Here is a 53123-nt window from a genome sequence, read left to right as displayed (position 1 = left end):
ACCGATCCGTTCGGCACGATCGTGTCGCCCGGCAGCGGCGACAGCCTGATCGGCCGCCTCGGCATCTCGGCCGACTATGAGGACCAGTGGGCCGACAGCGCCGGCCAGGTGAGCCGGGCGCATGTCTACGGCATCGCCAACCTCTATTACGACTTCCTCGGCGGAACCGATGTCGATGTCTCGGGCGTCAAGCTTTCCAGCCAGAACCAGAAATTCTGGGGCGGCGTCGGTCTCGGCGGCTCGCTCGACTTCGGCGACGGCAAATACTCGGTCTATGGCGAGGCGCTGGCCAGGACCAGCCTGGCGAGCTTTGGCGAGAGCAATGTCATCAGCGGCAAGCTCGGCTTCAGCGTGCGCTGGTAGCGGCATCGACGAGGCACCGGCATAGCTTGGTTAAGCAATACAATGCGCGCTGTTGTGCGCATTCTCTGTAGTTCGCATTCCCGGCGGTCCGACTTTTTGAGAGATGGAAACGAGATGAAACGAAACAGACGAATTGGACGTGTCACTCTGGTAGCGGCAAGCCTGCTCTCAATGGCAGCCGCATTCGCGCAAGAAACCGCGGCTCTGCCCGGAGGGGCGACCTCACTCAGGGAAGGGCATGGCGACTGGGCCGTCTCTTGCAATCTTGCCGCCCAGAACGGCACCAACGTGAAAGTCTGCGCGCTGTCGCAGGAGCAGACCGACAGTCAGTCGCGTCAGCGCGTGGTGGCGATGGAGTTGCGCCCGGCCGCAGAGGCCGTCCAGGGAACGCTGGTGCTGCCGTTCGGCCTGGCGCTCGACCAGGGCGTGACGCTGCAGATCGATGACGGCCCGACCCTGCCGCCGCTGCGCTTCCGCACCTGCCTTCCCGGCGGCTGCCTGGTGGATCTGAATTTTGATACCGATACGTTGGCGACCCTTCGTGAAGGCAAAAGCCTCAAAGTCAAGGTGGTCGCCGACGGCGGCAAGGAGACCAATCTGGCGCTCTCGCTGAACGGCTTCCCCAGCGCGGTCGACAGGACGGTGGCACTGTTGAAGTAGACGTTTCTATTTCCCGTATCGCTGCTCCAGGGCTTCGGCAATGTGTTCGCAAAGCAGGTCTCCGGTGACGATGGTGACGTGGAGACGGATGCATGCACCCTGCGGATCAACCATCGTGACCACCGCGCCGCGGTCGGAGTATTCGAACGTGTCCAGAACCTTGTGAATGACGAACTCAGCTATATTGGGCGCAGAGCCTGCGGGATCTTCCACGGCCTTCCTCCATCCCGAAATCAGCGGGTCATGCCTTGGTCAACAATCGTGTATCGACGCGGTCTCCTCCGACAGCTGCCCGATCTTTAAATATGTAGCGGATTGCCCTAGCGTCCAGGAGAGTACGCGCCATCGCGCACACCTGTTGAGCGGGGAGTATCTCTTTGCTCACAAGGGCAAAGGGTAAGCGTTCCGCAAGAGCGGCGTGAAAATGCTCGCGGCGCGTTGAACCAAGGCGGCTCGGTGAACCGGAAGTGGCACCAGGGACAGGGTGCGCTCGGCCTCAAACCGGCGCTGGCAGGGCAGACGATCGTGTGGTGGAGCAGGACCTAGCCGCGACGCTCGCGCTCGCGAGCCGCGTCTATATTAAAAGCAGCGGCCATATCGCCCACGAAGTGCCGGCCGCCGAGCTCAGGAGTCAACTGGACCTGCTGCAGCGCTGTCTTGGCGTCTAGTCCAGGTCGAGGCGCGGTTGCCAGCAATGACGGACGCGCGTGCGATGCCGATCGGTCGCCGTTGTTGGTCACCTTACACTGCGCCAGCCCAACCGTGATTCGATGCGCGAGGCGCTAGCTTTGACCAGATGGATCAGATCCGGGTTCTTCTGTTTCAGCTTGATATCGGGAACCACGATAGAGATCGTCGCCCTGCAAGCCCCCTCGCCGTCGCATATGGGGGCGGCGATGCAGGCCACAGAGAAGTCGGATTCACCGGCCTGGATCGAGAGGCGTTGTTCGAGCGCCGCGGCGGCCGTGCTCGCCAGCACCTTCTCATCCGTTTCGGCTCGGCCGGTCGGGGAAGCCGTTGCGGAGCGCGCAAAAATGGCGCGGCGTTCCTCTTCCGGCAAGTGGCCGACCAGCATGCGGCCGGAGGCGGTCCAGTTGAGGGGGCTGCGAGTGCCTACGCGCGAGGTCACCTGGAAGTGGTCCTTGCCCTCCTTCATGGCGAGCACCACCATGTGATCGCCATCGCGCCCGCAAATCTGGATGGTCTCGCCCGAGTTCTGGGCGAGCTCGTGCATCTCCTGGATCGCGACGTTGAGAAGATCAAGGGTGCGGGCATAGGTCAAACCATAGTGGTAGAGGCGAGGCCCGAGCCACAGGAGCCCGTTGTCCTGCCGGTCAAGCAACTCCTTCTCCACCAGGTCGTCAACGATCACATAGATGGTCGACAGCGGCGCGCCTATGTCGCGGGCGATCTCGTAGGCGGTCGCCGGTCGCTCCACCTTCTGCAGATAATCGAGGATCTGCAGCGCCCGGTCGATGCCGCTGGTGCGCGAGCGGCGCGGCTCAGGCGCCGCAATTGGCGCCGCTTCGATTTGGGCCACTATCCTGGTCATTGGTTCGGACATCTTTCTCAAGGCGAGTGTAGAACGGGATGGCTGTTTGCGATACCTGATACATCAATCCGGCCATTTCAGGATCGCCGCTTCCCGTGCGCGCAGGCGCTCCTCAAAGGACATGGCGGCCATCACGTTCGACTTGCGCGCCTGATCCAGTTCCACGGCCAGCCGCTTTGCCACGACAAGCTCCTCACCCGGATGCAGATTGCAGGGGTCGAGGAAGAAATAGCCGTGCTCGACCTCATGGTCGCGCACGACGACCGGAGGGTCGCCGGCAGCCAGGCGGTCGGCCAGATCCCAGGCGGCAATGCGGGCTTCAGCAGGGTTGACGGAAACTTTCAGGCGATCGAGCGGATTTTTGGTCGGATCCGGGGCGATTTCGGCGATTATACCCGGTCGGCCATCGAGCGCCTCGACCCAGCAGTCGAGCGCCTTGCGTTCGCGGGCGCGGATGCCGTCATGGTCACGTGTTTTCCATGCCTGAAGTGCCGCCACAGCGCCGACGATGCCTTCCTTGCCCACCTTCATGCCGCGGCCAATGCCGCGATTTTGCAGATAGACGTCGCGCACCCTTGCCTTGGATCCGGCAACGATGCCCGAGGTTGGGCCGCCGAGAAACTTGTGACCGGAATAAAGAACCAGGTCGGCTCCATCGGCCAGGAAGCCCTTCAGGTCGTATTCCGACGCCGCATCGACGATCACCGGTACGTTGCGCGCGTGGGCCACTTCGGCGAAAATGTTCAAGGGGATTTGCGCGTAGCCCACCACGTGGTGTGACACGACGTAGACGGCGGCCGCGGTGTTTTCGGTAAGGGCGCCGGCGAGTTGATAGGCCGCGGCACTTGTCGCCTGGCCGACCGGCACGACCTTGGCTCCGGCAATGCGGATCGCCTGCTCGATAGGCGCGCCGTAGCTCACCATATGGCCGGACTGGATGACCACCTCGTCCTTCAGCCCGGCCGCGTCGGGCAGGCGTTCGATCGCGACCAGATCAGGTCCGGTCATGCAGGCTGCCACCGCCAGGCTGATCGCCGCCGAGCAGGACGCCGTGACAAAGCCGGCTTCGGCGCCGGTCAGGTCGGCGATCACGGCGCTGGCGCGACGTTGTAAGTCACTCATTTCGACGAATTCGCTCAGGATCGCCGCCACTGCTTCGACGGCATCCGGCACCACGATGGAGGCGCCGAGCCCAGTCATCGTGCCGGAAACATTGATGACCGGTCTCAAGCCAAGGCGGCGACGAATGTCCTCAATCGGCATGGCGGTGCTCTCCTTAGTGGGAATTCAATCGATGGCGATGATGGCTTCGATCTCGACGGTGATTTGGCCAGGCAGCGAACCGTGCCCGACGGCCGATCGCGCGTGAATTCCGGCCGGACCGAAGACGTCGATGAACAGATCCGAGCAGCCATTGATGACGGCAGGATGGTCGGCGAAATCGGGCACGGCATTGACCATGCCGAGCAGTTTCACCACACGCCGCACACGGCTCAAGTCGTGGAGCGCGGATCGTATCACGGCAAGCAGGTTGATACCGGTCAGCCGTGCATGTGCATAGGCCTGCTCCACCGTCACGTTGCCGCCGACCTTGCCGGTGTACTGCATGCCGTCAGCCTCGGTCGGCCCCTGACCGGACAGGAACAGAAGCTTGCCTTCCTGAACGTGGGTGACAAAATTGGCGATTGGAGGTGGTGCCTGGGGCAGGGTGATGCCCAGCGCCTTCAGGCGGTCATTGGGCGAGCTTTCCGATCGCTTCATCGGCTCGGAAAAAGTCATGTAAGCGAACTCCAGTCAGTCATTTCTTTGGTCGTGGCGAATGCAGGCCACATGATGTCCGCCGCCGATGGGCGAGACCGGCGGGATTGCCGCGGCGCAGGCTTCGATCGCTTCCGGACAGCGAGTGCGAAAGACACAGCCCGATGGCGGATCAATCGGGCTGGGAATATCGCCCAGGAGCGGGACCCGAACGCGCATGCGCGTTGGATCCGGCACCGGTGCGGTTGCCAGTAACGCCCTGGTGTAGGGATGCCGTGGCGCCGCATAGACCAGCCTGCTTGGACCACGCTCCATCACCCGGCCGAGATACATGACGACGACTTCGTCGCACAAATATTCAACCACCGACAGGTCATGCGCGATGAACAGCAGCGTCAGGCCAAGCTGCTTTTGCAGATCGCCAATCAGGTTGAGCACTTGGGCCTGCACCGAGACGTCGAGCGCCGAAACCGGCTCGTCGGCAACAATGAATTCTGGTTCCACCGCAAGTGCCCGGGCAATGCCGATCCGTTGGCGCTGGCCACCTGAAAATTCATGCGGGTAGCGAGAGGCATGATCGGGTGAGAGGCCGACAAGCGCAAGAAGCTCGGCAATGCGGTCCTGCCGCGCCTTGCCACGCAAATAGCCGCGCGCGTCGAGAGCTTCGCCGAGTATCGCGCTGACACGCAGGCGCGGATTGAGGCTGGAGAAAGGGTCCTGAAAGACGATCTGCAGCTTTTGCCGATAAGCGCGCATCTCGCGCGCCGACAGCGAGAAGAGATCGACGCCATTGAACAGGGCTTTGCCGCTGGTCGGCTCGATCAGACGCAAAATGGCGCGACCGGCGGTGGTCTTGCCGGATCCGGATTCACCGACCAGACCGACCGTCGAGCCGCGCTTGACCTCGAAACTGACGTCCTCCACGGCGTGCACGACACGGCCGTTGCGCGCGGGAAACCGCTTTGTCAGTGCCTGGACGCTGAGCAGGGGGGCTGCTTGTGTCGTGTCGTTGGTTTCAGCGTCGGCAATCATAGTTCGGCGCTCCGGATGCAGCGGGAGAACCCTGCCGAGCCCGCCGGCATCAACGGTGGCGGGGCGGCCCGGCACGGGGCGATTGCGTAATCGCAGCGCGGCTCGAAGGCGCAGCCGGGCGGCAGGGCGGTGATCGCCGGCACGCTGCCGGGAATGGAATAGAGTATTTTGCGCTCGCCGGCCGCATCGACGTCGCGCGCCGCATTGGGAGTGCAGGCGAGCAGGCCGCGCGTATAGGGATGGCGCTGATGCGCGAACAGATCGTTGACGGGCGCCTGCTCGACGACGCGGCCGGCATACATGACCACGACGTTGTGCGCGATCTCGGCGACGACACCGAGATTGTGAGTGATGAACAGGATCGACATGCCGAACTGCTGCTGCAGCCGTCGCAAGAGATCAAGAATTTGAGCCTGGATCGTCACGTCGAGCGCCGTCGTCGGCTCATCGGCAATCAGCAGCGAAGGATTGCAGGCAAGCGCCATCGCAATCATCACGCGCTGGCGCATGCCTCCTGACATCTGATGCGGATAATCATCGAGACGCGATGCGGCATCGGGAATTTCCACATGCCGCAGCATCTCCAGCGCCCGCTTGCGCGCTTCCTGCCGGCCGACCGGTTCATGCAGCGCGATCATCTCGCCGATCTGGTCGCCGACGCTATAGAGCGGGTTGAGGCTGGTCATCGGCTCCTGGAAGATCATCGCGACCTCCTTGCCGCGGATGCGGCGGAAATCCTTCGCCGTGAAGCCTGCGAGATCGTCGACTTTGCCGGCCCGGTTGCGAAACAGGATTTTGCCGCCGGCAATACGGCCCGGCTTCGACAGCAGCCCCATGATCGACAAGCTGGTGACCGATTTTCCCGAACCGGATTCGCCGACCACGGCCAGCGTCTCGCCTCGCTTTAGCTCGAAGGTGACGCCGTCGACCGCCTTGGCGGTGACGCGCCGGGTCACGAACCAGGCCTTGAGGTCCTGGACCGAAAGGATCGTGTTCTGGGCCAGCGCCTCGCTCAAGCTTTCCATCCGCAATGAGGACAAGCGCCGTCACCGGCATCCGTGGCGGGCACATGCCGGTGGGCAGGTATCGCGTTCGCGCCCAATATTGCGTAGCGCGGTTCGAACAGCTGGTGCAGCACGCTCGTCGCACCCTGGGAGTCTTTCACCGTCAGTTCGGCATCGGCCAGTTCGAACAATGTGAATTCCGCCGGCTTGCCCTTTTCCAGCAAGCTGTCGGCTGGCAGTCGGATGGCCCGGCGTGGTGCCACAGTCGACGCTGTCACTACGTCCTCGAACGCCATGCCCAGCGGCAGAAGCTTCGACATGGTCGTCGCCATGTCCCACACGGAACCGTCGAGCGAGCGGTTGTGCAGATCGGTCGAGATCGTCTTCGGCGGCAGGCCGCGTTCCAGAGCGGCCTTGGCGACATCAAACGAGAAGGATGCCCCGCCATGGCCGACATCAAGCACGATGCCGCGCGACGCCGCGTCCTCGGCCAGACGGTAGAGATCGTCATCCTCGAGGATCGAGCCGCCGGCCTTGCCATTGAAGCAATGGGTGACGATGTCGCCTTCGGTCAGCAGGCCGAGAATGTCGTCATAGAGCGGCGGCGGCTCGCCAACATGCACCATCACCGGCAGCTTGACGATGCGGCCGAGCTTCTTGGCCAGCCTGACCGGCGTCAGATCCCAGCCGCCGGTGATGACGTGGCTTGCCCGCACCTTCAACCCGACGATGACGTCGCGGTTGGCTTCGATGGTGGCGATGGTTCGGTCGATGTCGATCGAGCGCATGTCGATCAGTTCGCTCACCCGGTTGCAGGCGACAAGCCCGATCGAGCCGATGTTCAAGAATGCGTAGATGTTCTCCTGTGCCGGCTCGACGATGAATTCGCGAAAGCCGTGGAAATTCGCCTCGCCGGCAGAGCCTGCGTCAACCATGGTGGTGACGCCGCTCGCGGCACCACATTGCTGGGGCCGAATGGAGATATCAGTGCCGCCATACCAAACATGGACATGCAGATCGGTCCAGCCGGGCGACAGGAAGGCGCCGTTCGCCTCCACCACCTTGACGTCGTCGCCGGCGCCAATCATCGAGCCGATCTCCGCGATGCGCCCGTCCTTGTCGACGAGCACGTCGATGGCGGGACCGAAACGATCGCCGAACGCCACGGGCCTGGCGCCCCTAATCAGCAGCGGCTGCTTCATTTCGAGAAAACGATTGCCGAACATCAGATGTCCTTTGCCAGACGGGGATCGAGAAGGTCGCGCAGGCCGTCGCCAACCAGTTGCAGGGCCAGCACGGTGATGACGATGGCAGCGCCGGGGAACATCATGATCCAGCCGGCCTGGTCCATGTACTGACGGCCGACCGCAATCATCGTGCCCCAGGTCGGGATGTCGGGAGAGATGCCGACACCGAGAAACGATAGCCCGGCTTCGGCCAGGATGGCGTTGGCGAAGATGAAGGTTCCCTGCACCAGGATCGGCGAGGCGACGTTGCGCAGCACGTGACGCACCAGGATGACCGGCGTCGGCACGCCGAGCGCGCGCGCCGCTTCGACATAGGGCAATTCGCGGATCACCAGCGTTGAGGCGCGCACGACCCGCGCCAGCCTCGGCGCGTAGACGATGCCGAGCGCGACAACTACGTTGACTGCCGTGGCGCCGAGTGCCGCCACCAGGGCGATGGCAAGCAGAATATCGGGAAACGCCATCATGGCGTCGATCAGCCGCGAAAGCGGGGTGTCGAGCTTCCTGAAGAAGCCGGCCATCAGACCAAGGACGATGCCGATCGCCGATGAAAAGACGACGACTGAGAAGCCGACGGAGAGGGAGGTGCGCGCGGCATAGAGCATGCGCGTGAACACGTCGCGGCCGAGATCGTCGGTGCCGAACAGATGCTCGAGGCTTGGCGGATGCAGCCGGCTGGCGATCGAAAGCTTGGTCGGCGCATAGGGCGCGATGATCGGCGCCAGGATCGCCGCCAGTGCGATGACGACGAGCAGGGCCAGCCCCACCGCCGCCGTCGGGCGGCCGAGCAGCCGTGACAGAAGGTTGGGCTCCTGCTGCAGCGGGGTTGCGATCGCGGCCATCAGTAGCGCACCCGCGGATCGATGAGGATGTAGAGCATGTCGATGACGAAATTGACCAGCACGTAAAGGCCAGCGATGACCAGCAGCGCGCCCTGGATGACCGGATAGTCGCGCCGCAGCACCGCCGAGACGACGAGGCTGCCGACCCCCGGCAGGCCGAACACGGTCTCGGTGACGACGGCTCCCGAAATTAGCAGCGCCGCCGTCAGGCCGATCACGGTGAGGATAGGGATAAGCGCATTCTTCAGCGCGTGTTTGAGCACCACGCGCCACTCGCTCATGCCCTTGGAGCGCGCGGTGCGGACGTAATCGTCGTTGAGAACGTCCAGCATCGAGGCGCGCGTGAAGCGCGTGATCAGGGCCGAACTGACAAGGCCGAGCGCCAGCGCCGGCAGCATGAGATGAGCGATGCGATCGCCGAACGAGGCGCCGGGTCCGCCATATCCCGACGTGTCGAACCAGCCGAGCCTGACGGCAAAGACCTGGATGAACAGCAGGCCGAGCCAGAAGCTCGGCACGCTGGCCGCGAACATGGCGATCGTGGTGGCCGCCTGGTCGAAAAGCGAGCCGCGCCTGTAGGCGGATAGGATGCCGACGGGCAGGGCGATCACAGTCGCGATCATGAGCGAGAACACGGTCAGAAAGAAAGTTGGTTCGGCGCGCTGGAGGAGTGCCGTGGTGACCGGCTCTTTGAGGAAGATTGACTGGCCGAAATCTCCCTGCATAACCCCGGCGAGGTAGTGCAAGAACTGTTGCGGGATTGAACCATCAAGTCCCAGTTTGGTGCGAAGGGTAGCGATGTCGGCGGCCGTAGCGTCGGGACCGAGCATGACCGCGGCCGGGTCGCCCGGCGTCACCCGCACGATCACGAAGACGATGGTGGCAACCAGCGCCATCACCACGATCATGCCGAGGAGCCTGTTGAGAACCGAGCGCAGCATCCGCGTTGATATCTCCGGGGCCGGTTTTGCGGGAATGGCCGCCGGACCGCGGCGCCTCCCGGATCATGCCAGGCTGCCTTCCCGCGACGGAGCGGGAAGGCAGGGGATTGGCTATTTGCCTTCCAGGTAAGCGTTCCAGAAATAGGGCCAGGGCGCCGGCGTGACGCCCTTGAGGTTCGGCGCCTCGGCAGCGAGCGCGTTGAAATCGCCGACCTTGTAAACCGCCGCTTCGTCGTAGATCACCTTCTGCACGTCTTCGTAGAGCTTGGCGCGCTTGGCCGGGTCGGTCTCGGAGTTGAAGGCATCGAGCACCTTGTGCTTCGCATCGCTCGACCACCAGCCAGGCGTGTTGTCGGACATGAAGCCGTTGAGCGACGGTTCGGCGAGAAACGGACTGTGGGTGATGTAGATGTCCCACAGCGCCGGATCGGTGCGGTTCTTGGTCAGTGTCGCCCATTCGACGACATCGAGCTCGACCTTGAAGCCGGCCTGCTCCAGATAGGCCTGAGCCACTTGTGCCATCTTGTAGTGGAACTCGTACTGGCGGCTGGTCAGGATGCGCAGCGGCTTGCCGTCATAGCCGGCGTCCTTGAGCAGTGCGGCGGCTTTCTCGGTGTCGCCCTGGGGCTTGTAGGCCTCGGTACCTGTGTTCGAATGCCAGGCGAAGCCTTCCGGATACATGGCACCATCGACCGCATAGAAATCCTTGGACCCGAAGGCGGCGAGCAGCATATCCTCAGGCGCCAGCGCCGCCTGGATGGCCTTGCGGATACGGATGTCGGAATTCAGCCCCTGTTTGGTGTTCATCACGAACACGGGCCAGCCGAACGGCTTCAGGATAAGCGGCTTTGTCTTGCCGCCGGAAATCTTGTCGTAGGATTCGACAGGAAGAGAATCGGCATAGGCGAACTGGCCGGCGACGGCGCCCTCGACGCGCGTATTGGGATCCGGAACCGGCACGAAGCGAATTTCGTCCAGATATTGTTTCCTCGCCCCACCATAGCCATCCGGCTCTCCGTCGCGGGACCTGTAGCCATCGAAGCGGGCGAGTTGGATGAACTGATCCGGCTTACGGTCCTTGAGCATGTAAGGCCCGGTTCCGATGAACTTTGTCAGCGGATCTTCGTCGGCATTCTCAGAGGGGATGATGATGGCCGCCGCATTGTTCAACGACAGCAGCGACAGCAGCGGCGCGTAGGGTTTCTTCAGTGTAATCTTGACCGTCTTCTCGTCGAGGGCGTCGAGTGAGCTTATGACGTCCGCCGCCTGCTTGCCGCGCGTCGCCACCTTCATCCAGCGTTTCAGCGAGGCCATGACATCGGCCGATCTCATATCCGAACCGTCGTGGAACTTGACGCCCGTCCTTAGCGGGATCGTGTAAGTCAGGCCGTCCGGCGATATCGTGGGCATGTCGGCGGCCAGGAGCGGCGTGATGCCCCACTTGTTGTCGAACGTATAAAGCGTCTCGTAAATGTGCTGGGTGATGATGCCGACCAGATCGGCGGTCGATGCCATTGGATCCAATGTCGGAGGCTCGCCGACGGTGGCGACGTCGATCACTCCCCCCTTCTGCGGTTCAGCCCATGCCAGCGCCGGCAGCAATGCGGCGAACGACGCGACGACTTGCAGTACGCGCTTCATTCGTTCTCCTCCAGGTTCCATTTTTATGGAATATATAGTTTAGTTACGCACTAAGCTTACGCCGATGGCTCGTCGCGTCAAGCGGCGAAGCCATTGCTGGTCTCGGGGCAAACAGGCGAGTTTGCGCCAGAAGCTGTCCCTGCCGGGTCGATCGCACAAAGTCAGCCGCAAGCGGACGGGAGGTGGATGTGTCGATATAAAGCTGCTTCCGGTTTGAAGGCCGGTTCATTACGCACTACCCGGCAACTATTGCCGTCCGCTGCGACTGGCTATCCATTCGGCTCCGCGCCAGATTCTTAACGTCGCCGCGCCAGCCGAGCTCTCGTCCCGACCCACCATGGCCCAGCGAACGGCCGGGTGACCTCTGCTAAATGAATGTCGTTGGCGACTTTGCGTCGACGTTCTGGTATAAGGCTAGACAGCATAAAGGACTGCGGTTGGGGCCGGCAAAGAAATGGTATTGCCTGTTGGGTCGGACATCCGCAGCGACTGTTCGGCCGCCCAGTTCGTGGCATCTTTTCGGGAGTTGGTGGCCGATGATATCGGCATCGAGGGTGGTGATTTCAAACCAGCCGATCGGGACCTGCCGCTCAAAGAGGAAGCACATCTGGGCAATGTTGTACCGGCGCGACGGCGTGAGTTTCGGGCTGGACGCCTTTATGCAAGGAAGGCCCTCCGGGGCCTAGGCATTCCTGAAACCGTGATTCCGATAGGGCCCGATCGAGCGCCGATCTGGCCGACAGGTGCCGTCGGTTCAATCTCTCACACCAGAAGCCTGTGCGCTGTCGCAGTCGGATTGTCCGCCGATTATCTTGGCATCGGCATCGACATCGAAGAAAATTCTTCGCTTTCCGGCGAACTGGCGAAACTGGTGACGCACACTTCGGAACTGAACGAGCGGGACGTGATCGAAGCGCGGCTGGGCTACGATCTTCCAAAGCTTCTGTTCGTCATAAAGGAAGCTTTCTACAAAATGCATTTCCCGCTCAACCGGCGCTTTTTGGCGTTTCGGGATGTTCGCGTGGAACTTGACGTGGAGAGACACGCAGCGAAAGCCGTGATCGTTTCGTCAAGCCGCTTTGTAGCGGCCGATACTTTCGACGGCCGGTTCGGCAGCAGCCATGGCACGTTGTTCTCGTGTTTTGCTCTCTCCGCGCCTTGACAGCCACGCGGCCAGCAAGCACTCAGTGATCCGAGCCTGGTGCTCCATTGGATTGAACGGTGCTGTTGCTGAATAACGTCCGATCTTGGAGCATGATCTGATGGACACGATACGTGGCCATGTGGATCGGCATGCGGGACAGAATTCGCGAACGGTGGCCCTTCTGGCTGCGGGACGCGCGCCTCTTACCTATCAAGGGTTGGCGCTCAAGATTCGCCGCATCGGTGAATGGCTGGCGCTGGAAGGCATCGGACCAGCCGACCGCGTAGCGCTTCTTCTGCCCGAGTGCACGGAAGCTGCTGCTGTGATCGTGGCGGTCGCAGCCAACGCGGCTTGCGCTCCCCTAAATCCCGCATGGCCCGCCGACGAGCTTGAATCGCAACTAAGCGCGGTGCAGCCCAAGGCGCTGATCGTGTCGGATGGCTGGCAATCGCCAGTGCTCGCCGTGGCGATTTCGTTGAACATACGCATCCTGCGACTGCATGTGGCGCGCGACGCGGCTCTCGAGCAATTCTTGTTAGCCGGCGCCAGCGGGGCACGTCGCGATGACCAGCCCAGGGCCACGCCAGACGATGCCGCGCTGCTACTTTTCACGTCGGGCACGTCGGCGCGGCCGAAGCTAGTCTCGCTGACACATCGAAACCTTTGCGTTGCGGCGCACAACATCTGCTCGGCGCTGGATCTCCGGCATACCGACCGGTGTCTGGGCGTGATGCCACTGTTTCATATTCACGGCATAAGCAGCCTTCTATCGTCGGTGGTATCTGGGGGCTCCTACATCAGTATGGAGGGTTTTTCCGCCGACAGCTTCTTCAGCTGTCTCAGCGAGTTCAGGCCGACCTGGTTTTCGGCGTCGCCCGCCATACATCGCACCATTCTCGATCAGATCCGTCTCTGCCCGGATGACCCTCGCCAGAGTGGACTGCGCTTCATTCGCTCGGCTTCGGCACCAATGCCGCCTCAGCTGATCGCGGATACTGAAAGAATATTCGGCGTGCCGTTTGTCGAGGCCTACGGAATGACCGAGGCAGCGCCGCAGATTGCGAGCAACCGGCTTCCGCCGTTCGAACGCAAGCTAGGCTCCGTGGGCAAAGCCGCGGGGCCGGAAATCGCCATCATGGACGAAACCGGGCGTCTCCTGCCGCCCGGCGCAAATGGCGAGGTGGTCATTCGCGGCGCCAATGTCATGCAGGGCTACGACGGTGACCCCGCCGCCAACCAAGCCGCATTCATCGATGGCTGGCTGCGGACGGGTGACATGGGCCATATCGACGCCGACGGCTATCTGTTCGTCACCGGGCGCCTGAATGACATCATCAATCGCGGCGGCGAAAAGATATCGCCGCTGTTGGTCGAGCAGGTCCTGCTCCAACACCCCGCGATCGCGCAGGCGGCTGCCTTCGGCGTTCCACATCCGGTGCTCGGCGAGGCGGTCGCCGCATCGGTCGTGCTCAAGCCAGGGTACGAGCAATTGGTGTCGGATCAGCAGATACGCGGCTTCGTGGCCGAACGGCTGGCGCGCTCGAAGGTACCGCAGAAGATCATTGTGGTGGAGGCAATCCCTGTCGATTCCGGCGGAAAGGTCAATCGCAGACATCTGGCCCTGACGCTCGATCCGCAACGACAGCTCGCGCAAGTCGATGCGCCACGGACCGGCAAGGTGGTTGCCCGAACCGCCACCGAGCGCCGGGTGGCGGCGGTGTTTGCCGAAGTGCTGGGGACCGAACCGCCCGGCATTCATGACGACTTCTTCGATCTCGGCGGTCATTCGCTGATCGCCATGCAGCTTCTCGCCAGGCTGCAGGACATATTTCAGGTCGGATTGCCGATCGACAGCATGTTTGAACGCCCCACCGTTGCGCGACTTTCGGAACGCATCGGCGAGCATATGGCCAATCTCGTGGCCGAGGGCACGGTGCGGCTGGAGCATGGACCGGTATCTGAGCCCGGCACGACACGCATCCCGCGGCGGCAAGTGGCGACGCCCGCACCACTCTCGTCCGCCCAGCAGCGCGTCTATTTTCTCGACGGAATGGGCGCCGGCGGCGCTTACAACATGTCGGCCTCGCTGCGGTTGACAGGCTCGCTCGACGAGCGCGCACTGGCAGCGGCCCTCGATGAGATTCGTCGGCGTCACGACATCCTGCGCACGACCTTTCACATGCGCGACGGCGAACCGGTGCAGGTGGTTTCCGAATTTCAGGAAACCAGTCTGATGGTGATCGATCTGACCGGCCACAATGCGCAGGTGCGCGCCGCCGAGGCAATGCGCCTTGCCAGCCAGGATGTCGCGGAACCGTTCGATCTGGCACAGGGCCCGCTTTTTCGCGCCAGGCTGATCCGGCTGGCATTCGACGAGCACTTCCTGCTGCTGACGATGCACCATATCGTTTCCGACGGCTGGTCGGTCGCTGTCCTCCATGCCGAACTGAAGCAACTCTACGACGCCTTTCATCACGACACGACGTCGCCGCTCGAAGACTTGCCGCTCCAGTATGGCGATTTCGCGGACTGGCAGTGGCGCGGCGTCGAGGCCGGGGAACTCGAGCGCCAGACCGGTTACTGGGTCCGCCGGCTCGAAGGACTGTCGCAAGCCTTCACGCTTCCGACTGACCGCCCGCGCCCCGCCATTCAATCCTATCGCGGCGGAACTCTGCAGGCCGTGATCGACCGTCAAACCACGGATCGCTTGAAGGTCCTCGGCCGAAGCCAGGACGCGACCCTGTTCATGATCTTCCTGGCGGCCTTCAAGACGTTGCTCTTCCGCTACAACGGGCAGGACGATTGCGTCGTCGGCGTGCCGATCGCAAACCGCCCGAGGAAGGAGCTGGAGCCGCTGATCGGGTTTTTCGCCAACACGCTGGTCCTGCGGACATCGCTTGCCGGCGACCCGCCCTTGCTGGCGTTGCTCGGCCGCATCCGGTCGACGGCGCTCGATGCCTATGCACACCAGGATGTTGCGCTCGAACGCATCGTGGAACAGCTGAAGATTCGGCGCGATCCCGGCCACACGCCGTTGTTTCAGGTGATGTTCGCGTTTCAGAACGTCCCGGAATTGCCAGGCTTGCCTGCACGATCGGCGACCGGCCACGCGACAGGACCTTGCTTCAATCTCGCGCCGGGCCTCGCGGCACAGCCTTTGAGCATCGACAAGGCGACGGCGAAGTTCGACCTCGCTTTGTACCTGTCGGAAAGCCCGGAAGGGATGTCCGCAACCTGGCAATTTAACGCCGATCTGTACGAGCCGGCCACCATCGACCGGCTGGCCCGGCATTTCCAGACCTTGCTCGAAGGCATAGCAACCGATCCCGGGCAAAGACTGTCGGAATTGCCCCTGTTGCCCGACGCCGACCGCCGCCAGATCGAAGTCGACTGGAACCGCACCGAAGTCGGAGAATTGCTTGGTCAGGATTGTGTCCAGCTGTTCGAGGCGCAGGTGGAACGAACACCCGAGGCCGCCGCCGTGTTGGGCAAGGACCGGCAGTTCACCTACCGCGAGCTCAATGAATGGGCCAACCGGTTCGCGCGGTACTTTCGCAGCCGCGGGGTTGCCCGCGAGACATTGACCGCGATCTGCCTGCCAAGATCAGGCGAGATGCTGGCGGTGCTGCTGGGAGTGTGGAAGGCCGGCGGCGCATTCCTGCCGGTCGACTCCGATCATCCGTCCGAGCGCATCGCCCTCATGCTGCATGATGCCGGCGTGAGCCTGCTCGTCACAGAAACGTCGCTGCTGGCAAAGTTCCCGGCCGCGTTCCAGATTGCGGGCGATCTTGCGGAGTCCGGCCGGACGATCTGCCTGGACGCCTGCAGGGCTTCCGTGGCGCAAGAGGATCCGCGCAATCCCATAGGCCTCTGCGCACCCGATGCACTTGCCTATGTGATCTACACGTCGGGCTCCACCGGCAAACCCAAGGGCGCTATGATCACGCAGGCCAATGTCGGCCACTATGCGCAGGCGATGATCCGCGCACTCGCTATCCGTCCGGACGACATCTATCTGCACACCGCTTCATTCTCGTTCTCCTCCTCGATACGGCAGTTTGCCGTCCCGCTTTCCTGCGGCGCTGCCGTGGCAATAGCATCGGCCGAGGAGTTGCGCGATCCGTATCTGCTGTTCGAGACGGTGCGCCGTCAGCGCGTCTCGGTGCTGGACCTCGTTCCATCCTTCTCGGCCAGCTGCCTGCAGGTTCTGACGTCGCTCGACCAATCCGTGCGGATAAGCTTGCTCGACAGTCATGTGCGGCTCGTGCTTTCCGCCAGCGAGCCCTTGCCCAGCGCCTTGGTCGAAAAATGGCGGCGGCTCTGCAAACCCGCGACAGAATTCATCAACATGTTCGGCCTGACCGAAACGACGGGGATCGTGACGGTCTACCCCATTCCGGCGGAGGGCGGCGTGGCGGGGATCGTCCCAATCGGGCGGCCGATCGCCAACACGCAGGCGTACGTGCTGGACACGTCCGGCCATCCGGTTCCGATCGGCATCGGAGGCCACTTGTACATTGGCGGGGCAGGAATCGGACTCGGTTACCTCGATCGTTCGGAGCAGACCGTCTGCAACTTCGGGCCCAATCCGTTCAGCCCGCATAAGGGCGAGCTGCATCGAACCGGCGACCTCGCCCGCTACCGGCCCGACGGGACGCTCGAAATTCTCGGCCGCGCCGACGAACAGGTCAAAATTCGTGGCTTCCGCATCGAACCGGGCGAGATCGAGGCTGCGATCTTTGCTTACCCTGAAGTACGCGAATGTGTCGTCGGTGTTGTGGAGGATGCTGGCGAGGACGATGATCTCGGCGATCGAAAACGCCTGGTCGCCTTCGTTGCGGCCAACGAGCCGCGTGATGCGGATACGGTTGCCCTGTCGCTACGGTTGCGCGAGCTTCTGAAGCGGCAGCTTCCGGAATACATGCTGCCGCAACGCATCGTGATTCTGCAGCGCCTGCCCCGCACCCCGAACGGCAAGATCGACCGGGGGGCTCTGCTCACCAGGGAGCCGCAGCCGTCGGTTCGTTCCAATGCTGTCGCGCATCCCTCGATCCGGGTCGATCCGCACGGGGTCGCACCTACCGACGTCGAGACGATCTTGGTGGAGATCTGGAAAAGGGTGTTGCGGCTCGATGAGATCGGGCTCCACGACAACTTCTTCGACCTGGGTGGCAATTCCATCCTGAGCATCAATATCGTTGTCGAAGCCGGCAAGGCCGGCCTGATCCTCGATTTGCGTCAGCTTTACCGGCACCAGACGATCGCCGATCTGGCGCGCGCTGTTGCCGTGGCACGGCACGATATCGGGCCAATCGTGGCCGCCGCACCGGTATCGAGCGAAAATGGCACGAAAGTTTTGGTGACGATCGAGAGCCTTCGCGCCTATGGCCGCGATGCGCTGACACGGGCCGGACTGAGCTCCGAGGGTGCGGCGATTGTCACCGAAGTGCAGCTTGAGGCAAGCCTGCGCGGACAGCCGACACATGACATGGTCAGCATTCCGCGTTATGCCTCAAGGATTGCTTCGGGCAAGATCAAAGCTCGTCCGCAAATCCGGGTCGAACACGAGAGCGCCACCATCGCGCGGATTGACGGCGACAACGGACCGGGCCAGTGGGTGAGCATGGTGGCAATGGACCTTGCCATTGAAAAGGCGAGCAGGCACGGCGTCGGAATCGTCGGCGTCCGCCGCTCCAACCATTTCGGCGCCGCCGGCCATTATGCATGGCAAGCAACGAAGCACGGTTTCATCGGACTCTGCACAACCAACGGACCGCTGATCCTGGCGCCGACAGGCGGCGTCACGCCAACATTTGGCAACAATCCGCTTGGTGTAGGCATTCCGGCAGGACGGCATTTCCCCATCCTTCTCGACATCGCCATGAGCGTCGCCCCGCGCGGCAAGATCGGCTTGTCCGTGGCGGAAGGCAGTCCGTTGCCAGCTGGGTGGATTCTTGACCAGTCGGGGCGTCCTTCTACCGATCTGGGCGATCTCGCCGCAGGACTTGGCGTGCCGATCGGCGGATACAAGGGCTATGGGCTGGCACTGGTGATGGAAGTGCTTGCGGGCGTGCTCAGCGGCGCGGGTTTCGGCCGTGATCATCAGCGAGACACGCTGCACGACAGCCGCCACGCACCGGACTACGGCCACTTCTTCATGGCACTTGACCCCGAGCGGTTCATGCCGGTTGGGGACTTTATCGAGCGCGTCGATCGCCTGATCGAGCAGACCAGGAACGGGGAACGCGCCGAAGGCGCCAACGAAATCCTGATCCCCGGTGAAATGGAATTGCGCGCCCGCCGGCAGAGCCTGAAGGAAGGTGTGTGGTTGCGCTCATCCACCTATAGTGCGCTCATCGCCTATGGACGCAAGGCAAAGCTCGAAGCTGAACTGGATGTCGTGACCGAAATCCGGCTTGCAGAGGGTCATGGCTGATCAGTTGCACGATCTTGCGCCAAATCAGAACGATCACATGATGACGTTCGACCGGGCCGAGCTGGAGGAGACCATCCCGGCGCGTTTCGACAGAGTTGTCCGCAGTCATGCCTCACACGTGGCGATCGGCGGCGAGCGGCAACAATGGACTTACGGCGAGGTCGACCGGCGTTCCAATCAACTGGCTCGCGCAATCCTTGAGCGCACGCAGCCAGGGCAAGGATGCGTCGCCTATCTTGTCGACCATTCGCCGGACATGGTGATCTGTGCGCTGGCGACGCTCAAGGCGGCAAAGGCCTTCCTTTGCGTTCATCCTGGAATGCCGCTTGCAGCGCAGCGCGACATCATCAGCGATGCTGCGCCGGATCTGCTGCTCGCCGGCGCGTCTCACGCAATGACCGCGCTTAGCCTTGTCGATGACCATAGGCGGGTTCGCCTGATCGAGGACATCGACGCGCGATATTCCGCGGATGCGCTGCATGTCCCGGTCAACCCAGGCGACCCGGCCGCAATCTTCTATACCTCCGGGAGCACCGGGCGGCCGAAGGGCGTGGTGAAAAGCCATCGCACCGTACTGCATCGGGCCTGGCTTTGTGCCCGATATGACGGGGTAACCTTCTCGGACCGTCAGTCTCTTCTGACATATTGCAGTTTCGCCTCATCGGAAGCGGACGTCTTCGGCGCGCTTCTGAACGGCGCCACGCTGGAACTCTATGACGCGGCATCGCGTGGTCTCGCCGATCTGAAGGCGTGGATCGACGAGCGCCGCATCACCCTGCTGCATCCGCCCGTCATGCTGTTTCGCAAGTATCTGTCGATGCTCGAGGGCTCGGGCCTGCATCCGTCGGTACGCCTCGTGGCGCTTGCGGGCCAAACGGTCATTGCCTCGGACGTTGAGCAATGGCGCCTTCGCTTCACCACGTCCTGTGCCTTGCGCCACCGTTTCTCTTCCACCGAAGCTGGTCACATCGCGGTGGCATCGGTGGCCCCAGGCGAGACACCTGCGGCAGGTACGGTACCGGCGCCGCGCCCGGTCACCGACAAATCTCTTCTGGTCATCGATGAAGATGGCCAGCCAGTCGAACCGGGAGGTGTGGGCGAACTCGTCATCCGCAGCGCTTTCCTGGCAGATGGTTATTGGCGGCAGTCCTCCGAAACGGCAAGGCATTTCGGCACCGACTCCAATTTTCCCGGCCAGCTTCTGTTCCATACCGGCGACATCGGGCGGCTATCGAGCGACGACAGTCTTGAATTCCTCGGGCGGCGCGACGAACAGGTCAAGATTCGCGGGTATCGCGTCGAAACGCGGGAAATCGAGCAGGCTTTCATGCTGCTTCCAACCGTGAACGAAGCAGCGGTCGTCACCGAGCTTCGGCAGGATGCGCACTCCCTTGCTGCCTTCGTCGTGATGAGGCAGGGAGCGTTGTTTGAGACTGGCGCCTTAAGAGCCGGGTTGAGGTCGATCCTCCCTCAATGGAAAATTCCAGGCCGAATCCAAGCGGTCGAGTCATTGCCTTTGACGCCGACAGGCAAGATAGACAAGCCACTTCTCCAGCAGTTTCTTCAGGCACGTGGCGGCCCCGTTGGGGATGGCCAGACCGTGCAATCGTCCGACAAGAAAGAGAACGCGCCGTCTGCAAAACTGATCAAGATCTGGAAAGGGCTTTTTGCCAGGACTGTCATTCGCTGAATGCGAATGACAATTCAGACCGGCTCAGGGTGTTTGGTCTCCCTGGGTAAGAATCCCTGTTAGTCGCACAGGCTGTACGTTAAAAGCAAAGGCATTCGATGTACCGCCCTGCTTGCAATCGGCGGAAAATCAATCGGTTCAGGGGCTTGCCGATGAACGTGCAGAAAATTATCCGCGCTGCTCAGGCAGCGCCAAGCATTGGGCCGGCGCATCTGATCGCAGGCATCTTTGCTGCGGAACTGCAAATTCCGAGTGCAGACATCGACGATAATTTCTTCGATCTGGGTGGCGATTCACTGACCGCGGAAACTGTCGTTCTTGCCGTTCAGAGCCGCTTCGGCATCAAGCTCCAGACCTCGGTCTTGCTCGCGGCGCCGACGCCGCGCGAATTCGGTAGCCTGGTCGCGTCCTTGAATCAGGTTCATCCGGCCCTTCAGCTCATCGTGCGCGTGTCCGGCAGCGCCGGCCATGAGCCGATCGCCATGATACACGGCATTTCGGGATCCGCCCTGTTTGCCAACCGTTTTGGCAAGCGCCTCAAGGAAAAATACGCGGTGATGGCGGTGCGTGGCATGGGGCTCGAACCCGGAGAGACGCCATACTCTAGCGTCGCCGAGATAAGCGCCAATTATTTCGACGGTCTGACCTCGGCCACCGGCCGACATCCGCATGTGGTCGGCGGCATATGTTTTGGCGGTCTGCTGGCCATCGAGGTTGGACGCCTCACCTATGATGCAACCGGCGAGCGACCGGCGCTACTGCTCATAGATCCACCGCCGCTCGGTTCGGCTTGGCTGAAACCGATGGCCGACAATCGCATGACCGCTCAGAGGCGGCGTCAGATCACGCGCAAGGTCGTCTACTGGCGCACGCTTCGCGACGGTTTGAAGGCAGTCGGGATGGGGCAGACATGGATTGGGCGCCATACGCGCCAGAAGGCGTTCAAAAGTATGCTCATCCACGCCGCTGCCGGCTTCTCGCCCTCATCCTATCCTTGTGACATCCTGGTTCTTGCCAGTTCAGAATGGGGCGCCGCAACCGTCGAGCAATACAAGGGCTGGGCGTCTGAAGAAACCAGGATAAAAACCGTTGTCTTGCCAGGCGCGCACGAAAACTTTCGCGAAGCCAATATGGAAGCGATCGACCACGAGATCATTGTGTTCCTGGCCGACAGAGATGTTAGACATGAGCCGCTTCCCTCCGGTTTTTGAGAACGTCCCTAGATTGGTGTTGGCCTTTGGCGGCCTGCTTTTCCAATGAGTGGTGAAAGTGAAGGCTCCACGGTCGAGGAATAGGAGTTGCTTGGGGTCGAACGGGAGCCCGGAAAGCCGGCTTTCGCGCTGACGGCCGACCGGACGAGGGGGCAATATGTCGGCTCGGCCTTCATCAGTTCAAGCGGGCCATCCGGGAGCGCCTATGGAATCGTTTCAAGAGCATGCCGGCCCAGCGCCGAAGGGCGTGAGGTGGTCATCGCCGTGTGAAGCACTTGCGCGGCGAGGAGGATAGGCGACCCAGGTCCGTTGGCAGAAAGGTGCTCGGCGACAAGATCAGCACGGCGAAGTGGCGCTCAAGGCGAAACTGGTACGTCGTCGAGGCACAAGACGAAACCATCGCTCCCGCAATGCGGGTGATGGAGAAGCGGGAGGGGAGCGACACGAATCTCGCTGGTCGAGAACACCCACCACGTAGCGATGCATCCAATGGACGAGGTTATCGCATCGCCGACGTGCTCCGCGCGGCCGGTTGCAGTGAAGCCGTCGCCAAGGCGGTGGAACGCTCGCCCAAGGGCGAGGCGGTTGGCCGAGAGGAACTGGCAGGCAAGGGATGGTTGCCGGGTATTCTGCGTTCGGCAGTAACCGAAGCGCCAGATAGCTTGGCCATGGCCGCCGAATAACCTCGGCACATTCACGGCAAGCCCGGACCGAAATCGATCCGGGCTTGCTTTTTGGGCAGCGAGGGTGCCCCGAAGCCCCGCCCTCGCGCTCCTTCCCGCATCGAGCACTTATTCGGAAGGAAAGAGGTTAGCTCTTAATCCAGCGCCCATTCAGGATATGTGAGGGTTTGAAGTGGCAGCGGAGAGGGCTACCGCCTTTCCCCCCACTCGGAGAGCGTGCGATACTTCTTACAGTGTCGGGCGTGATGGGCCTGTCTCGGTGCCGCAAAGACCGGTAAGGAACGGGAGAGTCTGAGCCGAAAGCTATCGAGACGTGAACGGCAGCTTTGCGCCTGATTTCGGTCATTCTAGTAGTGCCGTTCGCCCGCCAAAAGCGGACATCGCTGGTGCTTTGGATTTGGGCGAGTTTGCGCCAACATTGCTCGTTCAAAGTGGCCGCTACAATGGCGGCTGCTTGGTGGCATTCTTGACATTCGCTCAAACGAGACGTGCGCCTCGCTTTGCATTAACTACTGACCAAACGGCACGTCATCTGTACGCAACTAGAGCAACTATCCAATGACGATTGCCACAACGCCTCATGTGCAATAGGCCTTTGCCGGAAAAAGCAGGGGAGGATTGCCGTGCCAGGAACAGCCCAGACATGGCGTGTCGGCATCCTTTTTTCGCGCAGCGGCATCACCTCGGTCACCGAAAGCGAGCATTTCTACGGCACAGCGCTTGCAATCGAAGAGATCAATGCCGGCGGTGGCGTACTGGGGCGGCAGATCGAGCCGATTGCCTACGACCCGGGCAGCGACCCCGAGAGGTTTCGGTCGCTCGCCCGCAAGCTTTTGACCGAGGACGATGTTAACGTCATCTTCGGCTGTTCGATGTCGGGCAGCCGCAAGGCCGTGCTGCCGATCGTCGAGCGCTACAATGGCCTGCTCTGGTACCCCTCGATCTACGAGGGTTTTGAATATTCCGAAAACGTCCTCTACACCGGCGCCACGCTCAACCAAAACACCTTCGCGCTTGCCGACTTCATCCTGCAACGCTACGGGCCGCGCGTGTTCATGGCCGGGTCCGACTACATCTACCCGCATGAATCCAACCGGGTGATGCGCGACCTGCTGGAATGCAGGGGCGGCACCATCGTCGAGGAACAATATGTGCCGCTCGATGCCGACGAACCCCGGATGCGACGGCTGATGGCCGACATCGAAAAGGCCGGGCCGGACGCCGTCTTCTCGACGGTGATCGGGCGTAGCGCGCAGATCCTTTACAGGCTCTATGCCGAAGCCGGCATCGACCGGACAAAGCGGCCGATCGCCAGCCTGACGCTCGCGGAAGGCGAGATCCGGGTGATCGGGGCCGAACATTGCACCGGCCATGTGCTGGCCGCGCCTTATCTGGCGAGTGTCGACAGCGACGAGAACCAGCGCTTTGTCGGTGACCTCGCCCGCCGCTTTGGCGACAGGACAACCGCGACCATGTGGTCGCAAACGGCCTACACGCAGGTGCATCTGTTCGCTCGCGCGCTGGAGAAGGCGGGAACCCTCGACACATTCCGCCTCAGCCAGGCGGCGCTCGAAATCGACTATGCGTCGCCTGAGGGAAGGATGATGTTCGACCAGGAAAACCGCCACGTCTGGTCGACACCGCGCATCGGCATCGCCAACGCTGCTGGCCAGTTCGACATCGCATGGCAGTCGCAGGCGCCGATCCGGCCAGACCCTTATCTCGCCGCCACCCATTTCGAGGAGCCGTGGCTGTAATGACGGCGACGCTCAAACGCATCCTCAACGATCTGCGGCAAGCGAAGATCTTGGTCATCCACCCCAAGGACGAGGATGGCGCTGCCCTGGTCGATCACCTCAGGCGGTTGGGTTGCGAGGTCCGGGCGGCGTGGCCGCCGCCGGCGTCGATCCCGGGCGATATCGACACGGTGTTCGTGCAGGTGGGCGAAGCGCCGACCGATGCGATGGTATCACTCATAGAAGGCGTGAATGCAGCAGTTGTCGCCATCGTCACCTACGAAAGCCCGACTTCGATCAAGGCGATCATTGACCTCAACGCCCATGGTGTCATCACCAAACCGCTGCGACAACTGGGCGTGCTAACGCAATTTGCGCTGGCCCGCTATCGCTACGGCTACGAGGGGCGGCTGGCCAACAAGGTGCGCAAACTGGAGGATACGCTGAAAGGTCGCCGCACGATCGAGAAGGCGGTCAGGGTGCTGGTCGAGATGAACGGCGTCGACGAGGAGACTGCCTACAAGCTCATCCGCGATCAGGCGACATCGAAGCGGGTGGCGCTGGTTTCTGTCGCCGACGGCATCCTCGCGGCCCAGGAAGCGATGCGGGCTTTCGGCTTCGGAATTGCCACGCAAGGCAATCAGAAACAGCCGAACGATCGATAGGCCGCTAGCGGTATGCTGCGGCAAAAAGCTGGTATAACCAGCTGATTTTGCTTCGACAAATCGAAGTTTACACCAGCGGTTTTGGCCAGAATCTTTGGCCCTTGACGCGATCTGCCGTCCGTGCAACTTCTTAAAGCACGAGCGGGTTTGCTCATCGGCAGGAATGCCGTTTCACATTGATGGCTATGTAGCCCTTGGCTCGCGGATGACTTCCGCGCCCAGGGGTTTTTTGCGTTTGGAGACAGGCCTTGACGACACATGCGAAAGCGACGGCGGACCTACGTCTGGCCTGCATCCAGTTCCAGCCGGCGATCGGCCGGCTGGACAAAAATCTCAAATCGATGGACCGATTGATCCGCCAGGCCGCCGGTCTCGGCGCATCTGTGGTGGTGCTGCCGGAGCTGGCCGACAGCGGCTATGTCTTCGACAGCCACGAAGAGCTTGCCGAGCTCGCAGCGCCCATTCCGGATGGGCGCAGCGCCACGCTGCTCTGTTCGCTGGCCAACGAGCTTGACCTCCATATCGTCAGCGGTCTTGCCGAGCGGGACGGCGACCGCTTCTTCAATGCAGCCATGCTGTGCGGGCCATCGGGTCCCATCGGCACCTACCGCAAGCTGCATTTGTGGAACCGCGAAAAACTCTACTTCCAGCCGGGCAATCTCGGCCTGCCGGTGTTCGACACCGCGATAGGCCGGATCGGCGTGGCGATCTGCTATGACGGCTGGTTCCCGGAGACCTATCGGCAGCTGGCGCTGAAGGGCGCCGAGCTGGTCTGCGTGCCGACCAACTGGGTGCCGATGCCGGCCCAGGGCAACCACCCGGAGCCGATGGCCAACATCCTGCACAAGGCCGCCGCCCACAGCAACGGCATCTACATCGCCTGCGCCGATCGTGTCGGCATCGAGCGCGGCCAGCCCTTTGTCGGCAGGAGCCTGATCGTCGGCCCGACCGGCTGGCCGATTGCTGGGCCGGCCAGCGAAGCCGACGAGGAAATCCTCATCGCCGCGATCAACCTCGGCGAGGTCGCCAAGGCGCGCGCGCTGAGTGAGCGCAACGACGCCATCGGCGACCGCCGCAGTGACGTCTACGGATAACCAAGAAGAAGCCGGCACCACCCGGTAAGATCAACCAGAGAAAGGGGAATACCATGAAGAACAGAGCAGTGATCCTTGCATTCGCCAGCGCCGCCCTGACCAGCGCCGCCTTCGCCGCGGACGGACCGATAAAGATCGGCATCCCGGTCGGTCTCTCTGGCGCCAACAGCGTCGTCGCGCCTTCGGTCGTCCAATCGGCGGAACTGGCCGTTGCCGAAATCAACGCTGCCGGCGGCGTGCTCGGGCGCCAGCTTGCGCTGGAGATCGCCGACGATGCCTCGGGTGCGGCGGGGGCGCAGAAGGCTTTCGATTCGCTGGTCTTCCAGAAGGAGGTCAACGCCGTCATCACCATGGAGACGAGTGCTGCCCGCAATGCCGGCCTGCCGATCATCTCGAAGGGCGACATACCCTACATCTACACCTCGTTCTACGAGGGCAAATCCTGCAAGGCCAACCTGTTCGTCAATGCCTGGGTGCCGGAGCAGCAGGTGCCGCCGATCGTCGACAATTTCATGAAGACGCAAGGCGCCAAAAAATTCTTCCTGATCGGCTCGGATTACGCGTTCGGCCGCGGCATGCTGGAATTCGCCAGGGCTTATATCGAGAAGTCAGGCGCCAGTGTGGTCGGCGAGGAGTATCTGCCGATGGAAGGCAGCGACTGGACGGCCATCATCTCCAACCTGAAGAGTTCCGGCGCCGACGCGGTGATCACCTCGACCGCCGGCGGCGCGCCGAACGTCACCTTGACCAAGCAGTTGCGCGGCGCTGGTGTTACCATCCCCTATGGCAACCTCGCCGTCGACGAAGGGACCGCCAGGAGCATGGGTGCGGATGCTGCCGGCATCTTCATTTCCGCTTCCTATGTGACCAGCATCGGCAGCGACGCCAACAAGGCCTTCCTTGCCGCCATCGAGAAGAAGTTCGGCGCCGACCTGCGCACCCCCAACGACCTCTCAGTGCCTGAATATGAAGGCATCTACCTCTACAAGGCCGCGGTCGAGAAAGCCGGGTCGACCGATACAGCCGCTGTGCTCGCAGCGCTTGCCGAGGTATCCTTCGTCGGCCCCCGCGGCACGGTGTCGATGAGCAAGCAGCACCACGCTCCGCTGACCATGTATCTCGGCCAGGTAAAGGCGGATGGCTCGGTGACCGTCGTCGACAAATTCGAAGGCGTCGACCCCGGGCAACAGTGCCCGAACCTGTAGTCGCGCCTCTGTTCGCAACGGGGCGGCCCTGAGCCGCCCCGTTCCACATCATCGAGGACCTGCCATGACGCTTCTCCTGGACATGGTGACGACGGCGGCGATCCTGTTCATCGTTGCCGCCGGCCTGCTTGCAATCTTCGGCGTGCTGAAGATCATCAATTTCGCCCACGGCGCCTGGCTGACGATCGGTGCCTATTGCGCGGTGGCGACGGCCGGCCTCGGGCTCAATCCCTGGGCAGCGCTGCCGATCGCCTTTGCCGTCGGCGCAATCTTTGGCGGCATCACGGAACTGGTGATCGTGCGGCCGCTCTATCGCCGGCCGCTAGACGCCATTCTGGCGACCTGGGGGCTGGGCATCGTCATCGGCCAGCTGATCACGCTGTGGTTCGGGCGCGACGTGCAATTCACCTCCAATCTCCTCTCGGGCACGGTCGATGTCTTCGGTGTCGGCTATTCGCTCTACCGGCTGTTCGCGGTGGCCGCCGCGCTGGTGATCGGGCTTGCCTTCACCCTTCTTCTCGAAGGCACGCGGCTCGGCCTGTCGGCGCAAGCGGTGATCATGAACGAGATGCTGGCCCGCGCGCTCGGCATCGACACCGCCCGCGTGCGGCTGGCCACCTTCATGGTCGGCACCGGACTGGCGGCACTTGCCGGCGTGCTGCTGACGCCGCTGACCAGCGTCGATCCGAATATGGGCGTCGCCTGGCTGATCGGCTCGTTCATGCTGGTCATGGTCGCCGGATCGTCCTTCTCGACGCTGGCCATCGCCTGCATTGTCTTCGGTGGCGCCCAGGTTCTGGTCAGCACCTTCGTCAGCCCCATTCTCGGCGGCATCACGGTGGCGGTCCTGTGCGCCCTGGTGTTGCGCATCAGCCCAAAGGGATTTGCCCGTGCCTGAAAACCGTTCCATCCCACCGAGGGTCTGGCTGTTTGCAGCCCTTGCGCTTGCGACCGCGGTCGTCGTCGTCATCGGACCTGCGCTGTTCGATCGCTTTACGCTCAACGTGCTGACCCGCTCGATGATCTACGCCATGCTGGCGGTGACCGTCGACATTCTGTGGGGCTACACCGGCATCCTGACCTTCGGCCAGGCGGCGTTCTTCGGCACCGGCGCCTATGCCAGTGCCATGGTGCTGAGCCATCTCGGCTCGACGCCCGCCCTTCTGGCGCTGGCGCTTGCCCTGGCAGTCATCGTCCCTGTGCTGCTCGGCGGTTTCGTCGGCTGGCTGTCGTTCGGCCATGGCTCGACACCGCTCTATGCCACGGTGATCTCGTTGGTGGTGCCGATCGTGGTGATGCAGCTGGTGTTTTCGGGCGGAGTGTGGACCGGATCGAGCAGCGGACTGGTCGGCTATTCCGGCCTGCCGCTCGGCCTGCCGGGTTATTTCCGGCTCACCGGCATCTGCCTGATCGTCACTACAGTCGTCGCCCAGGTCTTCACCCGCTCCGATGCGGGCAAGCTGCTTGTCGCCATTCGCGACAATGAAGCGCGCTGCGCCTATCTCGGCCTCGACCCGCAGCGCCTCAAGATCGTGCTGACGGCGCTGCTGGCCGGCGTCGCCGGCATTGCTGGCTTCCTCTATGCCAATGCCTCCGGCGTGGTGGCGCCGGAAAACACCGGCTTCGTCTTCGGCACCGAGATCGTCATCTGGACCGCCCTTGGCGGCCGCGGCACCATTATCGGGCCGGTCATGGGTGCGATCGGCATCGATTATCTCAGCGCCCAGCTGTCCGGCGATCTGCCCTTCCTGTGGAACCTGGTCGTCGGAACCCTGTTCGTGGTCATGATCATCCTGTTGCCGAACGGGTTGGCGCAACTGGCCAGAATGGCCCTGCCGCGCCGCAATCGGCAGCAGGCCAACGCCGCCGGCAGCCCGGCCATCACCGTCGCGCCGGCCGGGAACGGCAGCACCGGCGACAACCGCGTGCTCTCCGTCAGCGGCCTCGGCAAATCCTTCGGCAGCCTGCAGGTTCTGCAAGACATCGACCTCGACGTGAGCCCCGGCGAACTGGTCAGCCTCGTCGGCCCCAATGGCGCCGGCAAGACGACGCTGATGCGCTGCCTCAGCGACGGCACCGAGGCCACCACCGGAAGCGTCAGCATCGCCGGCCAGAACATCGATGGCATGACCCCGGACAAAATCGTGACGCTCGGCGTCGGCCGAAAATTCCAGGTGGCGAGCGTCTTCGACAGCCTGACCGTCGCCGACTGCCTGCGCACGGCACGCGCCTAGCGCCAGGCGCCGAGCCTGCTGCGCCGCTCCGCCACGCTTGGACTGCCGGCAGCCGCCGCCGATATTTTGCGCTCCACCGGGCTCGACCGTATGCTCGGCCAGCCGGTGTCGCTCTTGTCGCATGGGCAGAAACAGAGCCTTGAGCTCGCCATGGTGGTTGCGCTCGAGCCAAAACTCATCCTGCTCGATGAACCGACGGCCGGACTGACCAACGTCGAGCGTACCACCATTGGTGCCACGCTGCAGAAGCTGACGGGGGAGCTTGGCTTTGCCGCCATCCTGGTCGAGCACGATCTCGATTTCGTCCGCGACATCTCGACCAGGATCGTCGTTCTCCACCAGGGCAAGCTTGTCCTTGACGGCAGCGTCGCCGACGTCGTCAATTCCGAAACGGTCAGGACGATCTATTCGGGAGCCGCCCATGCTTGAGACCAGAGAGGCCAGAACCACCTTGCCGAAACTCTCGCTGTCGAACGTTTCGAGCGGCTATGGGCCGGTTGCCGTCATCGAGGCGCTGTCGCTTTCCATCGCGCCTGGGCAGATTTTTGCGCTGATGGGCAAGAACGGCATGGGCAAGACCACGGTGCTCAAAACCATTTTAGGCTTCGTGGCGCTGCGTTCGGGCGACATCAGCCTTGATGGGGCGTCGATTTCAGGCGTTTCCCAGGCCTCGCTGATCGCATCGGGCGTCGGCTATGCGCCACAGGAGCAGGCCCTGTTCCAGGATCTCAGCGTGCGCGACAATTTGCGGCTCGCCCTGCGTTCGGATCGCGGCTTTGCGCAAGCGGTAGAGCGGGTCTACGGGCATTTTCCGTTCCTGCGCGAGCGCCTGTCGCAACGCGCCGGAACGCTGTCCGGCGGCGAGCAGAAGATGCTCATCCTCGGCCGTGCGCTGATGCTGCAGCCGAAGCTGCTTTTGATCGACGAGATTTCCGAAGGCCTGCAGCCCTCCGTCGTCGAACGCATCGCCACAGCTCTCAAGGAAGAACGCCGGGCCAACGGCACGACGATCCTGATCGTCGAGCAGAACCTGCCCTTCGCGCTTGGCATCGCCGACAACTGGGCGGTGCTAAAACTTGGCCATATCGACGATGCTGGGGATGTAACCGAGGGAACGGCGAGCCGAGTTCTTCAGCATCTGAAGATCTAAGCCGTATCCGGCCCAGATACTCCAAACCCATTCGTTCCCCTGCACTGCGACGCTGTGGCCGGCGATTTGCAGAAGGAAGCTCGCGGCGACGGAATGTCCGAACCGGCAACCAAGACAATATCCGGGTCAGGGCGCATTCCGACTTTTCAGTCTGGAGATCCGAGTGTCGCCCAGGCCAGCTTCTCGACGAAGCAAGCGGAGTGCAGCAATGTCCGCTTCTAGCTATTTGTAACCTAAAGCTGCCGGCCCGCTGTCGGCCCCCACTGGCACAGCTATGAATACCTGATTTCGCCGCTTCAAGCACCGCGGGCGTATTGCGCTGGCGGCGCCCCCACGCACCGCGAGAAGGCTGAGCTGAAGGCACTCGTCGAGCCATATCCGGTCTTCGCCGCAATCTGCGCGATGCTGTGCTGCCGCGCTCTAAGCATGTGCTTGGCCAGCGTCATCCTCCAGCTTTGCAGGTATTCCATCGGCGCCATGCCCACCACTCGGTTGAATCGCGTGAAGAAGGCCGAGCGGGACAGCCCCGCCTCACGTGCCATCTCGGCGACGCTCCATGCGCGATCTGGCGCCGCGTGGATGGCGCGCAGCGGGCCGGTCAACCGGTCGTCCGCCAGCCCGCGCAGCAGGCCTGGCGTGGCACTCGTCTCGGTCGCAGAACGCAGAGCTTCGATCAGTAGCACCTGCAGCAGATGTTCCAGAACCACGTCGCGTGCCGGGCGATCCGCTCTCGCCTCGTCCCGCACCAGTCGCGCCAGGTCGCCAAGACGCTGCTCGCCCCGCACCATGGCCATATCGGGAAGCAGCGACACCAGCAGCTCCGCATCCGGGGCGCCGAAGCTGCAATACCCGATGAGCTGCTGCACCTCGACAGGGGCATCCTCTGGCCCGATCCGCACTGATCCGTCCGGACGGATCAAAGGGCGGCTTTCCAGCCCAGGCGGCGGTTCGGGATCGGCGCTCGACATGGAAAAGCTCTGCACCGCCGGCACCAGCACGAAATCGCCTTGGCAAAGGTTCATCGGCGGCTTGCCGTCCACCTCGAGACGCGCCTGACCGGCAAGGAGCAGACAATAGTAGACCTGTCCAACCTCGGTCCGCCGTACGCGCCAGGGGCCGGAAGCGTCCACCAGCTTCGAAAAGGGCGCGCGCGGACGCAAAAGGGCGATCACTTCTGAAAGCGGATCTGACATTTCGGACTTTCGATAAACAATCACGGACATGCGATTATAGAAAGTTCGCTCCGCAAGGTCGATATCCAAAGCATCCAACAACGGAGACACCCCATGAATACCGTGATGATCACCGGATGCTCCTCTGGCTTCGGGCTGGAGACCGCGCGCCACTTCATCGACAAGGGCTGGTCGGTCGTCGCCACGATGCGCAGCCCGCGCGAGGATGTCTTGCCCGCCTCCGATCGACTGCGCATCCTGCAACTCGACGTGACCGAGCGCGATGCGATCGGCCGCGCGGTCGAGGCAGCAGGTCCGATCGATGCGCTCGTAAACAATGCGGGCATCGGCTGGATGGGACCGCTGGAGGGCACGCCGGAAGAGATAATCCGCGAAATTTTTGAGACCAACACTTTCGGCACGATCGAGATGGTCCGCGCCGTGCTGCCGCAGTTCCGGCAACGCGGAGCGGGGACGATCGTCAATGTTTCCTCCAGTACAACGCTGAAGGCGCTGCCGCTGCTACCGATCTACACGGCCAGCAAGGCTGCGGTGAATGCCTTTACCGAATGTCTCGCGCTGGAGCTCGAGCCCTTCGGCATCCGCACGCGGCTGGTCCTGCCCGGCCAAGCTCCAGGGACCCGTTTCGGGGCAAACGCACGCGGCAAGATGGCAGAAGCGGGGGGCATTCCCGAAGCCTATGGCCCCATTGCCAAGCAGGTCTTTGCCGCTCACGCGGCGGCGGCGACCACGAAGACCACCGAGCCGGCGGACGTGATTGCGGCCATTTGGCGGGCAGTGACCAAGCCGGACTGTCCGTTGCGCCAGGCCGCAGGCGCTGATGCCATGGCTCTTGCCGCATGACGGCAGGAATGCTGGGGCTCCGGCACTTCGGGTCAGGCGGCGGAACACTTTGCCGGTGTCGCGAATCTTCCGCTTCGCCGGCAGAACCTGTCTGAATGGTGGGGTCTGCCCACATGCGGCAAAGGGCTGGATCGAGCCGTTTATCGTGTCCGATTCCAATGACAGCAAGGCGTCGTGAGCTGAATGGCTGATTTACCAATTGGTCGGTTGCGCGCGAACTGGCTGGAAAGAAGGTGCGCATCAACGCCCTCAATCCGGGGCCGACCGACTCACCGATGCACTCCCATATCGACCCGGCCCTCAAGGACCGCATCGCGGCCAACCTGCCGATACGCCGCATGGGCCGGCCCGAGGATATGGCTGCCGCGATCCTGTTCCTGTGCTCCGACGCCGCGAGGTTCGTCTACGGCGCGGCGCTCGACGTGGATGGCGGCTCGATGTTCCGCTGAGCGGCATGGCGTCAGTCATAGGAGAGTTTTACGCGGCTATATGGCGGTGGCGTATTTGGCTTTGGATGCCATCAGCATCCAGAAATTGCCTTGGCGACGCACGACTCCGCGGCATTTCTCACCCGATTTCATTTGGGTATCGGTGACATCGAAACCAGGATTGCTGGAACCGGGACTGGTCGTTTCATATGGTGCCCTTCGCCGGGGGCTGTCGGTCCCGCATCCCGCCTTGACGGCGGCGCTATGCTGATGCTCCTTCGGCCGCCCTGTTGAACCGGTCTCATGGCCACGAACCTGCTCCAGCACCGAACTGACTTGTTTGCGCTTACGGACATTTCGGTGCCTTCACCTTGTACGCCCTTTTCACATTGGTCAGGAGAGCAGTGGGCTCTCCCGACGGAGAGGCCTAGAAGGGCTGGATTTTTAGCGACGGGTTGATAACAGAAAGCGAGGAGCAAAGGCCTTGCTCTCCTGCCGAAGAATGCCAGTACGGATCGCACCTACAGCGAAACCAACGTGCTTATCGCGGGGTGCCGTCGCGGAAAGCGGATTTCCAACTCAAAGGGTGGTTAACCTATCGGGTCTCGCGCTCAGGAGGCGTATGGCGTGGCGATCTCTCGGCGCGAAAAATCATAGCTCTAAAGACATTACATCGCTTCGGCCCGGCAAGGCAGAACCTGCGCCGCCAGCCTGTCGAGCAAGGAGGCGATTGATTTGGCATCGGGGCCGCCGCATCTGGCTTCCGGCGTTCAGGGCTTTCTCGATTCTGCCGGGCCGAGGCCAGAACATCATCAAAGCTCGGTGCCGCGCCGAAAATCATGGCGGTCGTGTTTACATAGTCGCGGGCGAGCGTCAGCAAGGTTCGCAGTCCGTAGAATGCTACAAGTTTCAGACAAGACCGCGCGCAGCGCCAGGCTGCCCGTGCCGACTACCATTGGGTCAAGATGGGCTGCGAAGTCGCCCGAATCGCTCAGTTTGCGGAAATGGACATCGACGCGGTGCGTGCAGTGGTCGCGGAGGAAGAGCATCACCGAAACTGACGGCGGCGCACCGTGCCGCTTGCGCGCCAAGGCCGGCAAGGGAAGCTGCGCCGCGGCGCAACCCGTCACTATCATCGCGTTGCATGCCGCGCCCTTGCCCGCCTTGCGCTTCGCGGCCTCCTGTTCCTGCCTGATTGTTTGGGCGAGGACCGGATAGAAGGGAGGCGCTGCGAAGGTGCGCGGGCGGAAATGGAAAAAGCAGAAATTGAAGGGCTGAAGGACAAGGTACCCTGCGCTGCGGTGCTGGAGCGCGCGGGGTTCGCCCTCGACGTCAAGCAGAGCACGCGCAAGGCGATGAAGTATCGCCGTGAGGCGTCGATCATCATCGTCATCCATGACGGCAAGGGCTGGTTCGACCCGCTTGGCGACGACAAGGGCGATGTCTTTCGCCTGGTCGAACATCTTGAGAAGGTGCCGTTCGTCGAAGCCATGAACGACGTCGCCAACCTTGTCGGGTTCGTGCCGTCCGAGCCGGTCTGGCAGCGGGTGTCCCGCCAGCGGGAGCCTGACCTGTCGATACCGGAGCGCTGGCACGCACGGCGCAGGCCGTGGTGCGGATCGGCGACCTGGCGCTATCTCACCAAGGCCCGCCATCTTCCCGACCGCATCGTCCGCGCCGCAATCAGCGCCGGCGTCCTGCGCGAAGGCCCGCACGGCTCGATGTGGGCTGCCCATATTGACACCAACGGCACCGTTACGGGCTGGGAAGAACGCGGACCGGACTGGCGCGGCTTTGCCACGGGCGGCGCCAAGGTGCTGTTCCGCCTCGGCAGTCCCGATGCGTTGCGCCTTTGCGTGACCGAAGCCGCGATCGACGCTATGAGCCTTGCCGCGCTTGAGGGCTTCCGCGCCGACACGCTCTATCTCAGCACCGGTGGCGGCTGGTCGCCGGCAACCGATGCGGCGCTCCGCGCGCTTGCCGCCAAGCCGGGTATTGAGCTCGTCGCGGCTACCGACAACAACAAGCAGGGCGACATCTATGCCGACCGCCTGCTCGGACTGGGGGAGGAAGCTCAGTGCGGCGGTGATCGCCTTCGACCTATAGCGGATGATTGGAACGCCGATCTGAGAATGAAAGCGGAAGCAGGAGCGGAGGAAGGAGGAAGCTGCCGCATGCCCGCCGGTCGCGTCAAGGGTGAAGCTTCGCCCGGCTCGCGCCGGCCCTTGACCCGCCCGGGCGGAGAGGCGGCCGCGGGGGGAGGGTCCGGAAGAGCCGAAGGGGATGGTGATCCATAGGGGATGAACCGCGCTCCGGCTCCGCACAAGGCCAGGAGCCTCCCATGACCCAATCCTTCATCCGCAAGGTCTACTTCGGCGTCGCCGATCGCCGGCAGATGTTCCGCCTCTTCGACCGCCACGCCCAGCGGCCCGATCGCTGGGAGAATGACGACAGCGGCCTGTTCGCCGGCGAGTGGTTCGAGATCGCGCGAGCCGAGCACGATTACATGCTCGACCTGCTGCCGCCGCTCTGGATGCGCGGCGAGATGTTCGCCCTTCGCGAGTCCCTCACCGAGAGCCTGACCAGCGTCTTCTACACACTGCGCATCAACGGCAGGACGCGCTACTTCCATGCCTATTGCGACCTCGCGCGGCTCCGCTCGCCGGTCGAGATGCGCGACGCCATCGTCGAACGCGAATCCTGGCCAGTGAAGGCGATGACGCGTGCGGAGCGCCTCGAGCATGTCTGGAGCGCAACCCATGACGAGTACCGCGGCTACGCCGGGGAGCGCTTCGGAGCCGAGCATCGCGGCAAACGCACCATCCTCGTCTATGGCCTGGGGACGCCCGAGCAGAAGTTGCTCGACGACCTGACCGACGACGAGATCGCGGCCAAGCTGCCGGTGCATCTCAGGAACCTTCCCGTCCGCGCAGCGGCGTGAGGGAGGCGGCGATGTTTACCTTTCCGATCGTAGCGGTCCGCAAGGTCATAGAGCGCGGCATCGAGGATGCCGCGGCCAATGACGGTTTCCGCAATCCCTACTACGGCACCCGCCCCGGCGAAGGCGAGAGTCCGGGTCTGTGGCTGGTCGGCGACGAGGGCGTCTACATCATGTCCAACGGCAGGCTCGTCGAAGGGACACGCGCGCTCGTCGTCTATTCCGAGCAATGCCACCCCAGGGGCGACGTTGACTGGTGGGACTACAAGCGCCGCCACTTCGGCGCCGATGACGGCCTCGAGTTCATCGAGGCCGAGCGTCTGCTTCCGCTGTTCGACCGCAACCTGCGGGCTACTCACCTCAATGTCGAACTCACCGAGACCGAAATCGCGCTCTCGCTGATCACCCGCTGACTTCCCAAGCCGCGACATCGATCGCCTGGCCGACCCGCTCGGCCGGGGGCTCGCGCGCGCCTTCAAGACGAGGATTCTCCAGATGTCCAACGACGATCCATTCACGCTCGATCTGTTCAACACCACCACGCTCTCGTCGGGCCTCGGTCTCGGCGTCACCGCCTTCGGCAACGACTTCGGCGCTGGCGAGCCCAAACCTAAAGAGATTACGACGCCCGCCGTGCCGGAGTCGCAGCCGGCCTTCCAAACCGTCCACTCGCTGTGCCGCGCGGCCGAGGCCGGCCTGGATGGCAACAACTTCTTCCTCGAGACCGATCGCGGTCTTGCCCGGAGCTGGAAGCAGCGAGCCCGCGATAATCTCGATGCAATCCGACTCGCCGCCGAAATCGAGCGCGCCGATCGGCCGGCGACGCGCGAAGAACAGGCGCGGCTGATCCGCTTCACCGGTTTCGGTGCGTCCGAGCTCGCCAATGCGGTGTTTCGCCGTCCCGGCGACCGTGCTTTCCGCGCCGGCTGGGCCGCGATGGGCGCCGAGCTCGAGGAGATGGTGTCGAGCACCGACTACGCCTCGCTCGCGCGCTGCACGCAATATGCGCACTTCACGCCAGAGTTCATCGGTCGCGCGATGTGGGCAGGCCTCGTGCGTCTCGGCTGGCGTGGGGGCAGGGTGCTCGAGCCCGGTATCGGCACGGGATTGTTTGTGGCACTGATGCCGGCAAAACTGCGCGACGAGGTGCACGTCACCGGCGTCGAGCTCGATCCGGTGACCGCGCGGATTGCCAGGCTACTCCAGCCTCGGGCACGCATTGTAAACGCCGACTTAGCCCGCACCGACTTGCCGGCTGACTTCGATCTCGCCATCGGCAACCCACCCTTCTCGGACCGTATCGTCCGCTCGGATCGCTTCTATCGGTCGATGGGGCTGCGCCTGCATGATTACTTCATCGCCCGCTCGATCGACCTTTTGAAGCCCGGCGGTCTCGCCGCGTTCGTCACCAGCTCGGGCACCATGGACAAGACGGATTGTTCGGTGCGCAAGCACATCGGCAAGACCGCCGATCTCGTCGCCGCCATCCGCCTTCCGGAGGGCAGCTTCCGGGCCGACGCCGGCACCGATGTGGTGGTGGACGTCCTCTTCTTCCGCAAGCGAGGGCACGGCGAGGTCGAAGGCGATCTGTCGTGGCTCGATACCGACGAGGTCCGTCCTGCCGATGGCGGCGATGGCGCGATCCGCATCAACCGCTGGCTTGCCCGGCAGCCGGATTTCGTGCTCGGCACGCACGCGACCACGTCGGGACGGTTCGGCGAGACGTATACCTGCCTCCCGTGTCCCGGCATCGATCTTGAACCGGCCCTGTCGGATGCGATCACCCTTCTTCCGCAAGCCACCTATGACGGCGAGCCCGAGAGGATCGATGTCAAAGGCGGGCACACCGAGCACCTCGGTGAAGACCGCCCCGTAGGCCCCTCGATCCGCGAGGGCAGCTTCTTCGTCGCCTCGAACACCGCGCTGATGCAGATGGTCGACGGCGCGCCAGTGACCCTCACCGTTCGCAAGGGCCGGTCGAGCGATGGGATGCCTGACAAGAACGCCCGCATTATCCGCAAGCTGATCCCGATCCGCGACGCGGTGCGCGAGGTCCTCAAGGCGCAGGAGCTGGATCGGCCGTGGAAGGCGGCGCAGGTCAAGCTGCGCATCGCCTGGTCAAACTTCGTCCGTGCCTTCGGTCCGATCAACACCACCGTCGTGTCGACCAGCGAGGACCCGGAGACCGGCGAGGTGCGCGAGACGCATCGCCGCCCGAACCTCGCCCCGTTCCTCGATGATCCTGATTGCTGGCTCGTGGCTTCGATCGAGGACTACGACCTCGAGACGGACACCGCCCGGCCTGGTCCGATCTTCACCGAGCGGGTGATCGCACCGCCCGCGGCCCCGATCATCAATTCGCCAGCAGACGCCCTCGCGGTCGTGCTGAACGAGCGCGGCCTAGTCGATATCGATCAGATCGCCGAGCTGTCGCATGTCGATCCCGACCTGGTCATCGCCGATCTGGGCGACGCCATCTACCGCGATCCGGAGAGCGGCGCCTGGCGGACCGCCGACGACTATCTCTCCGGCCAGGTCCGCGGCAAGCTCAAGGCCGCTGAAGCCGCCGCGGCTCTCGATCCCGCCTTCGAGCGCAACGTCCGCGCCCTCGTAGCTGTCCAGCCCGCCGATCTCGGCCCATCCGACATCACCGCGCGTCTCGGCGCACCCTGGATTCCGGCCGCCGATGTGGTCGCCTTCGTCAAGGAGACGATGGGCGCCGAGATCCGCATTCACCACATGCCCGAGCTCGGTTCTTGGACGGTTGATGCCCGCCAGCTCGGTTACATGGCGTCCGGCACGTCCGAATGGGGCACCGAGCGCCGGCATGCCGGCGAGCTCGTCACCGACGCGCTCAACAGCCGCATGCCGCAGATCTTTGACACCATCAAGGATGGCGACAGCGAGCGGCGCGTGCTCAATGTCGTCGACACCGAGGCGGCCAAGGAGAAACTCACCAAGATCAAAACGGCCTTCCAAAACTGGATCTGGTCCGATCCCGACCGCACCGACCGGCTGGCGCGGGTCTATAATGACCGGTTCAACAACATCGCCCCGCGAAGGTTCAACGGGGACCATCTGCAACTTGCGGGCGCCTCAGGCGCGGTTTCTCTTTATGGACACCAGAAGCGCGGCATTTGGCGCATCATCTCGGCCGGTTCGACATATCTCGCGCACGCCGTAGGCGCCGGCAAGACCATGACCATGGCGGCCGCCGTCATGGAGCAGAAACGGCTCGGTCTCATCGCCAAGGCCATGGTGATCGTCCCAGGACATTGCTTGGCGCAGGCCGCGCGCGAGTTCCTGGCGCTCTATCCGATGGCCCGCATCCTCGTCGCCGACGAGACCAATTTCAGCAAGGACAAGCGGCGCCGCTTCCTCAGCCGCGCGGCCATGGCGAATTGGGACGCCATCATCATCACTCATTCGGCCTTCCGCTTCATCGGCGTTGCGTCCTCGTTCGAACAGCAGATGATTCAGGACGAGCTCGCGCTCTATGAGTTCCTGCTCACCAAGGTCGAAAGCGGCGATCGCGTGTCGCGCAAGCGCCTCGAGCGGCTGAAGGAAGGCCTCAAGGAACGTCTGGAGGCCCTCGCAACCCGCAAGGACGACCTGCTCACCATCTCCGAGATCGGCGTCGACCAGATCATCGTGGACGAGGCGCAGGAGTTCAGGAAGCTCAGCTTCGCGACCAACATGTCGAGCTTGAAGGGGATCGATCCGAACGGCTCGCAGCGCGCCTGGGACCTCTATGTAAAATCCCGCTTCGTCGAGACCAGGAACCCGGGCAGGGCGCTCGTCCTCGCCTCCGGTACACCGATCACCAATACGTTGGGCGAGATGTTCTCGGTGCAGCGCTACCTCGGCTACGCGGCTTTGTCCGAGCGTGGCCTCCACGAGTTCGATGCCTGGGCTTCGACCTTTGGCGACGTCACTACCGAACTCGAGCTGCAGCCCAACGGCAAATACAAACCGGTCACCCGCTTCGCCACCTTCGTCAATGTCCCTGAGCTGATCGCCATGTTCCGCACCTTTGCGGATGTGATCACGCCCGAGGATCTGCGCGACTACGTCAAGGTGCCGGCGCTCTCGACCGGCACGCGGCAGATCAGGACCTGCAAACCATCTGTCGCGTTCAAGCGCTACCAGGCTCTCCTCGACGCCCGGATCAAGGCGATCGAAGGGCGCGAAGCGCCACCCGAGCCCGGCGACGATATCCTGCTCTCGGTCATCACCGATGGCCGCCATGCCGCGATCGACCTCCGCCTCGTCGATCCGGACAATGACAATGAGCCGGGCAATAAGCTCAACGACCTGATCGCCAATGCTTACCGCATCTGGCGCGACACCGCAGACGCAGCCTACGTCCGGCCGGACGGCACGCCTTTCGAACTGACTGGCGCCGCGCAGATGATCTTTTCCGATCTCGGCACGCTCAATGTTGAGCGGACGCGGGGCTTCTCGGCCTATCGTTGGATCCGCGACGAGCTGGTGCGCATGGGCGTGCCGGCGGCCGAAATCGCCTTCATGCAGGACTTCAAGAAGTCGGAGGCCAAGCAGCGGCTGTTCGGCGACGTCCGCGCGGGCAAAGTCCGGTTTCTCATCGGCTCGTCCGACACCATGGGCACCGGCGTCAATGCCCAGCTCCGGCTCAAGGCGCTGCATCATCTCGACGTGCCATGGCTCCCCTCGCAAATCGAGCAGCGCGAGGGACGCATCTTGCGGCAGGGCAACCAGCACCACATCGTCGACATCTTCGCCTATGCCACCGAAGGCTCGATGGACGCCCAGATGTGGCAGAACAACGAGCGCAAGGCTCGCTTCATCGCCGCTGCACTCTCGGGCGACACCTCGGTGCGCCGCCTCGACGACCTCGGCGAAGGGCAGGCCAACCAGTTCGCCATGGCCAAGGCGATTGCCTCGGGCGACCCGCGCCTGATGCAGAAGGCCGGGCTCGAGGCCGACATCGCCCGGCTCGAACGCCTGAGAGCGGCGCATCAGGACGATCAGTTCGCCATCCGCCGACAGATCCGCGATGCCGAGCGCGACATCGAACACTCGACACGTCGCATTGGCGAAATCGGCCAGGACCTCGCGCGGCTGGTCCCGACGACGGGCGAGGCATTCCGCATGAGCGTGGGCAACAGGACATATGTGGAGCGCAAGCTCGCCGGCCGCGCCCTGATGACCGAGATCCTGACTTTGATCCAGCTCCAGCATGCCGGTACCCGCACCATCGCCGCGATCGGGGGGTTCGAACTCCAATATTGCGGCGAGCGCTTTGGCCAGGACAGCTATGGCTACATCACCACGTTGCTGCGCGCCGGCGCGGCGACGGAAGTCGAGTTACCTGTGACCACCACGCCGCTTCGCGCGATTGCAAAGCTCGAACATATGCTTGGCAATCTTGAGGAGGAGCAGGAGCGCGCACGCCACAGGCTCGCGGAGGCCGAGCGGCGGCTCGCGTCCTATCGCTCACGCGCGGGCAGTACCTTCGCCTTCTCGGACGAACTGGCCGACAAGCGCCGCCAGCTCTCCGAAATCGAAAGATCGCTGTCGCAGGAGATCGATGGTGTACGCCCCGCTGAGGTGCAGGCGGCGTAACCCGCCCCCACGTTCTGAGCAGCCGTCGCCGGCCCGGTGGAGGGGCCTTCCCGAACGAAGTAGGGAAGCGAAAAGGCAAGGAGGACTGCTCGCAGATCGGGCGGCCCGCCGACGCTGACGCTCAATCGCGCCGTCGCCATCCCGGCCCGTCATCCTGCGCAGGGCTGAAGAAGCCCCGCTTGGCCAGCCGGGCAGGGATGCTCCAACGCAATTGCCCCGTCCCGCCCGCTCCGCGGGCCGGGGGATGTCTTCGGAAAGAAGACGAAAAAAGGCCCGGCGACGGGGCCTGGCCATAACCCACCAAGGAGCATTCCAATGGAACTGAAATTTGTCGATCCGCGCTCGCTCAAGGACAATCCCGACAAGGCGCGGCGCTCCAAGTCCAGCCCTCAGGCCGACGCCTTGCTGCTGGCAACGATCAAGGCCATCGGCGTTGTCGAGCCGCTGATCGTCTTCGCTGAGGCCGATGGCGGAAATGGCTTCGTCATCGATCAGGGTCATCGCCGGGCGAAGCAGGCGATCGCTGCAGGTCTCGAAGAGATCGCCGTTCTGGTCGTGCCTCGAGCCGAGGACGGCGGCGCGATGCGCTCGCTGGCCACCTCGATCACGCACGAGCAGCTTAACCCGGTCGATCTGTGGCGTGCGATCGAGCGTCTCGTTGCGCTGAACTGGACCGAAGAGGCCATTGCGATCGCCCTCGCGCAGTCGGTGCGCCAGGTCAAGAAGCTGCGCCTGCTCGCCAATGTACTGCCGGCGATGCTCGACGCCATGGCCAAGGGCGATATGCCGAACGAGCAGCAGCTCCGCACTATCGCGGCCGCTTCGCTTGAGGAGCAGAAGGAGGTCTGGAAGGCCAAAAAGCCGAATAAGGGCGATCCGCAGGTGCCGTGGTGGAGCATCGCCAACGGTCTCACCAAGCGCCGGATGTACGCGCGCGACGCAAGCTTTGGCGACGAGCTGCGCGAGGCCTATGGCATCGCCTGGGTGGAGGATCTGTTCGCACCGGCCGACCAGGACAGCCGGTACACCACCGACATCGACGCCTTCCTCGGCGCCCAGCAGGAATGGATGACTCAGAACCTGCCCAAGAAAGGCATCATCACCGAACCGAACACGTATGGAGAGGTGAAGCTGCCGCCAAAGGCGGAACGCGTTTATGGCACGCCGAAGAAGTCGGATCACGCCGCGATGTATCTCGACCGCGAGGGAAAGGTGAAGACCGTTCACTTCCGTCTGCCCGAGGCCAAGAAGAAGGCCAACGCGACGGAAGCCGCCGAGGCGGTCGTCATGCCGAAATCGCGTCCCGATGTGACCCGTAAGGGCATCGAGATGATCGGCGACCTGCGCACCGATGCTCTCCATGAGGCGCTGTCACGGGCGCCGATCGAGGACGACACGTTGTTGGCGTTGCTCGTTCTCGCCTTCGCTGGCCAGAACGTGCGCGTTGATTCCGGTGCCGGCGGCGACCATGGGTTCGGTCGCCGCATGCCTCGGCACGCCGCCACCCTCTTCGATGCCGAGGGCAAGTTCGCTTTCGACGCCGAGACTTTGCGTATCGCGGCCCGGGGCGTCCTCATCGATGCGCTCTCCTGCCGCGAGGGCATGAGCAAGTCGGGCGTGGTGGCGCTCGTCGCAGCGGGCGCGATCGGGGCAGACAGCTTCCTCGCCAATATGGGCACCGAGGACTTCCTGTCCTGTCTGTCGCGTCCAGCGCTCGAGGGCTCCTGCGTCGGTACGCCGGTTCTGCCGCGGGCGCGCGTAAAGGACACGCGGGCCGCGCTCGTCGAGCACTTCAAGGAGGGGCACTTCGTACACCCGGCTGCGCTGTTCGCTGCCGATGCGGCAAGCCTGACCGAGTGGCTGTCCAAGAGCACCGTCCCCGAGGCCGAGGACGACGTTGGGCCTGAGGTCGACGGTCTGAGTGGAGAGGACCAACATTCCGAGAAAGGCGAGCTCGGGGAAGGCTATCGCGAGGCCGCCGAATAGACCTCGCGTCCTTTTGATCGCTCTGCCGCCGCCAGGTTCGCTTGGCGGCTGCAGGTGCACGGCCGCGGCAGGGAGCGCTGGCGATACAATGGAACTCCGGCGTAGGCCCACGGCCATGATGGTGTGACCCTGTTGTGCGTGCCGAGACACCTTCGGTCGATGAATAGGCAGGTGGCCATGATCACCCGTCCTTCGGTTCCAATGTCGAAGTCGAGGCCCGTGCCGGTCCTCACTCGGGCTTCATGCGGTCCTGAACCTGCGGCCGTCCGCTTCAAGGCCGCGTTCCGCGCCGCGAGGCGGCCGGATCGGTCCGGTCTCGGCATGGCAGGCCCGCGCCCCGCGCGAGGGCTGAAGAAAGCCCTGCTTGGCCGCAAACCTTCCATGCTCGTCTCGGTCCGCCCGGGCCCTGAAGCGCCCGTCATTCCGCCGGTTCTTTTTGGTCCGCGCCCGAGGGAGGGCCGGCACGGAGCCGGTCCTGGCCTCGAGAACCAGAAGAAAGGATATGCCAATGACCAGGAAAGCCGCCAATCCCCGCGCAACCGCCCGCGTCGCTCCGCTGCGCAAGGGCACTACCTTCCAAATGGTCCGTCTCGTGTGTCCCGACGCCGCACAGTGCGCGCTCGTCTCGGAGAGCTTTGGCCTCCCGGTGCTCGACAGCGACGGCATTCGCGACTTGCACGAAAAGCTCGTCGTGGACACGGCCGCAGCGCTCGACGAGGGGCTTGGGGAACGCGCCATGCAGATACACCTGCAACGCGTCGCCGGTGCCTTTGTCGGGTCCGCCTACGGGGCCGGCCAGTTCTACAGCCGGTCGGTATCCGAAGCTCGGGACGCGACGGCCAAGTCGGCCTGCGACGATCGGAACGAAGACGTCGCAGGTCCGGTCGGCTTCGACAGCGCTGCCCAGCGCAAGCGTGAGTTCGCCGCCGATATGGCACTACAGGCCCATGCGCTGCGCATGGCCGCCGAGGGGGCTATCGCGGCCTACGAGCAGGTCGTAGGCGAGGTCTGGAAGCCCTTCGAGCGTCCAGTCGAAAACCCCGGCCAATCCGTCGACCGCAAGGCGGCCGAATTGCAGATGGCGGCCCTCGGATGAACGTCGAGGGCGGGGCTCCGGTCCCGCCCTCCTTCCATGTTGAGCACGTCCGGCTCATCCGTCCGTCGCATCGACTGCACGGGGCCCAGCCGATTTTCATATGCCGAACATGCCGCTTTCGATCGTGGCTAAGTGAACCTTTCGTTGCGAGCGCCGTCTCCTGGCGGACGAAGAGAGACAACCTGCTGCCATGCAGTGCGCCGGAGCAAATAGGGCCGCATCGTCTCCCAATTTCCCGCCCGTGGCGACCACGTCGACGGCAAGTTCTTGTTCCAGCGATTTCATGTGTGCGACTTTGCACCCAGGTTCGGATGTCGCTTCCGGTGCACGACGTTCCGGGGACGGCCGCCGACGCCAGCTCGTTCGCCAGCCTCGGCCCGATCGGCATTGCTGGGCTCCTTCACGGCCCAACTCCGGCTCTCTGGTGATGGCTTTCCTGGTGCGGCTGCGGATCTTCCCCGATCAACCCGCAAGGGGTCCGCTAGCATGCTGCGGCCGCTCGGCTGGCGCCTTCGGGTGATCGCGCCCGCCTCCGCACACTGACGGAGCCATCGAGCGGGAATTGGCCCGCTCCAAGATGGAGCCCTCAGATGTCCCACGATCTCATACTCGCCCAAAAGGCCGCATGGTCTCTCGCCCGCACTCTCATGGTCCCGGTTATCCTCTTCCAGGTCGACAACAAATTTGGTGTCATGCCCGCCGATGAACTCGACGACGCCGATGTCGAAATCCTCTTCGAATACGATCCATATGGCGGTGGCCGGTCGGTTCATTGAACCGACATTCTCTCGACGGCATTCAGGCGGCGCCCAGCGCCGCTTTCCTATTTTCTGACGGCCGCTCGCGCCCCCGTCCTTCCCGAGGTCCTGGCGGAGCCAGGCAGTCAGCGCAACGGCTTCGCCGTCCTCCGCTGTCGCTGCGGCCCACCCCATCGTGCAAGCACGATGGGACCCGGTAGGGTGCGCGGCCCGCCTTCCTGCTCCGCCCAAGCGGACCCCCGTGACGGGGCCGCGATCGGCGCGGCCTACAACCGGAGTTCATGAAAATGACCAGGAAAGAAAATGCAGAGCGCATGGACGTCTATGCGCAGATCACGGACCGCATCGTAGCCGAGCTGGAGAAGGGTATCCGTCCTTGGATGCAGCCGTGGCAACCGAGCAATGCCTCCGGCCGCGTCACCCGGCCGCTCAGACACAATGGTCTGCCCTATAACGGCATTAATGTGCTGCTGCTTTGGTCGGAGGCTGTCGCACGCGGCTTTTCCAGCCCGATGTGGATGACATTCAAGCAGGCGCTCGACCTTGGCGGCGGGGTTCGCAAGGGCGAGACCGGCTCTACAGTGGTCTTCGCCAGCCGCTTCACCAGGACGGAGACGAACACCAGGGGCGAGGAAATCGACCGCGAGATCCCGTTCCTCAAGGCGTATTCTGTTTTCAACATTGCGCAAATCGATGGCCTGCCGGACCAGTTTTATCGACGGCAGGCGGAGCCGGTGCGCAATCCGATCGCCCGGATCGGGCATGCCGACCAGTTCTTCGCCAATACTGGGGCGCTAATCCAGCACGGCGGGGATCGCGCCTACTTCGCCCCGGTGACGGACCACATCCAGATGCCGCCTTTCCAGACGTTCCGGGACGCCGCGTCATACGTTGCCACACTCAGTCACGAGGTCATCCATTGGACTTCGGCGCCGCATCGCGTGAACCGCGACCTTAGCCGCTATGCCAAGGATCGCAGCGAGCGAGCGCGCGAGGAACTGATTGCCGAGCTCGGAAGCTGCTTCCTCTGCGCCGATCTTGGTATCGCGCCCGAACTCGAGCCCCGGCCGGACCATGCGAGCTACCTCGGCTCGTGGTTGAAAATCCTCGCCGACGACAAGCGCGCGATCTTCTCGGCCACAGCCCATGCGCAGCGCGCCGTCGGTTTCCTGCATGGACTTCAGCTGGAGACCGCAGAAGAACGCAATGCTGCCTAATGTTTCACGCATCAACTTTGGAAGGGGAGGTCATGTGCCTCCCCTCTGTTTCGCTCGGCCGTGCCGGCCGATGGCTAAGCCGGAGATGCTTCCCAGACAATCGCGAAACCGATTCCCGCTCTGGCTGATCGACAGATCCGGGCGGCCGATTTCCTTCTCGCGGCCATCCTAAAGTTCGAACCGAAGTTGCCGTTGTTCCGGCGGCAACACATCGACTAGCGACGAAAGCCTGACACCCAAGAGCCGGATTGCCTTCTGTACCGGAAAACACCGACCCCAGGAGATCGGCTGCGAAACATTTGAATCAGAGAACTCGATTGGCACCGAAACGGTGCGACTGCGCGTGGTCTGGTGGCAATCGGCAAATTTGACCCAAAGCGCGATCGTCCGGCCCCGGCCATTGCCGTGATGAAAGGCATCGCGGAGCGACCGCCGAAGGCGCGAGCCTCGTAGCTTGCGGCAGCCATCACGCCTGCCGCGTCAGCACCACAAGGCCGCATGGTGCGGGCTCGGAAACGAGAACGGAGACTGAAAATGGCTACCATCGGCAGCTTCAAGAAGACCAATGCGAACGAGTTCACCGGCGAGATCGTCACCCTCAGCGTCCAGGCCAAGGGCGTGCGCATCGTCCCCGACACCCGGGCCAGCGGCGAGAACGCTCCAAGCCACCGTGTCGTGGTCGGCAAGGCCGAGATCGGCGCCGCCTGGTCCAAGCGCTCCAACGAGGGCCGCGATTATCTCGGGCTCAAGCTCGACGACCCGAGCTTCACCGCTCCCATCTACGCCAACCTCTTCGCCGACGAGGAAGGCGAGGGCCACAGCCTCATCTGGTCCCGCCCCAACCGCCGCAACGGCGAGTAACAGGTAGCCAGCCCGTTCGGCTTCGGCCGGACGGCTTCGGCGCCTGATACCGGGTTTCAGCGGTGAAGCCGCGATCAACTGCTCTTTCGCAACAGAATTCCATTGTCGGGCAGTACTTCAATTCCAGCCTTCTCGAGCGCATTCACAATCGCTAATATATTGTTTGCGATCGGAATCCGCGCCCGGCGTTCGAAATCAGCGATTGTCTGCCGTGCGACGTTTGCCGCACGGGCCAAATCATCTTGGCTCCATCCCAACATTGCACGCGCGCCGCGACACTGTTCGGGGCTGAAATTCGCAGCCCTGTTGCCAACATTATGATTGACGTCAATCAATTTGTATATTATCCCTGACCGAACTAGCGGTCGAAGAGGGTGCGCGAACACCCTTTTCGACCTGACCAAAGCCAAGCTGTGTGGGAGCTCGGATCATGGCTGATTCCGACAATACCACGACTTTGCCTTCCGTCACGCTTGGACGGGAGACGCGGTCTCCGTTGACCAACGACCGTACCGTCCCTTCAGCCGAAGCCCCGTTGTCACCCGATCCCGCACTTCTCCTGTCCCTTGCCTGGATCGACGCCCATGTTGCGATGCTGGCTTCCTGCGTCCGGCAGCAGCAGGAGGAGGAGAGAGTCCTGGAGCGCGGCGCGCTCTTGCCCACCGGCGCAGTTATTGGGCGCGGGGATGGGGCTAGCGGCGACTGCGACGGTCTCGATCCCCGGGAACAGCATGATGCCGAGAAGGGCCGACGCCTTGCTGGCTGAGCTTGCTTCGACGCCTGCTCAATCGTTGACAGGCGTGATCGCCAAGCTCGCGGTCATCCTTCGAGAGGCGACTGACAACACCGACATCTTCGAATTTCCGCTGCCGCAGATCCGCTCGGCCTTGGCCGATTTGCGGCGGCTCACGCATGAAGCGACAAGCGACCAGCCGGCCGGCTGGCCCGCCGGCGACCAATCGATCGGCTCGCTGTTCGAGCTGTCCGCATCATCCTTCGCGGCCTGGCGCGCATTCGGTGCGTGGAGCCAAGGCGATGACGAGGCCTATCGCAGCTGGACGAACACATTCAAAATACTGCAGGGCGGCGCAAGCCAATAGGCCTCGCTAGGCCCCCGGGCCTGATCGCTCGTCGCCGGGTTCCCTCCTCGTCCATTCGTCAATGACGGAATCCAAGGATTTCGCTTAACGCCGCGTCCCCCTATCAAATTCTCGAGAAGGGAAGGATGCGGATGAAGCCGGATACATCGCAGTGGCGTGACCCACAGGCATATGCATTCGTCAAAGGCGCAACCGCCGATGAGATTGCCTGGGAATTCCTGCGACGCAATCCGCAATATCAGCAGGACTTCGCGACCTCACGCTCGGCTCAGGCGATGCGCGCATTACGCAAACGCTGGGGTTTGCAGTTTCGCCGCCCGGCCTGACCAGTCCGCGGTGGAGCAACCCGTCTATTGGGCGCCTCAGATCAACCCTGGGGTCGTCAACCTTGTCGCGCTTCCGCGGGGCCTGCGCACGGGTCAAGGCAGCGCCTCCGACGTCCAGCTGGCCGCGGCGGGCCGGCATGACGAGGTCGGCCTTCACGTGCGTTCGTCGCCGGGGGGTATGCAACTGGCACTTCTTGGCGACACGAAGCCAGACGAACCGCTCGCCGCCATCATACCGCTGGACGAAATGGCGCACGACCGGCTGCAAGCCATCGAGCGGTTCATCCGCTCGATCCACAGGCAGCACCTTCCCGACGCCCGCTTGACCGCGGGCCGGCGCCGGCGCCTTGTCCACATGCTGCGATGCCTCGATGGGCGGGAAGAGCAGGCATCCCATTTTGAAGTTGCGACCGCTTTGTTCGGCCGACGGCTGGTCAGCGCCGCCGACTGGCACGACTCGGCTTTTCGGTACCAGACGTATCGCTTAGTTCGCGACGGCCTGAAGATGGTCGAGCGCGGCTATCGCCAACTGCTACGTGCGCGACGGCGTCATTCCTGAAGGGGGCCTGACGCCAGGTTCACTTAATGCGGTGTGTGCAAGTCCAGGGTTACCATCCTGAACTGAATAGCGTTTTTGCGCTGCCTTGCGGCCGTTGAGGTCAGCTCTGCTGCTCAGCTAAGCGGAGAGCGCCAGGGCAGGGCTCGTTCGTTGCAAGTCTGACCCGAAGCAGCGTGAGCCAACGATCGAACTCAGGCATCACCGTCTTCGGGCAATAATCTCGACCGGTGCTGCCTCGCGATCCGATGAAGCCAAATGCGGTGACACGCCCAGTGCGGTTATGGCCCAGCGATCGTGAGGGGTGGCCCGGTAATCTCCATATCGAACTGGGCCGCGACGGCCTTGATTGCCACAAGGTCGCGCGGAATTTCCAGTCCCTGCGCGGCAACCGCCGGGAAAAAGCTCTCGAGACCACCCGGGGACAGGATGGCGATCCATCGCGCACGCTCAACGACGACGAATGTGTGCTCGACGCCAGCGGGAATGTAGAACACTGCCCCGGTGGTACGCTCGGAAATTTCCCCGGCGCGCCAGAAGCGCAGCCGCCCTTGGAGAATGACGAATATTTCGTCGGCCTCGAGATGGCGATGGCGTGGCGGTCCGTCGCCCGGACCAGCATCGGATGCAAATGCCCCGAGCTTGCCGCCGGTCTCGCGCGCCGTCAGAAGCGTTTCGTAGTGCGTACCGTTCCAATCGGTCTGAGTGCCAGGTGCTGCCCGCATTTGCATCTTCGCCACATGGGGTTGGAGTGAAGCTTGATGGCGTCACGATAGCTACACGCTGGCCTCAGGCGGTCGCCTCGTATGAACATACGAGATGCGCCGGGGAATGGTTGTCAGTGAAGCCGGCTTCCGGCAAACTGCAGATCCCTTCAGGTGAGGGAGCGGTGAATCCGGCACGCATGCACGACTTCGACGGCATGGTCGGGCAGATCTACGATGCGGCGGTCGAACCCGGCCGCTGGCCGCAGGTTCTCGAGACGCTGTCGGATTTCCTCGAAGGCGCTGCCACCAAGCTGACGTTCCAGAACGCAAGGACGTTGCGCAGCGAAGCGAGTTCGGTGCGCATGCCGCCCGAGGCGGACCTCACCTACGCACAGTATTACCACAAGACCAATGTGTTCCTGCCGCGTATCGCCAAGCTGCGCGCCGGCGCGTTGATTCCGGTGTGGGACCTCGTGCCGCGCGAAGTCTACCAGCGCTCCGAGTTCTATAACGACTTCTGCCGACCCGGCGACATGTGCCACCCGATCGGGGTCGTGCTGGCCAACGAACCGGACATGCGCGTCGTGTTCACCTGCGGACGCGCCAGGACAGCCGGCGAGTTCGAGCCCGAGCATCTCGAGCGGCTGCGCCGCGTCGGGCCGCATCTGGTTCGCGCGGCGAGCGTGGGATTGCGCCTCTCGCGTTCGGAGATCGCCAGGAGTGCCAATGTCGAGGCGCTCGACCGCATCGCCCAAGGCGTGCTGATCGTGGCGGCAAGCGGCGAGATCCTGTTCGCCAACCGAACGGCCGAAGCGCTGCTCAGTGAAGCCGATGGAATCAAGACAGAGAAATCGGCGCTGCGCGCAACCAGGCGCTCGGATGCCGCGCAATTTCAACGGTTGATCGTCGCGGCTGCGGAGCGGTCGGACACCGCGGGCGGCGTGATGGCGCTGGCGCGGCCGGCGCCGCGGCGACCGCTGAGCGTGTTGGTGGCGCCGCTGAAGATCGAGTCGACTTGGTTCGTGACCGGCCGCCCCGCCGCAATCGTGTTCGTGGCCGATCCGGACAGCGCGCCGCGGACCATGCAGGCCCAGGTGCGCAATCTCTATCGGCTGACCCCGGCCGAGGCCGCCGTGGCCATTGCAGTCGCCCGCGGCGAAGGACTTCAGGCGGCCGCAGACGAGCTCGGCATCAGCCTGACCACGGTGCGCACCCACCTGCAGCACGTGTTCGAAAAGACGGAGACGCGGCGGCAGGCGGAGCTGGTGCGCCTCATTGCGGCGAGTGGCGTTTACGAGTGACAATCTGGAGCGCAGCAAGGCTCGCCCAAGCTGGTTGTAAGTGCTTTCGAGATAGCAAGCCCGCTCATCCATGACTGATCCTCACTGTCCCTCTGCAGACTGCCGGTCCGCTGTCGGCCCAAGTGAGACGTCCGCAGCATACGGCCGCTCCAGCGCAAAGGCCGCCATTGGAGCGCGTGTCTGGACCAGCTTCGAGAGCAGTCAGCATTATCCGGTCGTGCACGCGAAGGCGAATCCCGATCCCGTCCGCGATCGCCAGATGGATCCAGGCTCTGATGCAGCACATGTCAGGCCGCGGCAACATCAGCACCGGCGAGACGGTCCACATCATCTCTTTTCGTCGCAGATGACGCTATCGTCTCCGTGATGCATTTTTCAGTGCGCACCGACGACCTCTCGAACGGGCTGATCTGGCCGAAGGACGGCTGAAGCCTCGACCGCCTATGCCGCAATGGCGCGACGCGGGTTTCTTCCCCTGGGCGAAGCCCATTCCTCGCGAAACCAAGAAACGCGCGCCTGCGCCGTCCTGCGCTGTGCTGCGGTCGCAAGCGATGCGGCAGCGGTCGCCTCCGGGCTCACGATCGCCATCGAGGCCGCATGGTGCGGGCTCGGAAACGAGAACGGAGACTGAAAATGGCTACCATCGGCAGCTTCAAGAAGACCAATGCGAACGAGTTCACCGGCGAGATCGTCACCCTCAGCGTCCAGGCCAAGGGCGTGCGCATCGTCCCCGACACCCGGGCCAGCGGCGAGAACGCTCCAAGCCACCGTGTCGTGGTCGGCAAGGCCGAGATCGGCGCCGCCTGGTCCAAGCGCTCCAACGAGGGCCGCGATTATCTCGGGCTCAAGCTCGACGACCCGAGCTTCACCGCTCCCATCTACGCCAACCTCTTCGCCGACGAGGAAGGCGAGGGCCATAGCCTCATCTGGTCCCGCCCCAACCGCCGCAACGGCGAGTGAATCGGTAGACGCCTCGCCCGGTACCGGGTGAGGCGTCTCCTGCCGGTGATTGCGCAAGCTCGCCTAGGATCGCTTGATTGTAGCGAGAGAACGCGGGAGGACAGCGCCTTCGACATACCGCTGGACCTAAGCCGGCGTCACTAGGTCGGCCTTCATATGCGGTCGGGCGGCATGCAACTGGCGCTTTTTGGCGAAGCCAAGCCAAGCGAACCGCTTACCGCCATCATTCCGTTCGACGGTGGCACACGACCGGCTGCAGGTCATCGAGCGGTTCATCGGCTCGATCCACAGGCAACACGTTCCCGACGCGCGGTTGACTGCGGCGCACCGCCGACTGGCACGACTCGGCTTTTCGATATCAGACGCATCGTCTCGTGCGCGACGGCCTGAAGATGGTCGAGCGCGGCCATCGCCAATTGCTTCGCGCGCGACGGCGCCGCTCCTGAGGCTTCCCCCCGCCGCCTTGTCCACTTATTGCCAGGAGTTTGGCCAGGCCGCCCGCGGGGCGACTGTTTCCCGGTCCGGGAGACAGCCTTCGCCGCGGAAACCCCGTCCGTGCACGAGGTGCTGGCCGACAGCCGCTGTCGGGCCGGGGGGTCGCAGCCGAAGGGAAACATCTATAGGCTAGAAACGACGCCAACAAGGACGGCAAGAACATGGCAGGGGCACTCCTCAAGGACGGCGACAGGCCTGCCGACGATAACGCTGAAGGGAAAGCGACGAACAACACGCCCCCCATCGTGGGGATCGGATCATCGGCCGGAGGCGTGGCCGCTCTGCAGAACCTTGTCAGCAACATACCGGCGGACAGCGGCATCGCCTGGGTGCTTATCCAGCACATGGCGCCGGATCGGCCGAGCGAACTCGCGAGCATTCTTGCGCGCAAGGCAGACTTACCAGTGGAGGAGGTTACGCACGACACGCGCATCGAAGCTGACAGGATCTATCTGATCGCGCCGGG

At 63.3% G+C, this 53123-nt stretch carries 45 protein-coding genes and 2 pseudogenes (1 of these 47 only partly in view); 33 read left to right on the top strand and 14 right to left on the bottom strand.

Features of this window, described 5'->3' with window-relative positions:
* Together LB552_RS16195 and LB552_RS16190 are read left to right on the top strand one after the other, a co-directional pair.
* The coding region (locus LB552_RS16195; RefSeq protein WP_224608168.1) for an autotransporter outer membrane beta-barrel domain-containing protein at window positions 1-363 on the top strand (363 nt) is incomplete at its 5' end.
* 171 nt (window positions 364-534) lie between these two features.
* Window positions 535-1023, top strand: coding sequence for an invasion associated locus B family protein (locus tag LB552_RS16190; RefSeq protein ID WP_224608165.1), 489 nt, complete (start codon window positions 535-537; stop codon window positions 1021-1023).
* Window positions 1024-1029: 6 nt separating this feature from the next.
* On the opposite strand, the gene LB552_RS16185 is transcribed toward LB552_RS16190, so the two are convergent.
* From LB552_RS16185 to LB552_RS16140, 10 genes are all read right to left on the bottom strand, one after another.
* The gene (locus LB552_RS16185) at window positions 1030-1236 is read right to left on the bottom strand and encodes a hypothetical protein (protein WP_224608162.1); all 207 of its coding nucleotides are present in this window, start codon (window positions 1234-1236) and stop codon (window positions 1030-1032) included.
* A 523-nt stretch (window positions 1237-1759) separates the two neighbouring features.
* Entirely contained in the window at window positions 1760-2575 is an 816-nt protein-coding gene (locus tag LB552_RS16180) for an IclR family transcriptional regulator (protein WP_224608208.1), read from the bottom strand.
* A gap of 63 nt (window positions 2576-2638) precedes the next feature.
* Window positions 2639-3838 carry an aminotransferase class V-fold PLP-dependent enzyme gene (locus tag LB552_RS16175; RefSeq protein WP_224608160.1) on the bottom strand — a complete coding sequence of 400 codons (1200 nt, stop codon included), beginning with the start codon at window positions 3836-3838 and terminating at the stop codon, window positions 2639-2641.
* 24 nt (window positions 3839-3862) lie between these two features.
* The gene (locus LB552_RS16170; RefSeq protein WP_224608156.1) at window positions 3863-4354 is read right to left on the bottom strand and encodes a RidA family protein; all 492 of its coding nucleotides are present in this window, start codon (window positions 4352-4354) and stop codon (window positions 3863-3865) included.
* A gap of 15 nt (window positions 4355-4369) precedes the next feature.
* Window positions 4370-5365, bottom strand: a complete 996-nt coding sequence (locus tag LB552_RS16165) for an ABC transporter ATP-binding protein (protein WP_224608153.1) — start codon at window positions 5363-5365, stop codon at window positions 4370-4372.
* Window positions 5362-6369 carry an ABC transporter ATP-binding protein gene (locus tag LB552_RS16160; RefSeq protein WP_224608206.1) on the bottom strand — a complete coding sequence of 336 codons (1008 nt, stop codon included), beginning with the start codon at window positions 6367-6369 and terminating at the stop codon, window positions 5362-5364. Before LB552_RS16160 ends, LB552_RS16165 begins: the two co-directional genes overlap by 4 nt.
* An 8-nt stretch (window positions 6370-6377) precedes the next feature.
* Window positions 6378-7595 (bottom strand): amidohydrolase/deacetylase family metallohydrolase, encoded by a 1218-nt coding sequence (locus tag LB552_RS16155; RefSeq protein WP_224608150.1) that lies wholly within the window; start codon window positions 7593-7595, stop codon window positions 6378-6380.
* Window positions 7595-8458, bottom strand: coding sequence for an ABC transporter permease (locus LB552_RS16150; protein ID WP_224608147.1), 864 nt, complete (start codon window positions 8456-8458; stop codon window positions 7595-7597). Before LB552_RS16150 ends, LB552_RS16155 begins: the two co-directional genes overlap by 1 nt.
* Window positions 8458-9399 (bottom strand): ABC transporter permease, encoded by a 942-nt coding sequence (locus tag LB552_RS16145; RefSeq protein WP_224608144.1) that lies wholly within the window; start codon window positions 9397-9399, stop codon window positions 8458-8460. The genes LB552_RS16150 and LB552_RS16145 overlap by 1 nt, the downstream gene beginning before the upstream one ends.
* 111 nt (window positions 9400-9510) lie before the next feature.
* Window positions 9511-11040, bottom strand: a complete 1530-nt coding sequence (locus tag LB552_RS16140) for an ABC transporter substrate-binding protein (RefSeq protein WP_224608142.1) — start codon at window positions 11038-11040, stop codon at window positions 9511-9513.
* A 454-nt stretch (window positions 11041-11494) separates the two neighbouring features.
* Here LB552_RS16140 and LB552_RS16135 point away from each other — a divergent pair, with 454 nt between their 5' ends.
* From LB552_RS16135 to LB552_RS16080, 12 genes and pseudogenes are all read left to right on the top strand, one after another.
* Entirely contained in the window at window positions 11495-12202 is a 708-nt protein-coding gene (locus LB552_RS16135; RefSeq protein ID WP_224608140.1) for a 4'-phosphopantetheinyl transferase, read from the top strand.
* Between the two features lie 100 nt (window positions 12203-12302).
* Window positions 12303-18620 carry a non-ribosomal peptide synthetase gene (locus LB552_RS16130; RefSeq protein WP_224608137.1) on the top strand — a complete coding sequence of 2106 codons (6318 nt, stop codon included), beginning with the start codon at window positions 12303-12305 and terminating at the stop codon, window positions 18618-18620.
* Window positions 18613-20310 carry an AMP-binding protein gene (locus tag LB552_RS16125; protein ID WP_224608135.1) on the top strand — a complete coding sequence of 566 codons (1698 nt, stop codon included), beginning with the start codon at window positions 18613-18615 and terminating at the stop codon, window positions 20308-20310. The genes LB552_RS16130 and LB552_RS16125 overlap by 8 nt, the downstream gene beginning before the upstream one ends.
* A gap of 152 nt (window positions 20311-20462) precedes the next feature.
* Window positions 20463-21521 (top strand): alpha/beta fold hydrolase, encoded by a 1059-nt coding sequence (locus tag LB552_RS16120; protein ID WP_224608132.1) that lies wholly within the window; start codon window positions 20463-20465, stop codon window positions 21519-21521.
* 320 nt (window positions 21522-21841) lie between these two features.
* The gene (locus LB552_RS16115) at window positions 21842-22204 is read left to right on the top strand and encodes a hypothetical protein (protein WP_224608129.1); all 363 of its coding nucleotides are present in this window, start codon (window positions 21842-21844) and stop codon (window positions 22202-22204) included.
* A gap of 623 nt (window positions 22205-22827) precedes the next feature.
* Window positions 22828-23961: a transporter substrate-binding domain-containing protein gene (locus LB552_RS16110; RefSeq protein ID WP_224528636.1), complete on the top strand. Its 1134-nt coding sequence runs from the start codon at window positions 22828-22830 to the stop codon at window positions 23959-23961.
* Window positions 23961-24605, top strand: coding sequence for an ANTAR domain-containing response regulator (locus tag LB552_RS16105; protein WP_224528634.1), 645 nt, complete (start codon window positions 23961-23963; stop codon window positions 24603-24605). The genes LB552_RS16110 and LB552_RS16105 overlap by 1 nt, the downstream gene beginning before the upstream one ends.
* Before the next feature lie 248 nt (window positions 24606-24853).
* Complete coding sequence (locus tag LB552_RS16100; RefSeq protein ID WP_224528632.1) at window positions 24854-25699, top strand: nitrilase family protein; 846 nt, start codon at window positions 24854-24856, stop codon at window positions 25697-25699.
* A 53-nt stretch (window positions 25700-25752) separates the two neighbouring features.
* On the top strand, window positions 25753-26904 hold the full coding sequence (locus LB552_RS16095) for a substrate-binding protein (protein WP_224608126.1): 1152 nt from the start codon (window positions 25753-25755) through the stop codon (window positions 26902-26904).
* Between the two features lie 64 nt (window positions 26905-26968).
* On the top strand, window positions 26969-27802 hold the full coding sequence (locus tag LB552_RS16090; protein ID WP_224528628.1) for a branched-chain amino acid ABC transporter permease: 834 nt from the start codon (window positions 26969-26971) through the stop codon (window positions 27800-27802).
* Window positions 27789-29567: pseudogene (locus tag LB552_RS16085) on the top strand (ABC transporter permease subunit). The gene LB552_RS16090 and the pseudogene LB552_RS16085 overlap by 14 nt, the downstream one beginning before the upstream one ends.
* Window positions 29560-30288, top strand: coding sequence for an ABC transporter ATP-binding protein (locus LB552_RS16080; RefSeq protein WP_224528624.1), 729 nt, complete (start codon window positions 29560-29562; stop codon window positions 30286-30288). Before LB552_RS16085 ends, LB552_RS16080 begins: the two are co-directional and overlap by 8 nt.
* 296 nt (window positions 30289-30584) lie before the next feature.
* Here the strand turns inward: LB552_RS16080 and LB552_RS16075 are convergent, their stop codons facing one another.
* Entirely contained in the window at window positions 30585-31562 is a 978-nt protein-coding gene (locus LB552_RS16075; protein WP_318012048.1) for an AraC family transcriptional regulator, read from the bottom strand.
* 12 nt (window positions 31563-31574) lie between these two features.
* Here LB552_RS16075 and LB552_RS16070 point away from each other — a divergent pair, with 12 nt between their 5' ends.
* The 10 genes and pseudogenes from LB552_RS16070 to LB552_RS16025 all read left to right on the top strand — a co-directional run bounded on the left by LB552_RS16070 (window position 31575) and on the right by LB552_RS16025 (window position 46351).
* A complete protein-coding gene (locus LB552_RS16070) occupies window positions 31575-32324 on the top strand; it encodes an SDR family oxidoreductase (protein WP_224608123.1) in 750 nt (249 codons plus the stop codon).
* 203 nt (window positions 32325-32527) lie between these two features.
* Window positions 32528-32773 (top strand): annotated as a pseudogene (locus LB552_RS16065) (SDR family NAD(P)-dependent oxidoreductase); the annotation flags it as partial.
* 1178 nt (window positions 32774-33951) lie between these two features.
* Window positions 33952-35049, top strand: a complete 1098-nt coding sequence (locus tag LB552_RS16060) for a DUF3991 and toprim domain-containing protein (RefSeq protein WP_318012047.1) — start codon at window positions 33952-33954, stop codon at window positions 35047-35049.
* 44 nt (window positions 35050-35093) lie between these two features.
* Window positions 35094-35693: a DUF1419 domain-containing protein gene (locus LB552_RS16055; protein WP_224608120.1), complete on the top strand. Its 600-nt coding sequence runs from the start codon at window positions 35094-35096 to the stop codon at window positions 35691-35693.
* An 11-nt stretch (window positions 35694-35704) separates the two neighbouring features.
* Window positions 35705-36103 (top strand): DUF3085 domain-containing protein, encoded by a 399-nt coding sequence (locus tag LB552_RS16050; protein ID WP_224544558.1) that lies wholly within the window; start codon window positions 35705-35707, stop codon window positions 36101-36103.
* 82 nt (window positions 36104-36185) lie between these two features.
* Window positions 36186-41294, top strand: coding sequence for an N-6 DNA methylase (locus LB552_RS16045; RefSeq protein ID WP_224608117.1), 5109 nt, complete (start codon window positions 36186-36188; stop codon window positions 41292-41294).
* Window positions 41295-41609: 315 nt separating this feature from the next.
* The gene (locus LB552_RS16040; RefSeq protein WP_224608114.1) at window positions 41610-43280 is read left to right on the top strand and encodes a ParB N-terminal domain-containing protein; all 1671 of its coding nucleotides are present in this window, start codon (window positions 41610-41612) and stop codon (window positions 43278-43280) included.
* 508 nt (window positions 43281-43788) lie between these two features.
* Entirely contained in the window at window positions 43789-44376 is a 588-nt protein-coding gene (locus LB552_RS16035; protein WP_224608111.1) for a hypothetical protein, read from the top strand.
* Between the two features lie 590 nt (window positions 44377-44966).
* Complete coding sequence (locus LB552_RS16030; RefSeq protein ID WP_224608108.1) at window positions 44967-45152, top strand: hypothetical protein; 186 nt, start codon at window positions 44967-44969, stop codon at window positions 45150-45152.
* Between the two features lie 269 nt (window positions 45153-45421).
* A complete protein-coding gene (locus LB552_RS16025; protein WP_224608194.1) occupies window positions 45422-46351 on the top strand; it encodes an ArdC family protein in 930 nt (309 codons plus the stop codon).
* Window positions 46352-46519: 168 nt separating this feature from the next.
* Here the strand turns inward: LB552_RS16025 and LB552_RS29885 are convergent, their stop codons facing one another.
* Window positions 46520-46735: a hypothetical protein gene (locus tag LB552_RS29885; protein WP_411962572.1), complete on the bottom strand. Its 216-nt coding sequence runs from the start codon at window positions 46733-46735 to the stop codon at window positions 46520-46522.
* 150 nt (window positions 46736-46885) lie between these two features.
* On the opposite strand from LB552_RS29885, the gene LB552_RS16020 reads away from it, so the two are divergent.
* Window positions 46886-47212, top strand: coding sequence for a DUF736 domain-containing protein (locus LB552_RS16020; protein WP_224608085.1), 327 nt, complete (start codon window positions 46886-46888; stop codon window positions 47210-47212).
* A 74-nt stretch (window positions 47213-47286) separates the two neighbouring features.
* On the opposite strand, the gene LB552_RS16015 is transcribed toward LB552_RS16020, so the two are convergent.
* Window positions 47287-47547 (bottom strand): helix-turn-helix transcriptional regulator, encoded by a 261-nt coding sequence (locus LB552_RS16015; protein WP_224608105.1) that lies wholly within the window; start codon window positions 47545-47547, stop codon window positions 47287-47289.
* A 95-nt stretch (window positions 47548-47642) separates the two neighbouring features.
* Here LB552_RS16015 and LB552_RS16010 point away from each other — a divergent pair, with 95 nt between their 5' ends.
* From LB552_RS16010 to LB552_RS15995, 4 genes are all read left to right on the top strand, one after another.
* A complete protein-coding gene (locus tag LB552_RS16010) occupies window positions 47643-47978 on the top strand; it encodes a hypothetical protein (protein ID WP_224608102.1) in 336 nt (111 codons plus the stop codon).
* Window positions 47947-48312: a hypothetical protein gene (locus tag LB552_RS16005; protein ID WP_224608100.1), complete on the top strand. Its 366-nt coding sequence runs from the start codon at window positions 47947-47949 to the stop codon at window positions 48310-48312. The genes LB552_RS16010 and LB552_RS16005 overlap by 32 nt, the downstream gene beginning before the upstream one ends.
* Before the next feature lie 131 nt (window positions 48313-48443).
* Window positions 48444-48638 (top strand): transcriptional regulator domain-containing protein, encoded by a 195-nt coding sequence (locus LB552_RS16000; protein WP_224544569.1) that lies wholly within the window; start codon window positions 48444-48446, stop codon window positions 48636-48638.
* Between the two features lie 178 nt (window positions 48639-48816).
* Window positions 48817-49197, top strand: a complete 381-nt coding sequence (locus tag LB552_RS15995) for a DUF2285 domain-containing protein (RefSeq protein ID WP_224608097.1) — start codon at window positions 48817-48819, stop codon at window positions 49195-49197.
* A gap of 278 nt (window positions 49198-49475) precedes the next feature.
* Here LB552_RS15995 and LB552_RS15990 read toward each other — a convergent pair whose 3' ends face one another.
* Window positions 49476-49925, bottom strand: a complete 450-nt coding sequence (locus tag LB552_RS15990) for a cupin domain-containing protein (protein WP_224608094.1) — start codon at window positions 49923-49925, stop codon at window positions 49476-49478.
* Between the two features lie 158 nt (window positions 49926-50083).
* Here LB552_RS15990 and LB552_RS29790 point away from each other — a divergent pair, with 158 nt between their 5' ends.
* The 4 genes from LB552_RS29790 to LB552_RS15970 all read left to right on the top strand — a co-directional run.
* A complete protein-coding gene (locus tag LB552_RS29790) occupies window positions 50084-51202 on the top strand; it encodes a helix-turn-helix transcriptional regulator (RefSeq protein WP_224608091.1) in 1119 nt (372 codons plus the stop codon).
* A 633-nt stretch (window positions 51203-51835) separates the two neighbouring features.
* On the top strand, window positions 51836-52162 hold the full coding sequence (locus tag LB552_RS15980) for a DUF736 domain-containing protein (RefSeq protein WP_224608085.1): 327 nt from the start codon (window positions 51836-51838) through the stop codon (window positions 52160-52162).
* 317 nt (window positions 52163-52479) lie between these two features.
* Window positions 52480-52608 (top strand): DNA -binding domain-containing protein, encoded by a 129-nt coding sequence (locus LB552_RS29880; RefSeq protein WP_224608191.1) that lies wholly within the window; start codon window positions 52480-52482, stop codon window positions 52606-52608.
* Window positions 52609-52818: 210 nt separating this feature from the next.
* Window positions 52819-53123, top strand: the start of a protein-coding gene (locus tag LB552_RS15970; RefSeq protein ID WP_224608088.1) for a CheR family methyltransferase. The gene runs 2866 nt beyond the window's last position; 305 of the gene's 3171 nt are visible here — the first part of the coding sequence; it begins with the start codon at window positions 52819-52821; the stop codon falls past the right edge of the window.

It is taken from the genome of Mesorhizobium sp. CA7, assembly GCF_020165015.1.
Taxonomy (GTDB): domain Bacteria; phylum Pseudomonadota; class Alphaproteobacteria; order Rhizobiales; family Rhizobiaceae; genus Mesorhizobium.
Note: the sequence above shows the minus strand (reverse complement) of the source record. Positions and strands in the feature narration are given on the sequence as shown.

What these genes read in the sequence shown, in the direction of transcription:
- LB552_RS16190 (WP_224608165.1), top strand. Translation starts at nt 535, where the DNA reads ATGGCAGCCGCATTCGCGCAAGAAACCGCGGCTCTGCCCGGAGGGGCG.
- LB552_RS16180 (WP_224608208.1), bottom strand. Translation starts at nt 2,575, where the DNA reads ATGACCAGGATAGTGGCCCAAATCGAAGCGGCGCCAATTGCGGCGCCT.
- LB552_RS16175 (WP_224608160.1), bottom strand. Translation starts at nt 3,838, where the DNA reads ATGCCGATTGAGGACATTCGTCGCCGCCTTGGCTTGAGACCGGTCATC.
- LB552_RS16170 (WP_224608156.1), bottom strand. Translation starts at nt 4,354, where the DNA reads ATGACTTTTTCCGAGCCGATGAAGCGATCGGAAAGCTCGCCCAATGAC.
- LB552_RS16165 (WP_224608153.1), bottom strand. Translation starts at nt 5,365, where the DNA reads ATGATTGCCGACGCTGAAACCAACGACACGACACAAGCAGCCCCCCTG.
- LB552_RS16155 (WP_224608150.1), bottom strand. Translation starts at nt 7,595, where the DNA reads ATGTTCGGCAATCGTTTTCTCGAAATGAAGCAGCCGCTGCTGATTAGG.
- LB552_RS16150 (WP_224608147.1), bottom strand. Translation starts at nt 8,458, where the DNA reads ATGGCCGCGATCGCAACCCCGCTGCAGCAGGAGCCCAACCTTCTGTCA.
- LB552_RS16145 (WP_224608144.1), bottom strand. Translation starts at nt 9,399, where the DNA reads ATGCTGCGCTCGGTTCTCAACAGGCTCCTCGGCATGATCGTGGTGATG.
- LB552_RS16140 (WP_224608142.1), bottom strand. Translation starts at nt 11,040, where the DNA reads ATGAAGCGCGTACTGCAAGTCGTCGCGTCGTTCGCCGCATTGCTGCCG.
- LB552_RS16135 (WP_224608140.1), top strand. Translation starts at nt 11,495, where the DNA reads ATGGTATTGCCTGTTGGGTCGGACATCCGCAGCGACTGTTCGGCCGCC.
- LB552_RS16130 (WP_224608137.1), top strand. Translation starts at nt 12,303, where the DNA reads ATGGACACGATACGTGGCCATGTGGATCGGCATGCGGGACAGAATTCG.
- LB552_RS16125 (WP_224608135.1), top strand. Translation starts at nt 18,613, where the DNA reads ATGGCTGATCAGTTGCACGATCTTGCGCCAAATCAGAACGATCACATG.
- LB552_RS16120 (WP_224608132.1), top strand. Translation starts at nt 20,463, where the DNA reads ATGAACGTGCAGAAAATTATCCGCGCTGCTCAGGCAGCGCCAAGCATT.
- LB552_RS16105 (WP_224528634.1), top strand. Translation starts at nt 23,961, where the DNA reads ATGACGGCGACGCTCAAACGCATCCTCAACGATCTGCGGCAAGCGAAG.
- LB552_RS16095 (WP_224608126.1), top strand. Translation starts at nt 25,753, where the DNA reads ATGAAGAACAGAGCAGTGATCCTTGCATTCGCCAGCGCCGCCCTGACC.
- LB552_RS16090 (WP_224528628.1), top strand. Translation starts at nt 26,969, where the DNA reads ATGACGCTTCTCCTGGACATGGTGACGACGGCGGCGATCCTGTTCATC.
- LB552_RS16080 (WP_224528624.1), top strand. Translation starts at nt 29,560, where the DNA reads ATGCTTGAGACCAGAGAGGCCAGAACCACCTTGCCGAAACTCTCGCTG.
- LB552_RS16070 (WP_224608123.1), top strand. Translation starts at nt 31,575, where the DNA reads ATGAATACCGTGATGATCACCGGATGCTCCTCTGGCTTCGGGCTGGAG.
- LB552_RS16055 (WP_224608120.1), top strand. Translation starts at nt 35,094, where the DNA reads ATGACCCAATCCTTCATCCGCAAGGTCTACTTCGGCGTCGCCGATCGC.
- LB552_RS16050 (WP_224544558.1), top strand. Translation starts at nt 35,705, where the DNA reads ATGTTTACCTTTCCGATCGTAGCGGTCCGCAAGGTCATAGAGCGCGGC.
- LB552_RS16045 (WP_224608117.1), top strand. Translation starts at nt 36,186, where the DNA reads ATGTCCAACGACGATCCATTCACGCTCGATCTGTTCAACACCACCACG.
- LB552_RS16040 (WP_224608114.1), top strand. Translation starts at nt 41,610, where the DNA reads ATGGAACTGAAATTTGTCGATCCGCGCTCGCTCAAGGACAATCCCGAC.
- LB552_RS16035 (WP_224608111.1), top strand. Translation starts at nt 43,789, where the DNA reads ATGACCAGGAAAGCCGCCAATCCCCGCGCAACCGCCCGCGTCGCTCCG.
- LB552_RS16030 (WP_224608108.1), top strand. Translation starts at nt 44,967, where the DNA reads ATGTCCCACGATCTCATACTCGCCCAAAAGGCCGCATGGTCTCTCGCC.
- LB552_RS16025 (WP_224608194.1), top strand. Translation starts at nt 45,422, where the DNA reads ATGACCAGGAAAGAAAATGCAGAGCGCATGGACGTCTATGCGCAGATC.
- LB552_RS16020 (WP_224608085.1), top strand. Translation starts at nt 46,886, where the DNA reads ATGGCTACCATCGGCAGCTTCAAGAAGACCAATGCGAACGAGTTCACC.
- LB552_RS16010 (WP_224608102.1), top strand. Translation starts at nt 47,643, where the DNA reads ATGGCTGATTCCGACAATACCACGACTTTGCCTTCCGTCACGCTTGGA.
- LB552_RS16005 (WP_224608100.1), top strand. Translation starts at nt 47,947, where the DNA reads ATGCCGAGAAGGGCCGACGCCTTGCTGGCTGAGCTTGCTTCGACGCCT.
- LB552_RS16000 (WP_224544569.1), top strand. Translation starts at nt 48,444, where the DNA reads ATGAAGCCGGATACATCGCAGTGGCGTGACCCACAGGCATATGCATTC.
- LB552_RS15995 (WP_224608097.1), top strand. Translation starts at nt 48,817, where the DNA reads ATGCAACTGGCACTTCTTGGCGACACGAAGCCAGACGAACCGCTCGCC.
- LB552_RS15990 (WP_224608094.1), bottom strand. Translation starts at nt 49,925, where the DNA reads ATGCAAATGCGGGCAGCACCTGGCACTCAGACCGATTGGAACGGTACG.
- LB552_RS15980 (WP_224608085.1), top strand. Translation starts at nt 51,836, where the DNA reads ATGGCTACCATCGGCAGCTTCAAGAAGACCAATGCGAACGAGTTCACC.